Annotated in this window: 57 protein-coding genes and 2 tRNA genes (2 of these 59 only partly in view); 37 read left to right on the top strand and 22 right to left on the bottom strand. The window is 53.4% G+C overall.

Annotation, left to right across the window (positions count from 1 at the left end; genetic code table 11):
* A protein-coding gene (gene epmB / locus IAI47_RS17295; RefSeq protein WP_033743098.1) for an EF-P beta-lysylation protein EpmB crosses the window boundary here: on the bottom strand, positions 1-461 show its start. It extends 568 nt beyond the left edge of the window; only the first 461 of its 1,029 coding nucleotides appear in the window; its start codon is at positions 459-461; its stop codon lies beyond the left edge, outside the window.
* 43 nt (positions 462-504) lie between these two features.
* Between epmB and efp the strand changes: the two genes are divergently transcribed.
* From efp to IAI47_RS17280, 3 genes are all read left to right on the top strand, one after another.
* Positions 505-1,071, top strand: coding sequence for an elongation factor P (efp, locus tag IAI47_RS17290; RefSeq protein WP_008925396.1), 567 nt, complete (start codon positions 505-507; stop codon positions 1,069-1,071).
* Positions 1,072-1,122: 51 nt separating this feature from the next.
* The gene (locus IAI47_RS17285; protein ID WP_003848306.1) at positions 1,123-1,254 is read left to right on the top strand and encodes an entericidin A/B family lipoprotein; all 132 of its coding nucleotides are present in this window, start codon (positions 1,123-1,125) and stop codon (positions 1,252-1,254) included.
* Positions 1,255-1,355: 101 nt separating this feature from the next.
* Positions 1,356-1,490, top strand: a complete 135-nt coding sequence (locus IAI47_RS17280) for an entericidin A/B family lipoprotein (RefSeq protein WP_003848302.1) — start codon at positions 1,356-1,358, stop codon at positions 1,488-1,490.
* 55 nt (positions 1,491-1,545) lie between these two features.
* Here the strand turns inward: IAI47_RS17280 and IAI47_RS17275 are convergent, their stop codons facing one another.
* Positions 1,546-2,070 (bottom strand): lipocalin family protein, encoded by a 525-nt coding sequence (locus IAI47_RS17275; RefSeq protein ID WP_008925397.1) that lies wholly within the window; start codon positions 2,068-2,070, stop codon positions 1,546-1,548.
* A gap of 135 nt (positions 2,071-2,205) precedes the next feature.
* Between IAI47_RS17275 and epmA the strand changes: the two genes are divergently transcribed.
* Positions 2,206-3,183, top strand: a complete 978-nt coding sequence (gene epmA / locus IAI47_RS17270) for an elongation factor P--(R)-beta-lysine ligase (RefSeq protein WP_008925398.1) — start codon at positions 2,206-2,208, stop codon at positions 3,181-3,183.
* A gap of 151 nt (positions 3,184-3,334) precedes the next feature.
* Here the strand turns inward: epmA and degS are convergent, their stop codons facing one another.
* The 3 genes from degS to zapG form a co-directional block, all read right to left on the bottom strand.
* The gene (degS, locus tag IAI47_RS17265; RefSeq protein WP_003848295.1) at positions 3,335-4,396 is read right to left on the bottom strand and encodes an outer membrane-stress sensor serine endopeptidase DegS; all 1,062 of its coding nucleotides are present in this window, start codon (positions 4,394-4,396) and stop codon (positions 3,335-3,337) included.
* Between the two features lie 89 nt (positions 4,397-4,485).
* Positions 4,486-5,859: a serine endoprotease DegQ gene (degQ, locus tag IAI47_RS17260; RefSeq protein WP_008925399.1), complete on the bottom strand. Its 1,374-nt coding sequence runs from the start codon at positions 5,857-5,859 to the stop codon at positions 4,486-4,488.
* 110 nt (positions 5,860-5,969) lie between these two features.
* Positions 5,970-6,371, bottom strand: coding sequence for a Z-ring associated protein ZapG (zapG, locus tag IAI47_RS17255; RefSeq protein WP_003848291.1), 402 nt, complete (start codon positions 6,369-6,371; stop codon positions 5,970-5,972).
* 178 nt (positions 6,372-6,549) lie between these two features.
* On the opposite strand from zapG, the gene zapE reads away from it, so the two are divergent.
* The 5 genes from zapE (at position 6,550) to sspB (ending at position 10,203) form a co-directional block, all read left to right on the top strand.
* A complete protein-coding gene (gene zapE / locus IAI47_RS17250; RefSeq protein ID WP_033743099.1) occupies positions 6,550-7,677 on the top strand; it encodes a cell division protein ZapE in 1,128 nt (375 codons plus the stop codon).
* A 227-nt stretch (positions 7,678-7,904) separates the two neighbouring features.
* On the top strand, positions 7,905-8,333 hold the full coding sequence (gene rplM, locus IAI47_RS17245; RefSeq protein WP_008925400.1) for a 50S ribosomal protein L13: 429 nt from the start codon (positions 7,905-7,907) through the stop codon (positions 8,331-8,333).
* Between the two features lie 15 nt (positions 8,334-8,348).
* Positions 8,349-8,741, top strand: a complete 393-nt coding sequence (gene rpsI / locus IAI47_RS17240) for a 30S ribosomal protein S9 (protein ID WP_008925401.1) — start codon at positions 8,349-8,351, stop codon at positions 8,739-8,741.
* Positions 8,742-9,072: 331 nt separating this feature from the next.
* Positions 9,073-9,714: a stringent starvation protein SspA gene (gene sspA, locus IAI47_RS17235; RefSeq protein ID WP_003851135.1), complete on the top strand. Its 642-nt coding sequence runs from the start codon at positions 9,073-9,075 to the stop codon at positions 9,712-9,714.
* A 3-nt stretch (positions 9,715-9,717) separates the two neighbouring features.
* Positions 9,718-10,203, top strand: a complete 486-nt coding sequence (gene sspB / locus IAI47_RS17230) for a ClpXP protease specificity-enhancing factor (RefSeq protein ID WP_003851133.1) — start codon at positions 9,718-9,720, stop codon at positions 10,201-10,203.
* A gap of 113 nt (positions 10,204-10,316) precedes the next feature.
* Here sspB and IAI47_RS17225 read toward each other — a convergent pair whose 3' ends face one another.
* Both IAI47_RS17225 and IAI47_RS17220 read right to left on the bottom strand, forming a co-directional pair.
* A complete protein-coding gene (locus tag IAI47_RS17225; RefSeq protein ID WP_008925402.1) occupies positions 10,317-12,074 on the bottom strand; it encodes a sulfite reductase subunit alpha in 1,758 nt (585 codons plus the stop codon).
* 185 nt (positions 12,075-12,259) lie between these two features.
* Positions 12,260-17,791: a glutamate synthase-related protein gene (locus tag IAI47_RS17220; RefSeq protein WP_187961159.1), complete on the bottom strand. Its 5,532-nt coding sequence runs from the start codon at positions 17,789-17,791 to the stop codon at positions 12,260-12,262.
* 889 nt (positions 17,792-18,680) lie between these two features.
* Between IAI47_RS17220 and arcB the strand changes: the two genes are divergently transcribed.
* Together arcB and mtgA are read left to right on the top strand one after the other, a co-directional pair.
* Complete coding sequence (gene arcB, locus IAI47_RS17215) at positions 18,681-21,014, top strand: aerobic respiration two-component sensor histidine kinase ArcB (RefSeq protein WP_003851122.1); 2,334 nt, start codon at positions 18,681-18,683, stop codon at positions 21,012-21,014.
* Between the two features lie 887 nt (positions 21,015-21,901).
* Positions 21,902-22,621: a monofunctional biosynthetic peptidoglycan transglycosylase gene (gene mtgA, locus IAI47_RS17210; protein WP_008925404.1), complete on the top strand. Its 720-nt coding sequence runs from the start codon at positions 21,902-21,904 to the stop codon at positions 22,619-22,621.
* A gap of 3 nt (positions 22,622-22,624) precedes the next feature.
* Here mtgA and npr read toward each other — a convergent pair whose 3' ends face one another.
* From npr to IAI47_RS17155, 11 genes are all read right to left on the bottom strand, one after another.
* A complete protein-coding gene (gene npr / locus IAI47_RS17205) occupies positions 22,625-22,897 on the bottom strand; it encodes a PTS phosphocarrier protein NPr (RefSeq protein ID WP_003851116.1) in 273 nt (90 codons plus the stop codon).
* A complete protein-coding gene (gene rapZ, locus IAI47_RS17200; RefSeq protein WP_003851114.1) occupies positions 22,894-23,748 on the bottom strand; it encodes an RNase adapter RapZ in 855 nt (284 codons plus the stop codon). The genes npr and rapZ overlap by 4 nt, the downstream gene beginning before the upstream one ends.
* A gap of 47 nt (positions 23,749-23,795) precedes the next feature.
* Entirely contained in the window at positions 23,796-24,275 is a 480-nt protein-coding gene (gene ptsN, locus IAI47_RS17195; protein ID WP_008925405.1) for a PTS IIA-like nitrogen regulatory protein PtsN, read from the bottom strand.
* Between the two features lie 152 nt (positions 24,276-24,427).
* Entirely contained in the window at positions 24,428-24,715 is a 288-nt protein-coding gene (hpf, locus tag IAI47_RS17190) for a ribosome hibernation promoting factor (protein WP_003851111.1), read from the bottom strand.
* A 21-nt stretch (positions 24,716-24,736) separates the two neighbouring features.
* Positions 24,737-26,170: an RNA polymerase factor sigma-54 gene (gene rpoN, locus IAI47_RS17185; protein WP_008925406.1), complete on the bottom strand. Its 1,434-nt coding sequence runs from the start codon at positions 26,168-26,170 to the stop codon at positions 24,737-24,739.
* A gap of 48 nt (positions 26,171-26,218) precedes the next feature.
* A complete protein-coding gene (gene lptB / locus IAI47_RS17180) occupies positions 26,219-26,944 on the bottom strand; it encodes an LPS export ABC transporter ATP-binding protein (protein WP_003851107.1) in 726 nt (241 codons plus the stop codon).
* A 5-nt stretch (positions 26,945-26,949) separates the two neighbouring features.
* Positions 26,950-27,501, bottom strand: coding sequence for a lipopolysaccharide ABC transporter substrate-binding protein LptA (gene lptA / locus IAI47_RS17175; protein ID WP_008925407.1), 552 nt, complete (start codon positions 27,499-27,501; stop codon positions 26,950-26,952).
* Positions 27,476-28,048 carry an LPS export ABC transporter periplasmic protein LptC gene (lptC, locus tag IAI47_RS17170; RefSeq protein ID WP_008925408.1) on the bottom strand — a complete coding sequence of 191 codons (573 nt, stop codon included), beginning with the start codon at positions 28,046-28,048 and terminating at the stop codon, positions 27,476-27,478. Before lptC ends, lptA begins: the two co-directional genes overlap by 26 nt.
* On the bottom strand, positions 28,045-28,611 hold the full coding sequence (gene kdsC, locus IAI47_RS17165; protein ID WP_003851104.1) for a 3-deoxy-manno-octulosonate-8-phosphatase KdsC: 567 nt from the start codon (positions 28,609-28,611) through the stop codon (positions 28,045-28,047). Before kdsC ends, lptC begins: the two co-directional genes overlap by 4 nt.
* Positions 28,612-28,624: 13 nt before the next feature.
* Complete coding sequence (gene kdsD / locus IAI47_RS17160) at positions 28,625-29,608, bottom strand: arabinose-5-phosphate isomerase KdsD (RefSeq protein WP_003851102.1); 984 nt, start codon at positions 29,606-29,608, stop codon at positions 28,625-28,627.
* Positions 29,609-29,624: 16 nt separating this feature from the next.
* Positions 29,625-30,605 (bottom strand): calcium/sodium antiporter, encoded by a 981-nt coding sequence (locus IAI47_RS17155; protein WP_003851100.1) that lies wholly within the window; start codon positions 30,603-30,605, stop codon positions 29,625-29,627.
* Between IAI47_RS17155 and IAI47_RS17150 the strand changes: the two genes are divergently transcribed.
* The 8 genes from IAI47_RS17150 to murA all read left to right on the top strand — a co-directional run bounded on the left by IAI47_RS17150 (position 30,604) and on the right by murA (position 35,639).
* Entirely contained in the window at positions 30,604-30,861 is a 258-nt protein-coding gene (locus IAI47_RS17150; RefSeq protein ID WP_128755139.1) for a hypothetical protein, read from the top strand. The two genes, IAI47_RS17155 and IAI47_RS17150, sit on opposite strands and share 2 nt — an antisense overlap.
* Entirely contained in the window at positions 30,833-31,648 is an 816-nt protein-coding gene (gene mlaF, locus IAI47_RS17145) for a phospholipid ABC transporter ATP-binding protein MlaF (protein ID WP_008925409.1), read from the top strand. Before IAI47_RS17150 ends, mlaF begins: the two co-directional genes overlap by 29 nt.
* A 4-nt stretch (positions 31,649-31,652) precedes the next feature.
* Positions 31,653-32,435 (top strand): lipid asymmetry maintenance ABC transporter permease subunit MlaE, encoded by a 783-nt coding sequence (mlaE, locus tag IAI47_RS17140; protein ID WP_008925410.1) that lies wholly within the window; start codon positions 31,653-31,655, stop codon positions 32,433-32,435.
* Between the two features lie 4 nt (positions 32,436-32,439).
* The gene (gene mlaD / locus IAI47_RS17135; protein WP_008925411.1) at positions 32,440-32,985 is read left to right on the top strand and encodes an outer membrane lipid asymmetry maintenance protein MlaD; all 546 of its coding nucleotides are present in this window, start codon (positions 32,440-32,442) and stop codon (positions 32,983-32,985) included.
* 15 nt (positions 32,986-33,000) lie between these two features.
* The gene (gene mlaC, locus IAI47_RS17130) at positions 33,001-33,636 is read left to right on the top strand and encodes a phospholipid-binding protein MlaC (RefSeq protein ID WP_008925412.1); all 636 of its coding nucleotides are present in this window, start codon (positions 33,001-33,003) and stop codon (positions 33,634-33,636) included.
* Positions 33,636-33,941 carry a lipid asymmetry maintenance protein MlaB gene (gene mlaB, locus IAI47_RS17125; RefSeq protein ID WP_008925413.1) on the top strand — a complete coding sequence of 102 codons (306 nt, stop codon included), beginning with the start codon at positions 33,636-33,638 and terminating at the stop codon, positions 33,939-33,941. The genes mlaC and mlaB overlap by 1 nt, the downstream gene beginning before the upstream one ends.
* A 113-nt stretch (positions 33,942-34,054) precedes the next feature.
* Positions 34,055-34,312, top strand: coding sequence for a BolA family iron metabolism protein IbaG (gene ibaG, locus IAI47_RS17120; protein WP_003851098.1), 258 nt, complete (start codon positions 34,055-34,057; stop codon positions 34,310-34,312).
* A gap of 67 nt (positions 34,313-34,379) precedes the next feature.
* Positions 34,380-35,639: a UDP-N-acetylglucosamine 1-carboxyvinyltransferase gene (gene murA / locus IAI47_RS17115; protein ID WP_008925414.1), complete on the top strand. Its 1,260-nt coding sequence runs from the start codon at positions 34,380-34,382 to the stop codon at positions 35,637-35,639.
* Between the two features lie 72 nt (positions 35,640-35,711).
* Here murA and IAI47_RS17110 read toward each other — a convergent pair whose 3' ends face one another.
* Together IAI47_RS17110 and ispB are read right to left on the bottom strand one after the other, a co-directional pair.
* A complete protein-coding gene (locus IAI47_RS17110) occupies positions 35,712-35,996 on the bottom strand; it encodes a helix-turn-helix transcriptional regulator (protein ID WP_003851095.1) in 285 nt (94 codons plus the stop codon).
* A gap of 239 nt (positions 35,997-36,235) precedes the next feature.
* On the bottom strand, positions 36,236-37,207 hold the full coding sequence (gene ispB / locus IAI47_RS17105) for an octaprenyl diphosphate synthase (RefSeq protein ID WP_008925415.1): 972 nt from the start codon (positions 37,205-37,207) through the stop codon (positions 36,236-36,238).
* Between the two features lie 256 nt (positions 37,208-37,463).
* On the opposite strand from ispB, the gene rplU reads away from it, so the two are divergent.
* From rplU to cgtA, 3 genes are all read left to right on the top strand, one after another.
* A complete protein-coding gene (gene rplU / locus IAI47_RS17100) occupies positions 37,464-37,775 on the top strand; it encodes a 50S ribosomal protein L21 (RefSeq protein WP_008925416.1) in 312 nt (103 codons plus the stop codon).
* Positions 37,776-37,790: 15 nt separating this feature from the next.
* Positions 37,791-38,048: a 50S ribosomal protein L27 gene (gene rpmA / locus IAI47_RS17095; protein WP_003851093.1), complete on the top strand. Its 258-nt coding sequence runs from the start codon at positions 37,791-37,793 to the stop codon at positions 38,046-38,048.
* Between the two features lie 242 nt (positions 38,049-38,290).
* Positions 38,291-39,463: an Obg family GTPase CgtA gene (cgtA, locus tag IAI47_RS17090; protein WP_003851092.1), complete on the top strand. Its 1,173-nt coding sequence runs from the start codon at positions 38,291-38,293 to the stop codon at positions 39,461-39,463.
* A 170-nt stretch (positions 39,464-39,633) separates the two neighbouring features.
* Here cgtA and dacB read toward each other — a convergent pair whose 3' ends face one another.
* Positions 39,634-41,067, bottom strand: coding sequence for a serine-type D-Ala-D-Ala carboxypeptidase (dacB, locus tag IAI47_RS17085; protein WP_033743117.1), 1,434 nt, complete (start codon positions 41,065-41,067; stop codon positions 39,634-39,636).
* A 248-nt stretch (positions 41,068-41,315) separates the two neighbouring features.
* Between dacB and greA the strand changes: the two genes are divergently transcribed.
* Positions 41,316-41,792, top strand: a complete 477-nt coding sequence (greA, locus tag IAI47_RS17080) for a transcription elongation factor GreA (protein ID WP_003851087.1) — start codon at positions 41,316-41,318, stop codon at positions 41,790-41,792.
* 106 nt (positions 41,793-41,898) lie between these two features.
* Here the strand turns inward: greA and yhbY are convergent, their stop codons facing one another.
* On the bottom strand, positions 41,899-42,192 hold the full coding sequence (yhbY, locus tag IAI47_RS17075; RefSeq protein ID WP_008925418.1) for a ribosome assembly RNA-binding protein YhbY: 294 nt from the start codon (positions 42,190-42,192) through the stop codon (positions 41,899-41,901).
* A gap of 127 nt (positions 42,193-42,319) precedes the next feature.
* Here yhbY and rlmE point away from each other — a divergent pair, with 127 nt between their 5' ends.
* The 14 genes from rlmE to pnp form a co-directional block, all read left to right on the top strand.
* The gene (rlmE, locus tag IAI47_RS17070; protein ID WP_008925419.1) at positions 42,320-42,949 is read left to right on the top strand and encodes a 23S rRNA (uridine(2552)-2'-O)-methyltransferase RlmE; all 630 of its coding nucleotides are present in this window, start codon (positions 42,320-42,322) and stop codon (positions 42,947-42,949) included.
* A gap of 113 nt (positions 42,950-43,062) precedes the next feature.
* Positions 43,063-44,988 (top strand): ATP-dependent zinc metalloprotease FtsH, encoded by a 1,926-nt coding sequence (gene ftsH, locus IAI47_RS17065; protein ID WP_033743100.1) that lies wholly within the window; start codon positions 43,063-43,065, stop codon positions 44,986-44,988.
* Positions 44,989-45,067: 79 nt separating this feature from the next.
* Positions 45,068-45,907 (top strand): dihydropteroate synthase, encoded by an 840-nt coding sequence (gene folP, locus IAI47_RS17060; RefSeq protein WP_008925421.1) that lies wholly within the window; start codon positions 45,068-45,070, stop codon positions 45,905-45,907.
* The gene (gene glmM / locus IAI47_RS17055) at positions 45,904-47,238 is read left to right on the top strand and encodes a phosphoglucosamine mutase (protein WP_003851080.1); all 1,335 of its coding nucleotides are present in this window, start codon (positions 45,904-45,906) and stop codon (positions 47,236-47,238) included. Before folP ends, glmM begins: the two co-directional genes overlap by 4 nt.
* A 216-nt stretch (positions 47,239-47,454) precedes the next feature.
* Positions 47,455-47,793, top strand: a complete 339-nt coding sequence (gene secG, locus IAI47_RS17050; protein WP_003851074.1) for a preprotein translocase subunit SecG — start codon at positions 47,455-47,457, stop codon at positions 47,791-47,793.
* Positions 47,794-47,830: 37 nt separating this feature from the next.
* Positions 47,831-47,917 (top strand) — tRNA-Leu (locus IAI47_RS17045).
* A 59-nt stretch (positions 47,918-47,976) separates the two neighbouring features.
* Positions 47,977-48,053, top strand: a tRNA-Met gene (locus tag IAI47_RS17040).
* 211 nt (positions 48,054-48,264) lie between these two features.
* A complete protein-coding gene (gene rimP, locus IAI47_RS17035) occupies positions 48,265-48,717 on the top strand; it encodes a ribosome maturation factor RimP (protein WP_010251795.1) in 453 nt (150 codons plus the stop codon).
* Between the two features lie 24 nt (positions 48,718-48,741).
* Positions 48,742-50,229 carry a transcription termination factor NusA gene (gene nusA / locus IAI47_RS17030; protein ID WP_003851070.1) on the top strand — a complete coding sequence of 496 codons (1,488 nt, stop codon included), beginning with the start codon at positions 48,742-48,744 and terminating at the stop codon, positions 50,227-50,229.
* A 17-nt stretch (positions 50,230-50,246) separates the two neighbouring features.
* The gene (gene infB / locus IAI47_RS17025) at positions 50,247-52,940 is read left to right on the top strand and encodes a translation initiation factor IF-2 (RefSeq protein ID WP_003851068.1); all 2,694 of its coding nucleotides are present in this window, start codon (positions 50,247-50,249) and stop codon (positions 52,938-52,940) included.
* A 65-nt stretch (positions 52,941-53,005) separates the two neighbouring features.
* A complete protein-coding gene (gene rbfA, locus IAI47_RS17020) occupies positions 53,006-53,413 on the top strand; it encodes a 30S ribosome-binding factor RbfA (protein ID WP_033731320.1) in 408 nt (135 codons plus the stop codon).
* Positions 53,413-54,357: a tRNA pseudouridine(55) synthase TruB gene (truB, locus tag IAI47_RS17015; RefSeq protein WP_008925424.1), complete on the top strand. Its 945-nt coding sequence runs from the start codon at positions 53,413-53,415 to the stop codon at positions 54,355-54,357. The genes rbfA and truB overlap by 1 nt, the downstream gene beginning before the upstream one ends.
* A 131-nt stretch (positions 54,358-54,488) precedes the next feature.
* A complete protein-coding gene (gene rpsO, locus IAI47_RS17010; RefSeq protein WP_003851063.1) occupies positions 54,489-54,758 on the top strand; it encodes a 30S ribosomal protein S15 in 270 nt (89 codons plus the stop codon).
* 310 nt (positions 54,759-55,068) lie between these two features.
* Positions 55,069-55,865 carry the 5' end (the start) of a polyribonucleotide nucleotidyltransferase gene (gene pnp / locus IAI47_RS17005; RefSeq protein WP_003851060.1) on the top strand. 1,339 nt of this gene lie beyond the right edge of the window, so 797 of the gene's 2,136 nt are visible here — the first part of the coding sequence; its start codon is at positions 55,069-55,071; the stop codon falls past the right edge of the window.

Here is a 55,865-nt window from a genome sequence, read left to right as displayed (position 1 = left end):
TGTTCGGCGATATAGTCCAGTGCAGCCTGCCAGCTACGCTTATTGCCGGGATTATCCTGATAGGGAAAATGACGGCGGAAGCAGTAGCGGCAGTTAACGGCACAACCGCCTTTTACCAGCAATAATGCCCGGTTTCGGTATTTATGCAGCAATCCAGGCACAACGTTGCTTTGTTCATCGAGCGGATCGGTGCTATAACCTGGCGCATCGATGAATTCCTGGCGACGGGTCAGTACCTGAAGCAGCAGTGGGTCGTGCGCATCGCCTTTTTTCATCCGGCGGATGAACGCATGCGGTACCCGTAAGGCGAAAAGACGCCGCGCATCCGCACCTTCAGCCAGCTCGGTGTGCTGATCCAGGGCTAAAATCCGCAGTAATTCATCAGGTTCGGTGACAACATCCGCAAGTTGCTGCAACCAATCTTCTCTGGAAGGTGTTTTTAGGGTTACAATGTGTGCCATTTTTTTGGCTTAGTACCAGTGTCAATTTTCGTAGAGGGCCTTCATGGCGACTTATTCTAGCAACGATTTCCGTCCCGGTCTTAAAATCATGTTCGAAGGCGAGCCGTATGCCATCGAATCCAGTGAGTTCGTTAAACCGGGTAAAGGTCAGGCATTCGCACGCGTTAAAATGCGTCGCCTGCTGACGGGTTCTCGCGTTGAGAAAACTTTTAAATCTACCGACTCCGCCGAAGGCGCAGACGTTGTAGATACCAACCTGAACTACCTGTACAACGACGGTGAGTTCTATCACTTCATGCACCCGGAAAGCTTTGAGCAGTTCCAGGTTGAAGAGAAAACGGTAAACGATGCAGCGAAATGGCTGCAGGATAACGCTGAGTGTATCGTTACGCTGTGGAACGGTCGCCCGATCGCCGTTCAGCCGCCGAACTTTATCGAAGCTGAAGTTATCGAAACCGATCCTGGCCTGAAAGGTGATACTGCGGGTACTGGCGGCAAGCCAGCCAAGCTGTCTACCGGCGCCGTGGTGAAAGTGCCATTGTTCGTGCAAGAGGGCGAAGTGGTCAAAGTTGACACCCGCTCTGGCGAATACGTGTCACGCGTGAAATAAGATTCGCAGGCGCATCTCCGGATGCGCCTTTTTCTTGTCTGAGAGAAAAAAATGATCAAGCTGGCAAAATTAATCGCGTTCGCGTTGCTGGTCTCTTCTGCGTTAAGCGCCTGCAACACATTCCACGGTTTTGGCGAAGACGTCTCCCACTTAGGTGGTGCCATTTCCCGTGCGGCAAAATGACCTAACGGATTGTCTTTTTTAGAGTCGCGCCAGCAGCAACTGCCGTAAATCCGGCTATGCTTAAAGCGCTGTACTTTACATCCATCAAAAAGGACATTGTTATGTTAAAGAAAAGTATTGCCGCAATCTTCTCTGTACTGGTGCTCTCTTCTCTGCTGACGGCGTGTAATACAACACGTGGCGTCGGTGAAGATGTCGAAGCGGGTGGCCAGGCGATTCAGAACAGCACGAAGTAACCTGTTATTCCAACCGGTACGAAATGCTTTTCGTACCGGCTTGCCAGCTTTTGCACTATTTCTGTTTTACCCAGATTAACTCTTCCACCGGGAAACCGTTCTGACGTGCCTGTTCAACCAGTTTCTCTTTAACGCCCGGCTCCAGCTGCGGTGTGCGTGACAGTATCCAGAGATAGTGGCGATTCGGGCCGCACACCATCGCATAGCGATAATCGGGATCCAGTGCGATAACGTTGTAGCCGCCATAGAAGGGGCCAAAGAAAGAGACCTTCAGGGATGCACGCTGTGGCTCACCAGTGAAATAGGCTTTGCCCACGCTCTCCTGCCAGCGCTGCTTTTTAACGTTGTAGCCACGATTGATCACTTTCAGACCGCCATCTTCACGTGGGCTGTAGTTTGCCGTTACCTGTTGAAGGCCGCGCTCAAAAGGGTGATTAAGGCGGGCAATCTCATACCACTGACCAAGGTAGCGCTGGCTGTCGAAGTTATCTATGACCGTGACGTTTTTTGGCGGCGTAGTACTGCAGGCGACTGAGAGAAAAGCACTCAGGCTGGCAACAACTGTTTTCCATGGAGACATAGTGGGATTCCTTTGTGATTTAACCGCTTAAGTATAGAAGCTGAAACGCTGTTATTGGCAGCATGGGCGCGAGATTGTTTGCCACATGCATTGCAGGTAGACTTCCCACCCTAATTTGTATCAGGAGTCATCACCATGAGCGAAACGGCAAGCTGGCAACCAAGCGCATCCATCGCCAATTTGTTAAAACGCGCCGCTATTTTAGCTGAAGTGCGTCGTTTCTTTGCCGATCGCGGCGTGCTGGAAGTGGATACGCCGGCGATGAGTCAGGCAACGATTACCGATATCCATCTGGTGCCATTCCAGACGCGTTTTGTCGGGCCTGGCGCGGCGCAGGGGCGCGATCTCTGGCTGATGACCAGCCCGGAATATCATATGAAGCGCCTGCTGGCGGCAGGCAGTGGCCCGATTTACCAGATGGCGCGCAGCTTCCGCAATGAAGAGGCGGGACGTCACCACAACCCCGAGTTCACCATGCTGGAGTGGTATCGTCCGCATTACGACATGTACCGCCTGATGAATGAAGTCGACGATCTGATGCAGCAGGTGCTGGAGTGTGACAGCGCAGAGTCGCTTTCTTATCAGCAGGCGTTTATCCGTCATCTGGAGCTGGACCCGCTGTCTGCGGATAAAGCGCAGTTACGTGAAGCGGCTGAGAAGCTGGGTGAAGGCGAGCTGGCGCGCGCAGAAGAAGATCGCGATACCTTACTGATGCTGCTGTTTATGCTGGGCGTGGAACCGAAGATTGGTCAGGATAAACCCTGCTTCGTTTATCATTTCCCGGCCAGCCAGGCAGCACTGGCGGAGATCAGTACTGAAGATCACCGTGTGGCTGAGCGCTTCGAGGTCTATTACAAGGGCATTGAGCTGGCGAACGGTTTTCGTGAACTGACCGATAGCCGTGAGCAGCGTCAGCGCTTCGAACAGGATAACCGGCGTCGAGCGGCGCGTGGCCTGCCTGTACATCCTATTGATACTTATCTGCTGGATGCACTGGCGCATGGTATGCCAGCCTGTTCGGGGGTCGCGCTGGGTGTTGATCGTCTGATCATGCTGGCGTTGAAAGCGGAGTCATTGAGTGACGTGATCGCGTTTCCGGTGGATCGCTGCTAATCGGTTATTCACAAACGGTGACGGAATAGTGGGGAAGGGTTGGCCCGGATGAAGAGCAAAGCGTCCGAGCCAGGATGGCGAGGCCGACCGCCATGGATGGCGGCCTTCTTTGCGATCAGCTGGGCCATCCCTGACCTGGCTCCGGTTTTAGCTAGTTACTATTGTCCGGGAATTCCTGAATGGTCACCGGCAGCGTCAGTTTCTGATCGTTGCGCAGCACCTGCACCTCAATCACTGAACCCGGGCGAATTTCTGCCACCTGATCCATCGTCTCCTGTGCGGAAATGGCCGGCTTGCCGTTTACACTGAGCAGCACATCGTTGGCCTGAATCCCGGCTTTATCTGCGGGCCCGTCTGGTGTGACCACACTGACAATGATGCCCTGAACCCGATCCAGATTGCTGCCCTGTCCATGCAGCGGCGGTAACTCACGCCCGGTAATGCCGATATAGCCGCGGATGACCCGACCATCACGAATCAGCTTATCCATGATTTTTGAGGCTAAGACCGTTGGAATGGCGAAACCAATTCCTTCCGGTGTTTCACCATCATTGCTCTTATCAAAGGTCAGGGTATTAATACCCATCAGCTCGCCGAGCGAGTTAATCAGCGCACCGCCGGAGTTACCCTGGTTGATTGAGGCATCGGTCTGCAGGAAGTTCTGTCGGCCTGACGAACTCAGACCTACGCGGCCCGTGGCGCTGATAATGCCCTGCGTCACCGTCTGACCGAGGTTGTAAGGATTGCCGATCGCCATCACCACATCACCAATGTGCGGCTGACGGTTTGGATTAATCGGGATAACCGGCAGGCCGGAGGCCGTAATCTTGAGAACCGCCAGGTCGGTCATTCCATCGGAACCCACCAGCGTCGCTTCAAAGAAGCGGCCATCCTGCAGCGCCACGATGATCTGATCAGCATTGTTGATAACATGCTTGTTGGTAAGGATGTAGCCTTTAACATTCATGATCACCCCTGAACCCAGGGTAGTGATCCCACGATTGTTGTTGGTGTGGGCGCTGCGATTGTAAACGTTCACGACAGCAGGCACGGCGCGTCGCACCCCTTGATTGAAGCTAAAGGGCGTTTCGTCGGTAATATTTTCGTGGTTATAAAGGGCGTCGCTGCCCATACGCAGTGCAGGCAGTGCTGCGAGCAAAATACCCGCCACAATCAGGCCCAGCACCACGGCACGCAAGAGTTTAAGAAACATGGTGTTAAATCACGCCAGGGGAGATCGCAGGGGAGAATAGCATGAGAGCGGCGGACACACACGTGCTTGTGTCCGCCGTAATGCGAGGTTTATCTCAACAACAGATAGATACTTTCATCGCCACGCACTACATTCAGAGCCAGCACCGGCGGTTTACCCTCCAGTATTTTACGCATTTCAGCAATGGTCTGAACCCGGTTGCGGTTAACACCGATAATCACATCATCTTTCTGCAGACCCACCTGCTCAGCGGGTGTGCCTTTCTCGATGGTATCGACCTTCACGCCTTTATCCCCGGTTTTCGTCTGTCCATCACTCAGGGTTGCGCCCTGAAGCGCAGGGGACATCAGCTGTGCGCTCGCGGTAGTCTGGGCGCTCTGCTCCAGCGTGACGGTAACCGTTAACGGTTTCCCTTCACGCAGCAGGCCGAGTTTGACCTGTTCGCCTGGCGGTGTGGTGCCGACTTTTACGCGCAACTCAGCGAAGCTGGTAATCGGCTTATCGTTGATGGACGTAATAATATCGCCTGACTTCACGCCCGCTTTCTGTGCGGCAGACTGCGGTAAGACTTCAGAAACAAAGGCACCGCGCTGCGCATCGACATTAAAGGCCTTAGCCATATCGGCCGTCATTTCAGTGCCTTTAATACCCAGCTGACCACGCTTCACTTCACCGAACTTGATCAGCTGCTGCGCGAGGTTCATCGCCATATCACTGGGAATGGCGAAGCCGATACCGATGTTTCCGCCGCTGGAGGCGAGAATAGCGGTATTGATACCGATCAGCTCGCCGTTAAGATTGACCAGCGCACCGCCTGAGTTACCGCGGTTAATCGCAGCATCGGTCTGAATAAAGTTTTCCAGCCCTTCCAGGTTCAGGCCGCTACGGCCCAGCGCAGAGATAATCCCGGACGTGGCGGTCTGTCCCAGACCAAACGGGTTACCGATCGCCACCGCGAAGTCGCCCACTTTCAGCTGATCAGAATCCGCAACTTTCACCTGCGTAAGGTTTTTCGCGCCCTGAATCTGAATCAGCGCGATATCGGTCTGCTCATCATGGCCGATCAGTTTGGCGTCATATTCGCTGCCGTCGCCAAGCTGTACGCTGATCTTATCAGCACCGTTAACCACATGATTGTTGGTCAGTACGTAACCTTTGGCGGCATCAATAATGACGCCAGATCCCAGACCTTCAAACGGTTGAGGCTGGCTATTCCCGCCAGGCATCTGGCCGAAAAAGCGTTTAAGCGGTTCAGGAATATCCTGAGCCTGTGCACCTGAATCGGTGCCTTCCACGTGAACACTGACCACGGCGGGTAACACTTTCTCCAGCATCGGCGCCAGACTCGGCAGCGGCTGGCCCGCAATTTGTGCTGGCAGCGTTGCCATCGCGTCTGGCGCGGCGGCAAGACTCATCCCAATACTCAGGGCTAATGCGCTAAACAGGCGTGCTTGTTTTTTCATTGCTACAACGCTCTCGCTGCAAAAGGTGGGAGGAATTAATCAATGTGACAGTCGTTTGCGGTCAGGGTTCGCAAATTCAGTGGGCGCAGACAGGCTGCGCCCCAAAAAGATTAGTCGCGGGCAGGGCGCTCGCCACGCAGTAAACCCGATGCGCCTTCAGAGTAGTCGCGCGGCATCTGCACCGGGACCTGATCGTTATCCGCTTCAGCTTCAGTCAGCTGATACGCAAACGGATTTTTCTGCCCAGGCAGATTTGGCAGCAGGTCATTGGAGCCTTTTGCCATGTGCTGATAGAGCTGACGATAATCACGCGCCATGTTGTCCAGCAGCTCCGCGCTCTGCGCGAAGTGGTTGGTCAGTTCTTCGCGATAATCAGCCAGCTCCGCTTTCGATTTTTCCAGCTCATACTGCATGCTGCGCTGCTCACGCAGCTTTTTGTTGCCAAAACGCATGGCGACTGCGCCGACAATAATACCTACCACTAAACCAATTAGCCCGTATTCCCAGGTCATAATGACTCCCGTGTTATTTCCATTGTTCCGTAGGGCATTGCACCATTTCAATAATAGTCACTATACCCGTTAATCTTATGGATGTGGAACTCTGGAGCAGCATGGCTTAGTGTAGAACGGCCTTTTTTTCAGCAACCGTGGTATGAATCAGACACCATTCAGGGACTTTGAAACAACAATGCAAACCTCAACTCCGCTTGCACGCTATGAGCAGGCGCTGTCGCAGGGCGAATTCAGGCCCGATGACGTACAACGCGAAGCAATTACCCGTTTAGACGCGCTGCAGCAGGCGCTGGTTGCCCGGCAACAATCTGCCGCGCCAGCCGCATCTGGCCTGCTGGGTCGCCTGTCAAAATTGATCGGCAAAGAGAAAAACGAGACGCCGCAACCGGTACGTGGACTCTATATGTGGGGCGGTGTCGGGCGCGGTAAGACCTGGGTCATGGATCTCTTTTTTCAGTCTATTCCTGGCGACCGAAAACTGCGCCTGCACTTTCACCGCTTTATGTTGCGGGTGCATGAAGAGCTGACGCAGCTCCAGGGTCAGAGCGATCCCTTGCTGATTATCGCGGACAAATTTAAAGCCGAAACGGACATCCTCTGTTTTGATGAGTTTTTTGTCTCTGATATCACGGATGCGATGCTACTGGGCACGCTGATGGAAGCGCTGTTTGAACGCGGTATCGCACTGGTGGCCACCTCGAACATTCCGCCCGACGATCTCTATCGCAATGGTCTGCAGCGTGCACGCTTCCTGCCAGCCATTGAGCAGATAAAACGCCACTGTGATGTGATGAACGTGGATGCCGGTATCGACTATCGGTTGCGCACGCTGACCTCCGCACACTTGTGGAACTATCCGCTGAACCCGGAAACGCACGCTGAAATGACGCGGATGTTTAAAGCGCTGTCGGGCAGCCAGCCAGAAGCGGCGCCGGTTCTGGAGATTAATCACCGCCAGATGCCGACGCTGGGTGTCAGCGAAGGCGTGCTGGCGATTAACTTCAAAACCCTGTGCGGTGAAGGGCGCAGTCAGCATGACTATATTGCGCTGTCGCGCCGTTTTCACAGCGTGCTGCTGTATGACGTGCCGGTGATGATCTATAAAACCGAAGATCAGGCGCGCCGTTTCCTGGCGCTGGTCGATGAGTTCTATGAACGTCATGTGAAGCTGGTAGTCGCGGCGGAGACGTCACTGACCGAGATTTATCAGGGCACGCGGCTGAAATTCGAATATCAGCGCTGTTTATCCCGCCTTCAGGAGATGCAGAGCGAAGAGTATCTGCGTTTGCCGCACCTGCCGTGAGAATAAACAGGATAAATACCGAAATAGGGTTCGATTTTTGTAACCGACTTCTCTATAATCTTGCGACCCCACGTTACAGCAAAGGATTTTTTTCCCAAATCCTCTGTGTTCCAGTAACTCTATCCGAAGGGGTGGCTTGCTGGTCAAAATGGTCGTGTGAGCCTCATTCGTTTACTTAAGCGTTTGGGATTTCACCAACGTGTAACTTAATTTGGGTAAGCTTTTCGATGAAAACTTTTACAGCTAAACCAGAAACCGTCCAACGTGACTGGTTTGTAGTTGACGCAACGGGCAAAACTTTGGGTCGCCTGGCGACTGAACTGGCGCGCCGTCTGCGTGGTAAGCATAAAGCGGAATACACTCCGCACGTTGATACTGGTGATTACATCATCGTTCTGAACGCAGAAAAAGTTGCTGTAACCGGCAACAAGCGTACTGACAAGATCTACTATCACCACACTGGTCACATCGGTGGTATCAAACAGGCGACCTTTGAAGAGATGATTGCTCGCCGTCCTGAGCGTGTGATTGAGATCGCGGTTAAAGGCATGCTGCCGAAGGGCCCGCTGGGTCGTGCTATGTATCGTAAACTGAAAGTTTACGCAGGCAACGAGCACACCCATGCGGCACAGCAACCGCAAGTTCTTGACATTTAATCGGGATTAAAGGCAATGGCTGAAACTCAAAACTACGGCACTGGTCGCCGCAAAAGCTCTACCGCTCGCGTATTCATTAAGCCGGGTAGCGGTAACATCGTAATTAACCAACGTTCTCTGGAACAGTACTTCGGTCGCGAAACTGCCCGCATGGTAGTTCGTCAGCCGCTTGAGCTGCTGGACCTGGTTGGTAAATTCGATCTGTATGTCACTGTTAAAGGTGGCGGTATTTCTGGTCAGGCTGGTGCGATCCGTCACGGTATCACCCGCGCTCTGATGGAATACGACGAATCACTGCGTGGCGAACTGCGTAAAGCAGGCTTCGTTACTCGTGATGCGCGTCAGGTTGAACGTAAGAAAGTCGGCCTGCGTAAAGCACGTCGTCGTCCTCAGTTCTCCAAGCGTTAATTGTTTGCAGCTCCGGCTGCGACAATTGGCTCAAAAAACCCGCTTCGGCGGGTTTTTTATTTACTGCCGTCCCCTCGACTTCCGGCGAAAACCGTAACGTCGCGCTCAATTTACCTGCAAACATTCATTCCACGCCCACAAGTAGCCTAAAATCTGGTAAACTCTGTGTCACTTTGCGCCCGCAGGCCGGTGCGTTATGCGCCTTCCCACTGTCGGGGCGTCAGTATCTACGGCGCGGCTAACCAGGTTGCGTGCGAGTTCGATAAGCAAGTGAGTCGCCGTGTGGTTGGCTATTTGCAGTATCTTTTTGTGAACAAACTTGGAGGTTTTCATGGCTGTCGCTGCCAACAAACGTTCGGTAATGACGCTGTTTTCTGGTCCTACTGACATTTTCAGCCATCAGGTACGTATCGTCCTGGCGGAGAAGGGTGTCAGCGTAGAGATCGAGCAGGTCGAAATGGATAACCTGCCGCAGGATCTGATTGACCTCAATCCGTATCGCACGGTACCGACGCTGGTAGATCGTGAGCTGACGCTGTATGAATCACGCATCATCATGGAATACTTAGATGAGCGCTTCCCGCATCCGCCACTGATGCCGGTTTATCCGGTTGCCCGTGGTGATAGCCGCCTGATGATGCATCGCATCGAGCAGGACTGGTATAGCCTGATGCGGAAAGTTGAGAACAGCACGGGTCAGGAAGCTGAAGCAGCACGCAAGCAACTGCGTGAAGAGCTGCTGGCTATCGCACCCCTGTTTGGTCGTACCCCTTACTTCATGAGCGAAGAGTTCAGTCTGGTCGATTGCTACCTGGCGCCGCTGTTATGGCGTTTGCCGTCAATGGGCATCGATTTGATTGGCTCAGGTTCAAAAGAGCTGAAAGGCTACATGAACCGCGTATTTGAGCGTGACTCTTTCCTTGCTTCATTAACTGAAGCTGAACGTGAAATGCGCCTGCAAGCCCGGGCTTAACGTATGGAAATGTCGCAACTTACTGCACGTCGTCCCTACCTGCTTCGCGCCTTCTATGACTGGTTGCTCGACAATCAGCTGACGCCGCACCTCGTGGTCGATATTAATCTGCCCGGTGTGCAGGTGCCGCTGGAGTATGCGCGTGATGGTCAGATTGTCCTGAACATCGCGCCACGCGCGGTGGGTAACCTTGATTTGGCGAATGATCAGGTGTCGTTCAATGCGCGCTTTGGTGGTGTTCCTCGCCAGGTTAATGTGCCGATGGCGGCGATTCTGGCAATCTACGCGCGTGAAAACGGTGCCGGGACGATGTTTGAGCCTGAACCTGCTTACGAGCTGGGTACGCAGGAGACGTCAGAGGGTCAGGAAGAGACCATGATGTCCGTGATTGATGGCGATCGTCCTGACGATGCCCGCGATGACGAGACACCGCCTGACGACGATCCACCGCCTCGTGGCGGACGCCCTTCACTCCGTGTAGTGAAATAGCCGTGAATACCCGTCCATCCGACGGGTATTTTTTTGCCTGTTATTCATAAAAAAGAGATAAAAAAAATCCGGCTGCCTGCGCAAGCCGGATTTCTTTCAGCACACCTTTGCTATCAGTAGACGTCGCGCAGGTAGCGTTTCTCTTTCTTCAGCTGATCCACGTAGTCTGCAGCGCGCTCGGTGGAGAGCCCACCAAACTGGCGAACCACTTCATACAGCGCGTTATCCACATCCTTCGCCATGCGCGATGCATCGCCGCAGACGTAGAAGTAAGCCCCTTCCTGCAGCCAGGCATAGAGTTCTGCACCCTGCTCAAGCATCCGGCTCTGCACGTAGATCTTCTTCTCCTGATCGCGTGAGAACGCCAGATCCAGGCGGGTCAGCAAGCCATTATCCCGCCAGGCAAGTAATTCATCCTGATAGATAAAGTCATGTTCCTGATGCTGATCGCCGAAGAACAGCCAGTTTTTTCCCTGCGCGCCGGTTGCCTGACGCTCCTGCAGGAAGGCCCGGAATGGGGCGATGCCGGTACCGGGTCCCACCATGATCAGCGGTGCGCTGTTGTTAGCCGGCACGCGGAACGATTTATTGGGTGAAATAAAGATGGCGGGTTTCTCGCCACGACGCACACGCTCGGCCAGATAGGTGGAGCAGACGCCACCGCGATTACGGCCGCCGCTGTGATAACGCACTGAGGCAACAGTCAGATGCACCTGGTTAGGATGGGCTTTAGAACTGGACGAAATGGAGTAAGCACGATGCTGCAACGGACGCAGCAGAGCGACGAATTCAGGCACCGCCAGCGAGCGCGTCAGTTCAAGCTGCAGCAGGTCGAGCGTATCTTTGCCCCACAGCCACACGCCCAGCGCATCTTTATCATCATGCTGTAACACATGACGCAGTTCCTGGTTGGTGGTGTTCTGTCCAACCCATTCGATCAACTTGCGCGACGGCTCTGAAATCTCAAACTGGTAGGTCAGCAGGTCGCCGAGGCTGCGGTCGAAGCCGGGCACCGGTGTCTGGTAATCAGCATTAAGCTGAGTCAGGAGCAGGCTGACCAGCGACGGTTCATTGACCGGAATCACGCCCAGCGCATCGCCCGCTTCATACTTCAGACCGCTGTCCGACAGGTCGAATTCGAAATGACGGATATCTTTTGCTGACTGCTCGCCTGACAAACGCTTGTTGGTGATCAGTGCGGCGGCATACGGATTCGATTTATTGCTGCCAGGAATCACAGGCGCTTCAGGTGCACTCTCCAGCACGGTGCCGCTGCTGCCCGCGCTGGCAGCAAACTGTGGCATTGAGCTGTTCAGCCATTCGCTGGAAGGCTCTTCATAATCAATATCACAATCGATACGATCAACCACGCGTTTCGCGCCCAGCTGCTCAAGGCGCATATCAATGAACTTGCCCGCCTGACAGAAGCCGTCGTAACCGGTATCGCCAATCGCCAGCACGGCAAAATGCATCTGCTCCAGACGCGGTGCGGTACTGGCAGAAATCGCATCCCAGAATAGCTGTGCGTTGTCCGGCATTTCCCCTTCGCCATAGGTCGAGGTAACAATCAGCACATGGCGCATGGTGGCGAACACATCAAGATCGACATCGCCCAGCGCCTGAACCACCGGAACCAGCCCTTTCGCGCGGGCAGATTTTGCTGCGGTCTGCGCCAGCGCTTCGGCATTGCCGGTCTGCGAGCCATACAGAATGTGCAGTTGCGTGGTCGCGGCTGCACCCGTACCTGCGGCAGGTTGCTGTTTGTCTTCTAACACCAGCAAACGGGAGTGAAGCCCCGCAAGAAAGCCAGCCAGCCAGTACTTCTGATCGCCATTAAAAGGTGCATCTTCTGGAATATAAGGAATTTTCATGGGTACGTTTACTCAATCCCGTTCTCGCCCGATATCAGTGGCGTTGTCCGGTGTGACAGCCGTTCCGCTTTCCCGTGCCGCAGATTTTGCAGCAGGGGAGAGCGGTTTTGCATCTGTCCGGTACAACGATTAATCCGGGCAATGATCAATTAATAATATTCAGTTCAGCCTGATCAGTATCACTGTCAGGAGAGTTTACCCACCGCAGCGGCGATTTCCGGCAATGCCGCACGTGCAAACAGCTCTTCAAAGTCAGGCAGATGACCCAGCACTTCCCGGTTACAGGCATCCTGATACATGATCCAGCCGTAGGTTGCCAGGCTGTCCATGGAGCGGATATTACGTTGCGTCAGCGCCGCTTTGTAATCTGACATGCGTTTGGTCCCAATCAGACTCGCCAGTTCGTCATCGCTGTAACTCTCGATGGCGGAACGGGCATGACGCTGCAGCTTACTGACCAGCGAAAAGTCTTCTGTCATCAGCAGATTACGCACCGCTTTTTCTACCGCCGGATCTTCAACCGGCGTGCCTTTCGGCAATTTTGCCAGTGCCAGTTGCTGGGCAAAGCTGAGCACGGTGTAGTTGTTCAGCAGGACAAACATCTCCTGCGTATCGGTCGCGCCATAGGCTGGTACGGCACCGTTGGCGATGGTTTTACCCTGACGCCACGCGGCTTTAAACTTGGCAACCTGATGGCCTGCCAGCGCCGTTGATAGCTCTTCGAGCAGATCTTTACGGCTCTTGGCTTTCAGGATCTCACCGCCATCCTGATAGAGCAGCAGCGAACGTGGCATCACATAAACGAAGTGATGACACTCTGTTTCCCAGTTTTCCAGCAGCCAGGCAGCAGGTGGCGATTTCGTCGCCTCAATGTGCCAGTTGAGCATGGTCAGTACCGCCTGCTTGTGCACCTGCGCCATCTCATCCTGATCGGCAATGGAGCCAAACCGCACAGAGTCCCCGGCAGCGTGGCTTGCCAGCGAACCATAGGGATCGTACTGGTAGGCAAAGCCGCCACTCATGCCGTTGCCAAATCCTTTACCAAAGGTGCCCAGGTTTAGAATGGCGCCGTTGGTCATATATTCACAGCAGAAGTCACCCACGCCTTCAACGACGGCCGTTGCACCTGAGTTACGCACCGCGAAGCGGTCACCGGCCTGGCCCTGTACGAACAGACGTCCGCCAGTTGCACCGAACAGCGCAAAGTTACCAATCAGCACGTTGCCATCGGCATCCTGCGCGCCGCCACCCGGCGACATCACAATCAGTTCGCCGCCACACTGTCCTTTGCCGACACCGTCATTACAGGTGCCATAGTGTGCCAGCTGCATGCCATCGTTGCAGAATGCGCCAAATGACTGGCCGGCAGAGCCGGTTGTGGAAATTTTTACGCTCTCAGGCGCCAGATAGCGGCGACCGCGATCGTCAGTCATGACATCAGGCATCAGGTTTAACTGCTCCGCGCTCAACTGATGGTTCAGCATGCGTTCGATATCGATAGCCAGCTGACCACCGACACTTTTGTTGCGGTTATTCAGCACGATGCCATCGCCCAGTGCGACGTCAGGATTTCCCTGCTCCACCAGCGACAGTTTCAGCTGCTCAATCCAGCCATCATCCAGTTCAAAATCTTTTTCCAGATAAACCGGCTTGTCGATTTTCAGTTCAGGCACCACGGTGAGCATGGCGCGTAAGTCGAGTTTGCCCACTTCCAGCGGGTGATCCATCAGGTGAAGCAGGTCAGAGCGACCGCGCGCTTCACGCAAAGAACGCAGACCCATACGTGCCAGGATCTCACGCACTTCATGCGCCACGTTGAGGAAGTACTGCGCCAGCTGACGTGGATCGCCATCAAAGGCTTCGGCATTGGTGGTTAAGCCAGCCGGGCACTTCACATTACAGTTCTTCGCCATCACGCATTTCAGCATCATCAGCGCGGTAGTGCCGAACTCGAAACTGTCGCCGCCCAGCAGGGCAGATTTCACGACATCGCTGCCGGTCTGTTGCGCGCCAGAGCAGCGCAGCAGGACTTTATCGCGCAGACCATTGGCGCACAGCGCCTGGTGGACTTCAGCGATGCCGATTTCGGCTACGCGTCCGGTGTATTTCAGACTGGTGACAGACGCTGCGCCGGTACCGCCGGTGTTACCCGCCACGTTAATCACATCTGCACCGGCTTTGGCTACGCCAACCGCGATGGTGCCGATGCCTTCAGACGAGACCAGTTTGACGATAACGCGCACCCGCGCGGCTTTACAGTCGTGGATTAACTGCGCCAGATCTTCGATGGAGTAGGTGTCATGGTGTGGCGGTGGAGAAACCAGCTCAACGCCAGGCGTGCCGCCACGCGCAGCCGCAATCTCTACCGTGACTTTGGCTGCCGGTAGCTGTCCGCCTTCGCCAGGCTTCGCACCCTGACCAATTTTGATCTCCAGCTCTTCCAGCATTGGATCTGCCAGATAGGCAGCCCAGACGCCGAAACGACCGGAAGCCAGCTGTTTGATACGGGAGGCACGAATAGTGCCATGGCGGGAGTAGTGCTCACCGCCTTCACCGCAGTTACTCATGCCGCCGACCATATTCGTGCCGTGTGCAACCGCTTCATGAGCAGGCGCGACCAGCGCACCGTGGCTCATCGCCCCGGAGGCAAAGGTACGGGTAATTTCACAGGCTGGCTGTACGTCGCTCAGCGGCAGTGAGGGCAGGGTGGTGAAGATACGTGACAGATAATCTGCCGCTTTACCGTACGCGGTCACTTTTAGACCCCCTTCAACCACTTCGCTGCTCTCAATATCATCGCCGAAGCGGAACTTCAGGGCGCGTGACAGGTTCTGCAGGCGCTCACTCTCAGGCTTCAGCCCTTCAATGGCATCGGTCAGACGCAGCATGAAGTGATTCAGGCTGCCATCCACCGCTTCACACACCATGCCGCGAATCGCAAAGCCGTTGTTGGTCAGTGAGTAGCGTCCCAGTTTGCGACGGAACTCCGCTTCGCTGTCGATGTGTGTCAAATCAGCCGGGAAGGTCAGGATGTCGCGCAGGGCCGCCGGACGACGTTTACGCTCTTCGTACATCAGGCTTGAGAACTGACGATAATCGGCAGTAATGGCAAAATTGTTGATGACGTCATCCGGGATGCGCTCGAAGCTGCTGTCTTTGAACGTTTCGGGCTTGATGCCAAACGCGTTATCCAGTTTTGCCAGCGTCATCAGGCGGATAAAGTTGTCCTCTTCGCGCGCTTTGTCGGCAAAGCGAATCGGCTCTTCAGTCATGTCGATGAAAGTACGTACGGCGATGGTGCCGTAAGAGTGCCCCGCGCCTTCTGCACGCTCTTTAAACAGGCCCAGCAATGGCACTTCAGATTCACCCTGAATCTTCAGTGCGCTCTGGTGCCAGTCTACTGCCATCGCCGCGATTGCTGCGAAGCCTGCGCCGCCCACCGGTGTTCTGATATTCGGGAAATACTTTTTCAACACCGGATCATCGGTGTTGAGGAAGTTAGGCTCAAAGAACTCGCCGCTGCTGTAGCTCTCAACGGTACAGAGGCCCACTTTGCCCATGGTTTTCATCAGCGCTTTTTCAGCCGCTTTGGCATAGCGTTTAAAGGCTTTGTTGCCTTCTTCACCTTCACCAAATTTCTCCTCTGCGCGCATCTGTACGCCCAGTGGGTAGATAGCGGAAGCGCCGAAACCAAGTGTGGCGGCAATGTGGTGCGAAGAGATGCTCTGGCCGCTCTCCACCACCAGAGAAACATCCAGACGCAGGCCTTCCTGCACCAGACGCTGGTTAATGGCGGATACCACCAGCAACATCGGGATTGCAGCGTGTTTCGACGAGATGTGGCGATCGGTCAGTACGGCAATGCCACCCTGAGAGCGGGCAAAATCCACTACCTGTTGCGCCAGGTCATCAATCGCTTTTTCCAGCGCATTCGCGTTAGCCGTGGTGCTCAGCAAATCTTTACCGATCACGGGCTCATAGAGCATTTCAAAGCGGGCATAAGGCGCGATTTTCTGCTCACGTAAACGCAGCATATCAAGGTGGCTGAGGATGGGGCTCGGCACCACAATCTGACGGCCTTTGCTGCGGCCCAGATGCGGTTTTGCGCCCAGCGCGACGCGCAGCGTCATACCGTCCACTTCGCGGATAGAGTCCAGCGGTGGGTTGGTCACCTGAGCAAAGCGCTGAGAGAAGTAGTGCGCCATGCCGCCTTCATGATCGGATAAGCCATTGATGGCGTTACCGTAACCCATCGCAGAGATCTTCTCTGCGCCAGTGTTCAGCATCGGGTCCATCATGAACTTGAAGCTTTCCTGGTTGTAGTAGTAGGCAACAAAGCGCTGATAGGTTTTCAGGTCGCCACGATAACGCAACGGTGAACCCTGCTGTTCTGCCGGGATCTCAGGCAGATCGTCAAGACCGACGCGCGCTTCGCGAAGCAACGCAGAATAATCTTTCTCTGCAGCCAGTTTTTCCAGCGCCTGCAGCGTGGTGTAGCTGCGTTTTTCACGATGATCGAAATAGAGCATGCCGCCCGCTTCGATTCGGCCACGACGCAACACGCTTTCAGGTGGAAACGCGATCTGCCCGGCTTCTGACATTGCACCGATATACTCAGCCGTTTCGACTGAACGCAGTGGACGCAGGCCAAGACGGTCCAGACGAGCACCAATGACTTCGCCATTGCCAAAGATTAATGCTGCAGGGCCGTCGTTCTTCTCTTCATACAGCGAGAAATACTCCAGCATGTCGCGCACTTCTGTCGGCAGTGAACTGTCGTTTTCCCAGGCGGGCGGCATCATCGAGACAACGGCCGTGATCAGATCGAGGTTATCTTCCATCAGACGGCTGTGGATGCTCTGATCCAGACGCGAACTGTCAGACTGGCCTTTTGGCCGGACGATTTTCTTGCCACGCGCCAGCGCCAGCGCCGACTCGGCGATGCGGTTTTTGCGGTCAGTGTTCAGTTCACCGTTATGCGCCATCAGGCGGAACGGTTGTGCCATGGTGGTATGCGGATCGGTGTTAGTGGAGAAGCGGGTATGGAAGAACAGCCCGCGTACCTGATGGTCCGGATCGGTCAGATCTTTGAAGTAAGGGATCACTTCATTGGAATTCAGACGGGCTTTAAACACCTGGGTGCGTGATGACAGCGACAGCGGATAAAGACCGCCAAATTCGCTTTCGGTAAACGCACGGGCTTCAATGGTCAGCAGGGCGCGGTAGATACGTTTTTCGAAGTCGTTCTGGTCGACCACGTCCTCTGGCGCAGTGAAAATCCACTGCAAAATCGGTAGCTGAAACTGCACGGCGGCCGGGCGCGTCACGCTACTGTCGAGCGGCATGTCGCGTTTCATGATCACCGGCAGGCCAAAGCTGCTGAGTGCCTCATCCACCAGACGTTCGGCATTCGCGCGCAGCCCGGCATCTTTTGGCACGAAGAAGTTGCCGACACCAAAGCGACCCGCTTCCAGCGGCTGGCCGGTAATTTTGCGGAAGAAGTGCAGCGACAGATCAACGTTGACCCCCGCACCATCGCCGACGCCTTCCGCGGACATACCGCCGCGGTGAGGCACGGTACACAGAGCGCTGTGTGCCATCTGCAGAATCTCGTGGGTCTGCTCGCCGTCCTTACGCGTAATGAAACCTACACCACAGCTGTCACTGCCTGCTGTCGGATCATACAAGCCATAGGATTGAGGTTTTTTAGTGGACATTGAGGGTCTCCTTAAACTGCTTTGACATTACCTGCACTGATTCAGGGTCTGGGCGCACTGGGGCGCTATCATTTTCATCGCCATGCTCTGTCGAGCGCGCGTCATAGCCCTGAGCATTTCTCTCCAGACATCGGTAAAACGTCCTTAATTGAGCTGCTCTCTGATTTCCGGTCTCTTAAAGGAGATGACTTAAACCACGCGGGAGTCTTCTTGTTGCATAGATATGCCGAGACAATGGCCCGTCTGGAAAGCTTTCAGCGGATTTCCAACTTATCGGGAAAGCGTAATCAGGTCAAATGGCGTGGTCAGACGGGGTAATCAGGTGTTTAATGTATATAACTTTATGAATTAAATGATTTTTATGGTTTAAAATGTATCACTTTGGCACCCGTCGATCGGCCGATAAATGTGAACTGACTCACTGTAGTGCAGGCATCAGATCTCTGCACCATGCTGGTGACGGGGTGTTAGACAGCATTAAATGCTGTTCAACACCGTTGATGCATAGCATGTATCTGTTTTTCTTATGTCCGACTATTTGAATGAAACAGCCATTGGTTATAAGAAAAATTAATCAGGATGAGCGTGCGTAAAACATCATTAAAGATGAATGGGTATGCATATATGAAAGGTGTGCCTGCGCAGCAGGAGTCTGCCAGGATATTGAAAAAAGGCCGGACAGAGAAATCGGTGATTCGCTGGCGGCCTTACAGATTATTCATTTGGCACAGTCAGTCAAGGGTTTTAACCGCTTTGTCCTTAACGTCGCCGATCGGCCGCGCGGATGCACCATAACAGGGCGTTTTATCCCGCTTCTCCCTGCGACGTGCTGCGACGTCAGCAGGGTAACTGCGCTATTATGAGGCTGTTTCTCATCCAGGGAGTTGTTATGAAACAAATTCGTCTGTTGGCGCAGTACTACGTTGATTTAATGGTCAAGCTGGGTTTGGTGAGGTTCTCGCTGCTGCTGGCGTCTGCGCTGGTGGTGCTGGCGATGATTGTCCAGATGGCGGTCACGATGGTGCTGCGGGGCCATGTTGAGAGTATTGACGTGGTGCGTTCGGTCTTCTTCGGGCTGCTGATTACGCCCTGGGCAGTCTATTTCTTGTCCGTTGTGGTCGATCAGCTTGAAGAGTCACGACAACGACTGGCCAGGCTGGTGGACAAGCTGGAAGAGATGCGCACACGTGATCTGGAACTCAATCAGCAGATGAAAGAGACCATTACGCAGCTGAATCAGGAGATCAGCGACCGTAAAAAGGCGGAGCTGGCTCGTGAGCAGGTGATGGACAAGTTGCGTGAAGAGGTGACGCGTCGTGAGCAGGCACAGATTGAGCTGGAGCAGCAATCTTCCTTCCTGCGCTCATTCCTGGATGCTTCGCCAGACCTGGTTTTCTATCGCAACATCGATAAACAGTTCTCCGGCTGTAACCGTGCAATGGAATTACTGACCGGCAAAAGCGAAAAGCAGCTGATCGGCCTGACTCCGCGTGATATCTACGATGATGAAGCGGCAACGAAGGTGCTTGAAACAGATGAAAAAGTATTCCGCCACAACGTCTCGCTGACCTATGAACAGTGGCTGCAATATCCCGACGGGCGCAAAGCCTGTTTCGAGATCCGTAAAGTGCCTTATTACGACCGTGTGGGTAAGCGCAGCGGGCTAATGGGTTTTGGCCGCGATATAACCGAGCGTAAGCGCTATCAGGACGCGTTAGAGAACGCCAGCCGGGAGAAGACCACCTTTATCTCTACGATCAGCCACGAGCTTCGTACGCCGCTTAATGGCATTGTTGGCCTGAGCCGTATTCTGCTGGATACCGACCTTAATCAGGAACAGCTGAAATACCTGAAAACCATCCACGTCTCTGCCATCACGCTGGGCAACATCTTTAATGATGTCATTGAGGTGGACAAAATCGAACGCCGTAAAGTGCAACTGGATAATCAGCCGCTTGATTTCACCGGCTTCCTGGCCGATTTGGAAAATCTTTCCGGCCTGCTGGCACAGCCAAAAGGGCTGAAATTTGTGCTCGCGCCGCAACTGCCACTGCCGCATATGATTTCCACCGACGGGACCCGCTTGCGCCAGATTCTGTGGAACCTGATTGGTAACGCCGTGAAATTTACCCAACAGGGTGAAATTGTCGTGCGGGTCACCTATGAGCAGGACGAGACGCTGCGCTTTGAGGTGCAGGATTCCGGCATGGGGATTCGCCAGGACGAGCAGGACAAGATTTTTGCCATGTACTATCAGGTTAAAGACCAGCATGGCGGCAAACCCGCAACCGGTACCGGTATCGGGCTGGCGGTATCACGCCGACTGGCGCAGGCGATGGGCGGGGATATCCGGGTTCACAGTGCACCAGGACAAGGTTCATGCTTCACCGTTGAAATCAAAGCCCCGCGTATTGCTGAAGAGGTGGAGGACGAAGGTGTGGATGACAGCCTGCCACTGCCTGCACTGCACGTACTGTTAGTCGAAGATATTGAGCTCAACGTGATTGTGGCGCGCTCAGTACTGGAAAAGCTGGGCTGTAGCGTTGAGGTCGCCATGACCGGCAGTGAGGCGCTGGCGATGTTTGACCCGCTGGAGTTTGATCTGGTGCTGCTGGATATTCAATTGCCTGATATGACCGGGCTGGATGTCTCGCGTGCGATTCGCCAGCAGTATCAGGGAACACATCTGCCACCGCTGGTTGCACTTACCGCCAATGTTCTCAAGGACAAAAAAGAGTACTTCGACGCAGGCATGGATGACGTGCTTAGCAAGCCTCTTGCGGTGCCAGCACTGACTGCGATGATTAAAAAGTACTGGGATTATCAGGCAGAAGCGGAAGAAGAAACGCTTGATGTCAGCGACGACAAAAGTCGGATGCTGCTGGATGTTGCCATGCTCGAACAGTATATCGAACTGGTCGGCCCCGGTCTGATAACCCAAAGTCTGACGATGTTTGAAAAAATGATGCCAGACTATCTTGCGGTTCTGGAATCCAATCTGATGGCCCGAGATCAGAAAGGGATTGCTGAAGAAGGCCACAAAATTAAAGGTGCGGCGGGTTCAGTAGGGCTGCAGCGTTTGCAGATGCTGGCGAAACAGATTCAGAGTCCGGAGTTACCGGCATGGTGGGACAATGTTGTTGAATGGATCGATGAGTTGAAACAGGAGTGGCGACATGATGTGCAGGTACTGCGTGACTGGGTATCAGAGCAGGAGAAGTGATATCCCGGAAAAAAATGACCCCAGCCGAGGCCGGGGTGCGCGAATACTGCGCCAACACCAGGGAAATCATTGCGACCGCTATGATATGAATAATTAATGCAGCCGCAGGGTATTGGTTAACACTGTTATCACCTTAGCAAATTCATCTTCTCGTGCGACAAGATTCATTAAAATTTGTGATATTGAGCAGCGTTTAAATACAGAAAACATTAATTTGCCAACACAGTCAAGTAAGGAATCATTTTACACGCTGTATTGATGGTGTTTTGACCATATTTGCTCTTTTTCGTGTAGTTTTAAGGCTGTCAGACTGGGACGCAGAGTCTGCGCTGCAGTAAAGTGAAGCCGCGTTAACATTCACCTCTCCAGTGTGGCTAACGCGCTGATATTGCAAGCACACAGCCTGAAATGATACGAATTATCCAAAACGATTTGGAATGATTAAAAAGAATCTAAAACTTTCTCCTTTTCCCGTCTGCACACCTGAGGCTTTAAAGGAAGCCAACAGTGCCATAATGGCCAGGAGGGAGTCAGTTAAGCGCTGTTTATTTGAGCGTTATAACGAAGATTCTGATTAAGGTTTAAACTTCATCTGATTAAGAAAAAAATAATAGTTAAATATAGCGAATGATTCAATCCGGCGCTTATTACTCTTTATTAACTGTTTATCTGGAAAGCGCCTAAGCAAGGGTAAGCAATGGAACCGATTCCTTTTTTACGGAAGTCCTTGAACTATTTCGAACTGTTGCAGCATTTTGATGCAAAATGATTGAATAAAGTCTGGAAACTGTCGTCCCGTTTTCAGCGATAATCGTAAAAAGCCTGTGTTAGTGGCAGTGATTACATGAGTGATTGATTAACGTCTGGAACAAGTGTGGGAAGATTGCATGAACAAGCATAAAGGAAGCGTCGGACAGCGTATCAGACGGATTGTCGGTCGAATCGTATTGGTATGGCTGGGCGCATGGCTGGCAGGTATTTTACTCTTTTCATTCCTGCCGGTGCCGTTTTCAGCCGTGATGGCTGAACGACAGATTGGTGCCTGGTTACACGGTGATTTTAGTTATGTCGCCCATTCAGACTGGGTCGGCCATGACGAGATGTCGCCCTGGATGGGACTGGCGGTTATCGCCTCAGAAGATCAAAAGTTTCCTGAGCATTGGGGCTTCGATGTTGCGGCAATTGAATCTGTACTGGATAAAAGCGACAGCCGGATGCGCGGGGCGTCCACGCTGTCACAACAGACGGCGAAAAATCTGTTTCTCTGGGATGGCCGCAGCTGGATCCGCAAAGGTCTGGAGGCGGGTTTGACAGTCGGGATTGAGACGGTCTGGACTAAGCGACGCATTCTGACCGTCTATCTCAATATCGCGGAGTTCGGGCCGGGTATCTTTGGCGTTGAAGCGGCTTCACAGCACTATTTCCATAAACCTGCCAGCCGGCTTACGGCAGCAGATGCTGCTTTGCTGGCGGCGGTTTTGCCCAATCCGATTCGTTATCGTGCTGCTGCCCCCTCAGGTTATGTCAGAGAACGGCAACAGTGGATACTGCGTCAGATGCGCCAGCTTGGCGGAGAAGGTTTTTTACAGCGTAACAAACTCGACTAGGCCTTAATCTTCGTCGAAACCCGCTTCAAATAGCTCAATGACCGCAGCCAGCGCCGGGACTTCCTCCGGCCCGCTGGCTTCAATTTCGATGTGTCCGCCTTTGGCTGAGTCGAGCATCAGCAGCGCAATCACGCTGCTGGCTTCAGCTTCCGTGCCCGCTTCATTGCGCAGCAACACTTCGGCATCAAAGCTCTGCACCAGCTCAAATAACTTCATTGCCGGACGGGCGTGCATGCCCAGCTTATTTTTAATTTCTACAGTTTGTCTGACGGTCATGATTTGCGCTTTTCCAGCGTACGATGGCGTGACTGTACATTCTTACCACGCGAACGGAAGTAATCCGCAAGCTGTTCAGCGATATAGACTGAGCGGTGTTTGCCACCAGTGCAGCCAATCGCTACGGTAAGATAGCTACGGTTGTTGGTTTCCAGCATCGGCAACCAGAGTTCAAGGTAGCTGCGCGTCTGGTAGATAAAGTTATGCACTTCTGTATGGCGATCAAGAAAGGCCGCCACAGGGCGATCGAGGCCAGTCATCGGCCGCAGCTTGGGATCCCAATGGGGATTGGGCAGAAAGCGCACGTCAAACACATAGTCAGCGTCAATAGGGATGCCATGTTTGAAGCCAAAGGATTCAAACACCATGGTCAGCTCACGTTCACGTTTACCCAGCAGGCGGGTACGCAGCATCTCGGCCAGCTCGTGCACTGACATCTCTGAGGTGTCGATGATGAGATCGGCCCGCGAACGCAATGGCTCCAGCAGATCGCTCTCTTCGTCAATCGCGCTCTCCAGGGACAGATTCTTGCTGGAAAGGGGATGCAGACGGCGCGTATCGCTGTACCGACGAATCAGCGTATTACGATCGGCGTCCAGGAACAGCAGCTGAGGTGAAAATGAGTCAGGCAGGTTATTCAGCGCGGTTTCAAAAATTTCCGGAGATTCTGGCATGTTACGCACATCAATGCTGACTGCTGCCGAAATATTACGCTCCGCCAGCGAGTTAGCTAACTCGGGCAGTAGCACGACCGGCAGGTTATCAACACAGTAGAACCCCATATCTTCCAGCGCACGGAGCGCCACTGACTTCCCCGAGCCTGAACGACCGCTAACGATCATCAGCACCATGACCTTTTCTCCCGTTTTAAAACCGGCACCTGGCCGGTAAAGACGTGTTACTGCTCTGTCTGGATTTCCGTAATAATGGCGTAGAGCTCTTCATCACTTTGGGCAGCGCGCAGACGACGGCAGACCGTTTTATCTGCCAGACGTTTCGCCACCAGTGACAGGGTGTGCAGGTGTGTTTTGCACTGGTCGGCCGGGACCAGCAAAGCAAACAACAGATCGACCGGCTGGTTGTCGACGGCATCAAATGCAATCGGCTGTTCGAGGCTGATAAAAACCCCAACCGCGCGCAGCGTATCCTCTTCCAGCTTGCCGTGAGGGATCGCGATCCCATTGCCAATACCGGTACTGCCCATGCGTTCGCGGGTCAGGATCGCTTCGAAAAGCGTCTGGTGCGGCAGGTTGAGCTGCTTAGCGGCCAGTTCGCTGATGATTTCCAGCGCACGTTTTTTGCTCTGGCAGTGTACGCCGCTGCGGGTGCAGTCTGGCGAAAGCACTGTGCTCAATTCCAGTGTAAGATCGTTGTTCATTATCATTTCACTTGCGTGTTCACCAGGCCATTCGCCGCCAGCGCGTCATTACCTCTGAGACAAGCTGCGCTTACTCAGATGACAAAACGGGGCGGATTATCCGCCCCATCCTGTCGGCTCTGCGCGCCAGGCGCGCGTTGCTAGCGTGAAGATTAGTGTTTTTTCAGTTTATCTTTGTGTTTGGTCAGCTGACGGGCCAGCTTGTCGATCAGCCCATCAATTGCCGCATACATATCTTCCGCTTCCGATGTAGCGTGCAGCTCGCCACCATTCACGTGAAGTGTTGCATCAGCCACCTGAGTGACTTTCTCAACTTTCAGGACAATATAGACCTGATTGATATGTTCAAAATAGTGTTCCAGTTTGGCAAATTTCCCGTTGACGAACTCACGCAGAGGCGGTGTGATTTCAACATGTTGCCCGGTCAGGTTCAGCTGCATAGGTCTTCCTTCTCATTTCTTTCAAACCAGTTGTTTACGCTGGTTCGATGGCGGGATGGATAAAGACTCACGATATTTGGCGACGGTACGCCGTGCCACCATGATCCCCTGATCAGATAACATTGAGGTCAGTTTACTGTCGCTCAAGGGTTTGGCTGGATTTTCCGCCGAAATTAATTTTTTCACCAGCGCACGAATCGCGGTTGAGGAGGCTTCGCCTCCACCTTCCGTATTCACATGACTGGAGAAAAAGTACTTTAGTTCAAAAATGCCACGGGGACTGTGCAGATACTTCTGCGTAGTCACGCGAGAAATGGTCGATTCATGCATCTCAACAGCCTGGGCGATATCTGCCAGCACCATCGGACGCATAAATTCTTCACCCTGCTCGAAAAACGCCTGCTGTTGCTCAACAATGCAGCGCGTTACTTTCAGCAGCGTATCATTGCGGCTTTCCAGACTCTTAATCAGCCAGCGGGCTTCCTGCAGATTACTGCGGATAAACTGACTGTCGCTGTCGTTGCGCGCTGAACTGCCCATTGCCGCATAGTGCTGATTGATCTTGAGGCGTGGCAAGCTGTCGGCATTGAGTTCAACCGTCCAGCGACTGCCAACTTTACGCACCAGGACATCGGGAATGACATATTCTGGCTCGCTGGTATTGATCGACTGACCCGGACGCGGGTCCAGCGACTGAATCAGCACCATCGCTTCTTTCAGTACATCCTCTTTGAGGCGCGTCACTCGCATCAGGCTACGGAAATCGTGATTGGCCAGCAGGTCGAGATGCTCGCTGACGATCAGGCGTGCTTCTGCCAGCATCGGTGTGTCGGGCGCATATTGCGACAGCTGCACCAGCAGACAGTCACGCAGGTCGCGCGCACCAACACCCATCGGGTCAAAACGCTGGATGCGTTTCAGCACCGCCTCAACTTCATCCACTTCGAGATCATCGTTGCCGATACTGTCCAGGATCTCCTCAAGCGAAACGGTGAGATATCCGGTGTCATCGATAGCATCGACGATAGAGGTGGCAATAGCGCGATCGGTATCACTGAAAGGCGTCAATCCAACCTGCCACATCAGGTAGTCCTGCAGTGACTGTGTCGTTTCACCCTGATAAACCGGTAATTCATCATCCTGATAATCGGTGCCAGTGCCGGAAGGCGTGCCCGCCGTGTAGATCTCATCCCAGGTGGCATCCAGCGGCAGTTCATCGGGCATCTCTTTCTGCTCAAGCGCTTCGCGTGTATCCAGCGCCTCAGACTCCGGCGATTCCCTGGAGTCGATCTCTTCATGCAGATCAGTCTGCTCAAGCAGCGGATTGCTTTCGAGTGCAAGCTGTAACTCCTGCTGGAGTTCAAGCGTAGAGAGTTGCAGCAGACGAATCGCCTGTTGCAACTGTGGAGTCATTGCCAGCTGTTGGCTGAACCTGAGTTGTAGACCTTGCTTCATAGACAGGATGGTAGTTCCCAGGTAAACATCGGTATTAACGACACCTTATCAGAGTCTGAACTCTTCACCCAAATAAACCCGCTTAACCTGCTCATCCGCAAGAATTTCATTGGGTGTGCCATGCGCAATCAGGTGTCCCTGGCTGACAATATAAGCCCGCTCACAGACCGCTAAGGTTTCACGCACGTTATGGTCGGTAATCAGCACGCCGAGGCCGCTGTCACGCAGATGCTCAATGATTTTCTTGATGTCGATAACGGAGATCGGGTCAACACCGGCAAAAGGCTCATCCAGCAGGATAAATTTAGGATTAGCGGCCAGTGCGCGTGCGATCTCAACACGACGTCGCTCACCACCCGACAGCGCCTGACCCATGCTGTCGCGCAGGTGCTCGATGTGAAACTCTTCCATCAGCTCACGGGCGCGATCCTGACGTTGTTCTTCTGTCAGATCGTCACGAATCTGCAGTACCGCCATCAGGTTATCGTAGACGCTGAGGCGACGAAAAATGGAGGCCTCCTGCGGCAGATAGCCGATGCCACGACGCGCACGGGCATGCAACGGCAGGATACTGATATCTTCATCATCAATAATGATACGGCCAGCGTCACGCGGGACAATACCGACCACCATGTAAAAGGTGGTGGTCTTACCGGCGCCGTTCGGACCCAGCAGGCCGACAATCTCGCCGGACTTTACCTGCAGACTGACATCTTCTACCACGCGACGGCCTTTATATGCCTTCGCCAGGTTTTCTGCGATTAATGTGGCCATAGCTATCAGTTACTCTTCTTTCCGCTGTTGGACGAACCTTTATCCTGAAGTTGCGACGGCACCAGGACGGTAGTGACGCGCTTGTTCTGGCCCTGGCTGTAAGCCTGCATTTTCTGCTCTTTTACCAGATAGGTAATACGATCGCCTTTGATGTTGCTGTCCTGCTGCTCAATGAACGCATTGCCGGTCAGTTCAACGAAGTCGTTAGCCAGTTCGTAGTGCAGCTTTGAGGCATGGCCCTGAACCGGCTTGCCGCTGTCCTGCATCTGATAGAACGTAGCGGGGTTGCCGTAGGCATCAACGATGGTTTTCTTGCTGTCGCCACCGGGACGGGTCACCACGACTTTATCCGCCGTGATTTTGATTGAACCCTGCGTCACGATGACATTGCCGGTAAAGGTCGCGACATTGCCCTGCAAATCAAGTGCCTGATTCTGCGAGTCAATGTTGACGGGCTTATCCGAGTCACCGGTCAGGGCAAGCGCCGGAACGCTGGTTGCCAGCAACATGCTGGCCATTAAAAGCTTCAGGCTATTTTTGTTCATTTTGAATTTCATATGAGGTTTTGACCTTCTCGATTAACTCGGCGTTCTTTGTCCGTAAATTGCCGCGCATTTTCATGCCGGTGGAGTTAAAACTGCGTCCATACAATGTTACCTGATCATCAGAGGTAACATCCTGAGTGACAAGGTTGATCTGTGCGTTATCAGTTTTAATGCGCTCAAGCTGAGAATCCTGCGTCAGCGTATTCAGCTCAACATGGCCATACAGATAAAGCATACGATCTTTGGTGAGCTTTGCTTTATCGGCGCGTAACGTCCAGGTAGGGATTTTATTCTCATCATAAGTGGTCATCACCGGATTTTCGAACCAGCTCAGCTCGTCATCCGAGAAATAGGTCACTTTGTCTGAGACCAGTTTATATGACAGCGCGCCCTGCGGGTTATAAACCACAGTGTGTGAATCAGCACTGGTGTAGGTCGGCGACTGACTGTCGGGCCCGACGGGCGTGCCATTGTCATCCTGGTTAGTAAGATTCCAGCCGATCAAAACCAGTGCAATCAAGGTCAGAATCAGCGTTATCCAACGCCTGCTTTTACTCATACTGATTGCCCTTTGGCATCCTCAAATTTGTTCTGCGCCATTAATATCAGGTCACATACTTCGCGTACCGCGCCGCGTCCACCGGCGATCCGCGTGACGTAGTGGGCGCGTGGCAACAGGATCGGGTGTGCATCCGCCACTGCCACACTTAATCCCACCTTCGCCATAACCGGCCAGTCAATCAGATCGTCACCAATATAGGCGACCTGGTCGTCGGAAAGAGACAGTTTATCCAGAAGTTCACGATAGGCCAAAAGCTTATCCGATTGTCCCTGATAAAGATGACGGATGCCGAGCGTTTTGCAGCGATCTTCCATCAGACGGGCATTACGGCCGGTAATAATAGCCACTTCTACATCAGAGGTCAGCAAACACCGCACACCATAACCGTCCCGCACGTTGAATGCCTTCAGCTCTTCGCCATTATTTCCCATGTAGATCACCCCGTCGGACATCACGCCGTCGACGTCGCAGATCAGCAGACGAATGTTGCTGGCGCGTGCCATAACATCAGCGCTGACCGGGCCATAGCAGGTTTCAATCGGGGGAGTTGCCTGTTGCATTTTCTCTTCCTGTTCAGACTACGCCAGCGCGCAGCATGTCATGCATATGTACCACACCGAGCAGACGGTCGTCATCGGCCACCAGAATCGAGGTAATGTTTTTGGTCTGCATCAGATTCAGGGCTTCAACCGCCAGCATATTTGGCCGGACGCGGATGCCACCCGGCGTCATCACTTCGCCAATGGTGGCGCGCTGAAAATCGATGCCCATATCAAAAATGCGGCGCAGGTCGCCATCGGTAAAGATGCCTTCAATTTTCATCAGACCGTCGACGATCACCGTCAGTCCCAGGTTTTTGCGCGTAATTTCCAGCAGCGCATCGCGCAGTGAAGCATCCCGCGTGACGTGCGGCAGCTCATCGCCGCTGTGCATGATATCAGCCACATGCAGCAGCAACTTGCGGCCCAGCGCACCGCCAGGATGGGAGAGGGCAAAGTCTTCCGCCGTGAATCCACGCGCTTCCAGCAGCGAAACCGCAAGCGCGTCACCCATCACCAGCGTGGCCGTCGTGCTGGAGGTGGGCGCCAGACCCAGCGGACACGCTTCCTGCGGAACATGAACACAAAGATGCACATCGGCAACCCGTCCCATCGCGCTGTCAGGCCGTCCGGTGATGCAGATCAGCGAAATATGCTGACGTTTTAACACCGGAATCAGCGCAAGAATTTCGCTGGACTCACCGCTGTTAGAGATGGCGATGACCACATCATTTTTGCTCACCATCCCCAGATCGCCATGGCTGGCTTCAGCCGGATGCACAAAAAAGGCGGGCGTGCCGGTACTGGCAAAGGTCGCCGCCATTTTTTTGCCGATATGGCCAGACTTGCCCATGCCCATGACCACTACTTTTCCCTGACAGGCATAAATGAGGGCGCAGGCGCGGGCGAAATCGTCATTGATATATTGATCGAGTTGTTCCAGTCCTTCACGCTCGATGCGCAGGACAGTTTTTCCCGCCTGCTGAAAATCAAATGCTGTTGGTTGCTGATATGACATAGTGAGTCTGTCCTTGTTAACCGTCCATAAATGCCGGCTGCATCCAGAGCAGCGTCACCCAGACGAAGAAACCACAGAGTAAAATTAAGCCTGCCGTGCGACCAACCCGACGGCGACGAAGCAGGCAAAGCAGGGCGAACAGCACGCTGACGCCCAGCATCACCCAATAATCACGGGCAAAAGCGTGATAGTCGATGCTGCCAGGATGAATCAGCGCCGGCAGGCCCAGCACGATGGCAATATTATAAATGTTGGCGCCGATCAGATTGCCGATTGCGATATCATCTTCACCTTTCAGCGCGCCAGCAATGACCGTTGCCAGCTCAGGCAGGCTGGTTCCCACGGCGATAAGCGTCAGGCCCATGACCAGTTCACTGACGCCAAAGTAGTCGGCAAAAGCGGTCGCATTATCGATCACCATCCGCGTCGACATCGGCAGTATAATCAGCGCGACGGCCAGCCAGAGAAAGGCCACTGTATTTCCGCTCTCTTCGCGAGGCAGTTCGGCCAGCTGTTCGCGGGTCAGGGTGTCGTTATTGTCCTGTTCCGCTTTCCGTGCAATGCGAATCACCACCATCAGATAAATAGCGGCTATGGCGATCAGGCCAATTCCATCCAGTCGACTAAGCTGATTGTCAAACAGCATGAATCCGCTGAGCAGGGTAACCAGCAACATTAACGGAAGTTCGCGGCGTATCAGATTAGAATGGACGTAAAGCGGGTGCATGAGCGCAGCGGCACCGAGGATCAGTAAAATGTTGGTAATATTCGAGCCGAGCGCGGTACCCACAGCAAGATCCATCTGGCCATGCTGCGCCGCTGAAAAGGAGAGGATCATCTCGGGCAGCGAGGTGCCGATGCTGACAACGGTCATGCCGATAATCAGTGGCGGGATGCCAAAAGATCGACACAATATTGAGGCGCTAAACACCAGACGATCGGCACCATATGCCAGTAAAAGCAAACCGATAATCAGCAGTGCAGAAGCTAAGAACATGAAAAATCCTTGCGTAAAAACCCGGGCCGGCAATGCTTTTCCCGACCGGTTTAAGGTTCTGTTTGGCGAGACAGGCGCTGATTTTGACCGCCTGAACGGCAAAAGTAAATTTAATGACCATTTTCGCCAAATCTTAGCGGTAAGTTTCTGTAAAGCTATCGTGAATCAGGACCGAACAGGCTACCATCGTACCCCATGTTTACGCCCGATCCTTACAAGAGGTAATAATGATCCAGCAGCAAACGAATCTGGTTGAGGTTCGTGGCGTGAGTTTTTCGCGCGGAGATCGCACTATCTTCGACGACATTTCGCTGACCGTGCCGAAAGGGAAAGTCACGGCGATAATGGGGCCATCGGGGATAGGAAAAACCACTCTGCTACGCCTGATTGGGGGGCAACTTCAGCCAACCAGCGGTGAAATCTTTTTCCGTGGCGAAAACATTCCGTCATTGTCACGCGCTAAATTGTACGAAGCGCGCAAGAAAATGAGCATGCTGTTCCAGTCTGGTGCCCTGTTTACTGACTTAACGGTCTATGAAAATGTGGCCTGGCCGCTGCGTGAACATACCCGTCTGCCTGCACCGATTCTGCACAGCACTGTCTTAATGAAGCTGGAAGCGGTAGGCCTGCGCGGTGCTGCCCAGCTGAAACCAGCTGAGCTGTCGGGCGGGATGGCACGCCGTGTGGCACTGGCGCGTGCAATTGCGCTTGAGCCGGAGCTGATCATGTTCGACGAACCTTTTGTCGGACAGGATCCCATTACCATGGGCGTGCTGGTAAAATTAATCGACGAACTTAACCATGCTCTGGGCCTGACCTGTATTGTGGTCTCGCACGACGTACCGGAAGTACTGAGTATTGCGGACTATGCCTATATCGTGGCCGGACAAAAAATTATCGCACACGGCACCACGCCGGAACTGCGAGAGAATAATGACCCGCGCGTGCGCCAGTTTATTGATGGCCATGCGGATGGTCCGGTTCCCTTCCGTTTTCCTGCCGGCGACTATCTCGCTGATTTAACCGGCTCAGGGAGTAACTAAACAGATGGTCTTGAAGGCGCTGGCGTCATTCGGTCGTCAGGGAATTGAAACGTGCGCCAGTTTTGGACGCGCAGGATTAATGCTGTTTCACGCGCTGGTGGGAAAACCCGCGTTCCGCAGACATACGCCGCTACTGATCAAACAACTCTATAGTGTTGGCGTACTGTCGTTACTGATTATTGTGGTTTCAGGTCTGTTTATCGGCATGGTACTCGGACTGCAGGGCTATCTGGTGCTGAACACCTATGGTGCAGAAACCAGTCTGGGTATGCTGGTGGCGCTCTCCTTGCTGCGTGAACTGGGGCCGGTTGTTACCGCGCTGCTGTTTGCCGGACGGGCAGGATCGGCACTGACGGCTGAAATCGGCCTGATGAAAGCCACTGAACAGCTCTCCAGTATGGAGATGATGGCGGTGGATCCGTTGCGCCGGGTAGTCTCGCCGCGCTTCTGGGCCGGTTTTATCAGCATGCCGCTACTGACCATGATCTTCACTGCGGTCGGTATTGCAGGCGGTGCACTGGTTGGCGTGAGCTGGAAGGGGATCGATCCCGGTTTCTTCTGGTCAGCTATGCAGAACGCGGTCGATTTCCGAACCGATGTCGTTAACTGCATCATCAAAAGCGCCGTCTTTGCCGTAACGGTCACCTGGATTGCTCTTTTTAATGGCTATGACGCGATTCCCACTTCTGAAGGGATCAGTCGCGCGACAACGCGTACCGTAGTACATGCTTCACTGGCGGTGCTCGGGTTGGATTTTGTGCTGACAGCACTGATGTTTGGGAATTGATGCAATGCAAAGCAAAAAAAGCGAAATCTGGGTTGGCATTTTTATGATTATGGCGTTGATCGCCGCATTGTTTCTCTGTCTGCGCGTCGCCGATTTAAAGTCGATGGGCACAGAGCCGACGTGGAAACTCTACGCGACCTTTGACAATATCGGCGGCCTGAAAGCCAGTTCGCCGGTCAAAATTGGTGGTGTGGTCATTGGCCGGGTGACAGAAATAGCGCTTGAGCCGAAAACGCTGCTGCCGCGTGTCACCATGGAGATCAGCGATCAGTATGCGAATAAAATTTCAGATACCAGCTCGCTGGCTGTCCGTACTCAGGGCCTGCTGGGTGAGCAGTTCCTGGCGCTGAACTTAGGCTTTGACGATCCTGAGCTCGGCTCGGCGATGCTGAAAGATGGCGATACGCTGCGTGATACGAAGTCAGCCATGGTGCTCGAAGACCTGATCGGCCAGTTCCTTTATAAGAGCGGCGATAACAAACAAAAAACTGACTCCAAAGACGCGCAGGAAGGCGACAGTGCTGCGCCTGCGGCACCGGCTCAACCTTAAAGAAGAGGGTTTACCATGTTTAAACGTTTATTGATGATTGCCATGCTGGTGGTAGCGGTACCGCTGACGGCGACCGCAGCCGATCAGAGCAATCCTTACAAGCTGATGAACGAAGCGGCGCAGAAGACATTCACCCGTCTGAAAAATGAGCAGCCGAAAATCAAGCAGGATCCCAACTACCTGCGTGAGATTGTGCGTCAGGAGCTCCTGCCATATGTGCAGATTAAATATGCAGGCGCGTTAGTGCTGGGACGCTACTATCGTGACTCAACACCTGCTCAGCGTGAAGCCTATTTCAGCGCCTTTGGTGATTACCTGGCGCAGGCGTATGGTCAGGCACTGGCACTCTATAACGGCCAGAGCTACCAGATTCAGCCCGAACAGCCGTTAGGCGACGCCCAGATTGTCGCTATTCGTGTCACCATTATTGACCCAAATGGACGTCCGCCGGTACGCCTCGATTTCCAGTGGCGTAAAAATAGCCAGAGCGGGAAATGGCAGGCTTATGACATGATCGCCGAAGGCGTCAGCATGATCACCACGAAACAAAATGAGTGGAGCGATTTGTTGCGTACCAAAGGTATTGATGGTCTGACGGCACAACTGAAGTCTTCTGCGGCACAACCGATCACGCTGGATAAACAACAATAATGCACGAATCGTTACGCTGGGAGCGGGAAGCCAGCACGCTATTACTTAAAGGCGAACTGGATCGCGACACGCTGATGAGCCTGTGGCAGCAACGCGAGACTCTGATCAAAGATGTCGATACTATCGACGTCGCGGGGCTGGAGCGGGTGGACTCTTCCGGTCTCGCCCTGCTGGTGCACTTGCGGGAAATCGCGCGTGCACAGGGTATAACCCCATGCTTTACAGGCATCAGTGACAAACTGCGCTCGCTGATTACCCTTTACAATCTGCAACAGATTATTGTTTCTGCGGATAAAAGCGCCTGATTTCCGGTTGTTATGCTAAGCCCCTGTTTCCAGCAGGGGCTTTTGCGTATTTAAGAGTCAGCCGCTTTCCTCTACTATGTCAGCCTTATTATTATTAAGTGAAGTTAAGCCCAATGGAAAACAGTGAAATTCAGGCCGTGCTGATGGCCGCATTGCCTTTAGACGAAGTTCATGTGATGAGCAACGATGGCAGCCATTTTCAGGTGATCGCCGTAGGCGAACTGTTTGGCGAACTGAGCCGCGTGAAAAAGCAGCAGGCTGTCTATGCGCCGCTGATGGAATTCATCGCGGATAACCGCATGCATGCTGTCTCTATCAAAACTTATACTCCCGCTGAATGGGCACGTGACCGTAAACTCAACGGTTTCTGATCCTTCTGCGTGGTGAACTCGCCGTGAGCGAGTCCAATTTTTAGCTAGTTAATCGAGAGCCGTGTTGATGGAAAAATTTCGTGTGCAAGGCCCCACCCGTTTAAGTGGTGAAGTCACCATTTCCGGGGCAAAGAACGCCGCACTTCCTATTCTGTTTGCTGCCCTGCTGGCTGAAGAGCCGGTAGAGATTAAGAACGTGCCAAAGCTGCGCGACATTGATACCACCATGAAACTGCTGAGCCAGCTGGGTGCGAAGGTCGAACGCAACGGTTCTGTGCATGTCGATGCCAGTGCGGTAGATGTGTTTTGTGCGCCTTATGACCTGGTCAAAACCATGCGTGCCTCAATCTGGGCGCTGGGTCCGCTGGTGGCGCGTTTTGGTCAGGGTCAGGTTTCTCTGCCGGGTGGCTGCGCTATCGGCGCGCGTCCGGTTGATCTGCATATCACCGGTCTGGAACAGCTGGGTGCTGAGATCAAACTGGAAGAGGGCTACGTTAAAGCCTCAGTCAATGGACGCCTGAAAGGCGCGCTGATTGTCATGGACAAAATCAGCGTTGGCGCAACGGTCACTATCATGAGTGCAGCGACGCTGGCGACAGGTACCACTGTGATCGAGAATGCGGCGCGTGAGCCGGAAATTGTCGATACCGCCAACTTCCTTAACACCCTGGGTGCCAAAATCAGTGGCGCAGGTAGCGACAAAATCACCATCGAAGGCGTTGAGCGTCTGGGTGGCGGTGTTTATCGCGTTCTGCCCGATCGTATCGAAACCGGTACCTTCCTGGTGGCTGCTGCCATTTCAGGCGGCAAAGTGATGTGCCACAAAACCCAGCCAGATACCATGGATGCTGTATTGGCTAAGCTGCGTGATGCGGGTGCCGATATTGAAACCGGTGAAGACTGGATCAGTCTGGACATGCACGGCAAGCGACCAAAAGCGGTTAACGTGCGCACCGCTCCGCATCCGGGGTTCCCGACAGATATGCAGGCACAGTTCACCCTGTTAAACATGGTTGCGGAAGGCACGGGTCTGATTACCGAAACCATTTTCGAAAACCGTTTTATGCATATCCCTGAACTGATTCGCATGGGCGGACATGCTGAGATTGAGAGCAACACGGCAATCTGTCATGGGGTTGAAACCCTGTCAGGTGCGCAGGTGATGGCGACCGATCTGCGTGCTTCTGCCAGCCTGGTTCTGGCGGGTTGTATTGCGGAAGGCACGACGTTCGTTGATCGCATTTATCACATCGATCGTGGCTATGAGCACATCGAAGATAAACTGAAAGCAATGGGCGCGAACATCGAGCGTGTCAGCGAAGAGTAAGTCTGCTGAGGCACTCAAAAAGCCAGCCCCCTTCAGGGCTGGTTTTTTTTCGCCTGAAAATAGCCTGCGGTCTCAGTTGCTGTCGGAATGCGCTGCAGGCGTCCGGATACGTTTTCTGCGATCCAGCAGGCGGTGGGTGTGGGGATCATAATATCGACTGGGCCAGATCTCACTCGGGTGAATCGTTAGCGCGTCGGCGATCAGCCATTCTCCTTTGGGCCACGGGCGCGTCAGCGCATTAGCCAGTGTTGACGAACTCAGACCCGATGCGCGTGATAGTGCTGCCAGCGTCATACCGCGTTTGTGCAGCGCCGCGATAATGTCAGCCGGATGCCAGTCTTCCTTTATTTTTTCCATAACCTGTTCTCCTTTTCCTTGTCATTGCGTCGTCCAGCAGGACGTTGGCTTTCCTTTTTAGTGCCATCTGGAAAGAACAGGGGTTTTATAGCAAAAAGTTTCCATTAATTTCCAGTTATTTTTAGATCCAGCGCCGGGTCTGTGGGATGACTCGCAAAAGGTGTGCAAATGCTTGCAGGAAATAAGAATAATGGGGACGGACTGAGATGAAAACGGAGCCCGGAAGGCTCCGTGAGGGATCAAAAATCGCGCTGAACTGACATGTGCGCCAGCGACTCCAGGGCACTGCGCCATGGCGATTCCGGCAGAATTCTCAGGGCTTCAATGGCTTTATCCGCTTCCTGTTCGGCACGACTGCGCGTCCACTCCAGAGAACCACACTGATTCATCGCTTCCAGTACGGGTTCCAGCAGATGGCGGCCATTTCCCTGTTCAATGGCTTCACGGATCATCTTCGCCTGTTCAGGCGAGCCGTGCTGCATCGCATGCAGCAGTGGCAGGGTGGGTTTGCCTTCACTCAGGTCATCGCCAGTATTTTTACCCAGCGTTTCACCATCAGCACTGTAATCCAGTAAGTCGTCAATTAACTGGAAAGCCGTACCCAGATAGCGCCCATAATCCTGCAGGGCTTTTTCCTCTTCAGGTGTGGCTTCAGCCAGAATTGCAGAAGCCTGCGAGGCGGCTTCAAACAGACGCGCTGTCTTGCTGTAAATGACGCGCATGTAGCTCTCTTCAGTGATGTCGGGATCATTGACGTTCATCAGCTGCAGGACTTCACCTTCAGCAATGACGTTTACTGCCTCTGACATCAGCGCCAGGATACGCAGCGAACCCATGCTGGTCATCATCTGGAAGGCGCGGGTATAAATAAAGTCACCGACCAGCACGCTTGCCGCATTGCCAAACGCCGCGTTCGCGGTCGCTTTGCCACGACGCATATCGGATTCATCCACGACATCGTCATGCAGCAGCGTGGCGGTGTGGATAAATTCGATCAGCGCCGCATTGGTCACGTGCAGGTCGCCCTTGTAGCCCATGGCACGTGCGGAGAGCACGGCAATCATGGGACGGATACGCTTGCCCCCACCACTGATGATGTAATAGCCCAACTGGTTGATGAGCGAGACATCTGAATTCAGCTGGTCGAGGATGGTCTGGTTAACGGCAGCCATATCCTGTGCGGTTAATTCATTAATCTGTTCTAAGTTCATTCGTCTTTTCAGCTATGACTCGTTATCTCTGCCATGGTAAGTGGTTTACTCAGCCAGCGTTCAGGTAATCTGTTACTGATTGTACTTGAATTTTGTGCCTGAGAAACGGTTGCATTCAGCCTGTGTTTTTTTTCTGCAAGAGTGTGCAAAGTGCTCTTGTCTTCTTCTGGAGTTTTGCGTAGAATTCGCGCCCTATTGTGAATATTTAGCGCGCCGCCTGATGAACTAAAAGGCAAGCGCAGAAGCGGAGTTTTATATGTACGCGGTTTTCCAAAGTGGTGGTAAACAACACCGAGTTAGCGAAGGTCAGACCGTTCGCCTGGAAAAGCTGGACATCGCAACCGGTGAAACGATTGAGTTTGACCAGGTTCTGATGATTGCTAATGGCGAAGACGTGAAAATCGGCGCGCCACTGGTTTCAGGCGGAATGATCAAGGCAGAAGTTGTTGCTCACGGTCGTGGCGAGAAAATTAAGATTGTTAAGTTTCGTCGTCGTAAGCACTACCGTAAGCAAGCAGGCCATCGCCAGTGGTTCACTGATGTGAAAATCACTGGTATCACGGCGTAAGAGGAGATCTGACAAATGGCACATAAAAAGGCTGGTGGTTCGACTCGAAATGGTCGTGACTCCAATGCAAAACGTCTGGGTGTAAAGCGTTTCGGTGGCGAATCTGTTCTGGCAGGTAGCATCATCGTTCGTCAGCGTGGCACCAAATTCCACGCCGGTACCAATGTAGGTTGTGGTCGTGACCACACCCTGTTTGCTACCGCAGACGGTAAAGTACAGTTCGAAGTTAAAGGTCCGAACAACCGTAAATACATCAGCATCGTTGCTGAGTAAGGTTGTCGTGACGCAGACGTTTAACGTCTGAACGCACGAATTGAAGGCCCCGCAGCTCCTGCGGGGCTTTTTACATTCTGCGGTCTGTTGCGGTAAAAGCGACGCATCACAAAAGTTTGCTGTACACTTTGTGTACGCACTGGCGAAAGCCAATCCTGATTTATCCGCCGCTGGTCAGCGCAGAAGACCCTGGCGGACCCGTCTGCAGAGTGCTGCAGACGATTGTGTGACGGAGATAGAAAATGAAGTTTGTAGATGAAGCGACAATTTTGGTCGTCGCCGGTGATGGCGGTAATGGTTGCGTGAGCTTCCGCCGCGAAAAATATATCCCGAGAGGCGGCCCTGATGGCGGTGATGGCGGTGACGGCGGTGATGTTTATCTGATCGCTGATGAAAACCTCAATACCCTTATCGATTATCGTTTCGAAAAATCTTTCCGGGCAGAGCGCGGACAGAACGGCCAGAGCCGCGACTGTACAGGCAAACGCGGTAAAGATATCGAAGTTAAAGTGCCGGTCGGCACCCGGGTTATCGATCAGGGTACCGGTGAGACACTCGGTGACATGACGCGTCACGGTCAGAAACTGATGGTCGGCAAGGGCGGCTGGCATGGTCTGGGCAACACGCGCTTCAAATCCTCAGTGAACCGCAGTCCTCGTCAGAAAACGATGGGTACTCCAGGTGAAAAACGTGACCTGCAGCTGGAGCTGATGCTGCTGGCAGATGTTGGGATGCTGGGCTTACCGAACGCCGGTAAATCAACCTTTATCCGTGCTGTTTCAGCTGCCAAACCAAAAGTGGCGGACTATCCATTTACCACGCTTGTGCCGAGCCTGGGCGTAGTCCGTATGGACAGCGAGCAGAGCTTCGTCGTGGCTGATATTCCTGGCCTGATTGAAGGCGCAGCAGACGGTGCTGGCCTCGGTATCCGCTTCCTGAAACACCTTGAGCGTTGCCGCGTATTGCTGCACCTGATCGACATCGATCCGATCGATGAAAGCGATCCGGTTGAAAATGCCCGCATTATTCTCGGCGAGCTCGAAAAGTACAGCGAGAAGCTGTTCAACAAGCCACGCTGGCTGGTCTTCAACAAGATTGATCTGATTAGCGAAGAAGAAGCGCAGTCACGGGCAAAAGCCGTTGCTGAAGCGCTGGGCTGGGAAGATAAGTATTACCTGATCTCTGCCGCAAGCCGTACTGGTGTCAACGAACTCTGCTGGGACGTGATGAGCTTCATCAATGCCAACCCGAAAGAAGCCGAGCTTGAAGAGAAACAGCCGGAAAAAGTGGAGTTTATGTGGGACGATTACCACAAAGAAACCATTGAAAACACGGTCGAAGTGGAAGATGAAGAGTGGGATGACGACTGGGATGATGAAGACGACGAAGGTGTTGAAATCATCTATCAGCGTTAACCGCGCGTCTGCTACAGCGTGATATAGGATGCCCCCTTTCAGGAATGAAAGGGGGCATTGTTCTTTCTGGAGCCTGCTCTTCAGGGCGACGCTGATATCTGCTTCTGAAGCGTTCAGCCATAAAAAAACGCAGCAGGTTGATCACCTGCTGCGTTTTTATTACTGCGTAATCAGTTGTTCTGATTGATATCGCGGTAGAGTCGGCTCTCGAAACGCACCAGGGGAATACGACGGGTACGTTGATCTTCCGGCGGTACCGCATACCCGGAAAGGAACTGAACGAACGCCACCCGCGCGCCACTTGAGGTAGTGATAAAGCCCGCCAGGTTATAGACGCCCTGCAGTGAACCGGTTTTCGCCGAGACTTTGCCATCCAGTCCTGCTTCATGCAGTCCGCCCCGATATTGCAGCGTGCCATCATAGCCAGCCAGCGGCAGCATCGAAATATAATCCAGCGTGTTGTCATTCTTCGCAATGAACTGCAACACCTGCATCATGGTTTGCGGCGAAATCAGGTCGTGGCGCGACAGGCCGGAACCATCGACCTGGATGCTGTTGCCCATATCGACGTTGGCTTTCGCTTTCAGGATACGACGAACCGCATCCTGCCCGGCACGGAAGGTTCCTGGTACGTTGAAGTAGTGATGACCAATAGTGCGGAACACCGTGTCGGCAATCATGTTGTCTGACTTCTTCAGCATGGTGTGCAGCAGCGTATGCAGCGGCGCGGACTGGGTCGATGCCAGTACGGTGCCTGGCTCCGTGACCTGCGTCTGACGCACCAGATGCCCGCTATAATCAATCTCTGACGACCGCAGTTCCGCCTTGAGAATCTCGCCAGCCCAGGCCGCACCATCCTGCACGGCAAAGGCCAGCGGCAGCGGTTCGGCACGCTGACGCATACAGCCAGTCAGCGTGTAGCGGTTCAGCTCGCCCGGCACCACATCCAGTTCACAATATTGCCCTTCGCCGCTGTTGCGGCCGATGGTGCGGACCTGGCTGTACATATGCGCCGGATAATAGGAGGCGATGCGAACAAAGGCATTTTCACCCGGCGTATTCGCGCTGTAGAGCGACACCGAGAAACAGTTCTTATCAACAATCGCTGCACCCGGCGGGGCGCTGAAGCACTGAGTCATATCGTTCCACGGCCAGCCCGGCGCCATGTCGTGACTGGCAAACACGGACGTGTCGATAACCAGATTGCCTTTGATATGGTTAATACCCTGCTTCTTAATCGCCGCGACCATGTTGCGCAGATCCTGACGGGTTAAAGTGGGATCACCGCCGAAACGTGCGACTAAATCGCCGTTCAGGGTGCCATCTATAATGGCGCCGCGAGTCTCAAAAGTGGTCTGAAAACGGAAATCGCCACCCAGTTCCAGTAATGCCGCCAGCGCCGTCACCACTTTCATGGTACTGGCGGGCAGGGCCATCTGTTTTCCGTGATAATCAATGATCGGTGTTGAAGCACCCACTTTCTGGACCATCAGCGCCAGATTGGCACCGTCTGGCAGGTACTGCATGTATTCATCAACTGGCGCTGCGTGTGCCTGCAGCATAAATGCACAGCTTAATCCGGTAACAAGTCGTGAAAATCGCATAATCTCGCGGTAACTGGCAGGTGAGGGCGTCAATACTACGTTGCCGGACGGTGCAAAGTAAACGATGACCCGCAGTGAACTCTGGGGTAAAATACGTATCAAATTGCAAAACTCTTTTCTGGCCTGGAAGCATCTCCGGGTCAGGATTCTTTTATTTGCAAAAACGGGCTAATGTGCCGCAGAACGCTTTTTTCTGCAGTCACCGGTCAGGATGACATCGTTAACAGGAAAGAGGGCGAGGAGCTTAAATGAATCAGATTCCGATGACGTTAAGAGGCGCTGAAAGATTGCGCGAAGAGCTGAACGAGCTGAAAACCGTGAAGCGCCCGCGCATTATCGCCTCTATCGCTGACGCACGCGAACACGGCGATTTAAAAGAGAACGCGGAATACCATGCTGCGCGTGAAGAGCAGGGTTTTTGTGAAGGGCGTATTCAGGAGATTGAAGCCAAACTCTCCAATGCGCAGGTGATCGACGTCACCCAGATGCCTAAAACTGGCCGCGTAATTTTCGGCGCAACGGTGACCGTACTGAATGTCGAGACCGACGAAGAGTCGACTTATCGTATCGTGGGCGATGACGAAGCGGACTTTAAGCAAAATCTGATTTCGGTCAATTCGCCAATGGCGCGTGGCCTGGTGGGAAAAGAGGCCGATGATGTGGCTATTGTTAAAACCCCAGGCGGCGACGTTGAGTACGAAATCCTGAAGGTGGAATACCTTTAAGATGTTGCTACGCTTTGAAAAGCGTTAAAGCACAATGTAAAGAAAAGAAAAAGGCCGCATCGCGGCCTTTTATCTGAGGTAAGAGCATGTCACTTTCTTTGCCCACTTAACGTGGCAGAGAAATTTTGCTCTCTTTAGAGGGGCGATACAGCACCAGCGTTTTGCCGATCACCTGTACGTTGCTGGCACCGGTCTCACGCACGATAGCCTCAACGATCAGCTGTTTCGTTTCACGATCTTCTGAGGCGATTTTTACCTTGATCAGTTCGTGATGCGCCAGAGCCTGCTCGATTTCGGCCAGCACGCCTTCAGTCAGGCCGTTGCCACCCAGCATAACCACTGGCTTGAGTGGATGGGCGAGGCCCTTGAGGTGCTGTTTTTGTTTGGTACTTAGATTCATCGTAGTTTTTTACTTACTCAGGGATTGAAAACGGTTCATTCTACCGCCATCTCGGGTATATCACCAAATCGACGCAACCCATTGCGTGCAGGTTTATCGCTACGATGACGATTTAGTTGGAAATAATATGACGGGTAAAAAGCGTTCAGCCAGCTCCGGCCGCTGGCTTCAGGAACACTTTAGCGATAAATATGTGCTCCAGGCGCATAAAAAAGGGTTGCGCTCGCGCGCCTGGTTTAAACTTGATGAAATACAACAGGGTGACAAGCTGTTCAAACCCGGTATGACCGTGGTAGATCTGGGTGCCGCACCCGGTGGCTGGTCGCAATATGTGGTACAGCAAATCGGGAACAAAGGGCGCGTCATTGCCTGTGATATCCTGCCAATGGATCCAATAGTCGGTGTCGATTTCCTTCAGGGCGATTTTCGTGAAGAATCGGTGATCAATGCGCTGCTCGAGCGCGTTGGCGATCAGAAAGTTCAGGTTGTCATGTCCGACATGGCGCCGAATATGAGTGGTACACCTGCCGTAGATATTCCCCGGTCGATGTATTTAGTGGAGCTGGCGCTGGAGATGTGTCGGGATATCCTGGCACCTGGCGGCAGTTTTGTAGTGAAAGTGTTTCAGGGAGATGGCTTCGATGAATACCTGCGGGAAATTCGCTCCCTGTTTACGAAAGTAAAAATTCGTAAGCCGGACGCTTCACGTTCTCGTTCACGTGAAGTGTACATTGTGGCGACTGGGCGCAAACTATAACCAAATTGCTGGAGAAGTCCGCAGCGTTGCTGCGATTCCATGTATGCAGGAACTATAGTACCCTACGCTATCTGTTAACACCGATGTAATATGAGGTTAATCCCTTGAGTGACATGGCGAAAAACCTGATTCTCTGGTTAGTCATCGCGGTCGTGCTGATGTCAGTATTCCAGAGCTTTGGGCCCAGCGAGTCGAATGGCCGTCGGGTTGATTATTCAACCTTCCTGTCGGAAGTGAACCAGGATCAGGTCCGCGAGGCACGCATTAACGGGCGTGAAATTAACGTTGTCAAAAAAGACAGCAATAAATATACCACCTACATTCCTGTCAATGATCCTAAGTTGCTCGATAACCTCTTGACCAAAAACGTCAAAGTGGTTGGCGAACCGCCGGAAGAACCAAGCCTGCTGGCTTCAATCTTCATTTCGTGGTTCCCGATGCTGCTGCTGATCGGTGTGTGGATCTTCTTTATGCGTCAGATGCAGGGCGGTGGCGGAAAGGGCGCGATGTCCTTCGGCAAAAGTAAAGCCCGCATGTTGACGGAAGACCAGATTAAAACCACTTTCGCTGACGTCGCAGGTTGTGACGAAGCGAAAGATGAAGTGGCTGAGCTGGTGGAATATCTGCGTGAGCCGAGCCGTTTCCAGAAGCTGGGCGGTAAAATTCCAAAAGGCGTTCTGATGGTGGGGCCACCGGGTACCGGTAAAACCTTGCTCGCCAAAGCGATTGCTGGCGAAGCGAAGGTGCCTTTCTTCACTATCTCCGGTTCTGACTTTGTGGAAATGTTTGTCGGTGTTGGTGCATCCCGTGTGCGCGACATGTTCGAACAGGCTAAGAAAGCGGCACCGTGCATCATCTTCATCGATGAAATCGATGCCGTTGGTCGTCAGCGTGGCGCCGGTTTAGGCGGTGGTCATGATGAACGTGAGCAGACGCTGAACCAGATGCTGGTTGAGATGGATGGTTTCGAAGGTAACGAAGGTATTATCGTTATCGCCGCGACTAACCGTCCTGACGTACTGGACCCTGCGCTGCTGCGTCCGGGCCGCTTTGACCGTCAGGTTGTTGTAGGCCTGCCCGATGTACGCGGTCGTGAGCAGATCCTGAAAGTGCATATGCGTCGTGTGCCACTGGCTACCGATATTGATGCAGCGATCATTGCACGTGGTACCCCAGGCTTCTCCGGTGCCGATCTGGCCAACCTTGTCAACGAAGCAGCGCTGTTCGCCGCCCGTTCAAACAAGCGTGTGGTGTCGATGGTTGAGTTCGAGAAAGCGAAAGATAAAATCATGATGGGTGCGGAACGTCGCTCCATGGTGATGACGGAATCGCAGAAAGAGTCAACGGCTTACCACGAAGCCGGCCACGCGATTATTGGTCGCCTGGTACCAGAGCATGATCCGGTCCATAAAGTTACGATTATCCCGCGCGGTCGTGCGCTGGGTGTGACCTTCTTCCTGCCTGAAGGCGACGCGATCAGCGCCAGCCGTCAGAAACTGGAAAGCCAGATTTCAACGCTTTACGGCGGTCGTCTGGCAGAAGAGATCATCTACGGTGCAGAACGTGTTTCTACCGGTGCGTCTAACGACATCAAAGTCGCGACTAACCTGGCACGTAACATGGTGACGCAGTGGGGCTTCTCTGAAAAACTGGGTCCGTTGCTGTATGCAGAAGAAGAGGGTGAAGTGTTCCTTGGACGTTCTGTCGCGAAAGCGAAACACATGTCTGATGAAACTGCCCGCATCATCGACCAGGAAGTCAAACACCTGATCGACAGCAACTACCAGCGTGCTCGCCGCATTCTGGGTGAGAACATGGACATCCTTCACGCGATGAAAGACGCGCTGATGAAGTATGAAACCATTGATGCACCGCAGATCGACGACCTGATGGCACGCCGCGAAGTGCGTCCGCCAGCAGGCTGGGAAGATCCAGGCAGCAACTCAGATAGCAACGGTACGCCAAAGGCGCCACGTCCGGTTGATGAACCGCGTACGCCAAACCCAGGCAATACCATGTCAGAGCAGTACAACAAATAAGACGCAACATCGTCAGACAAAACCCCGGCTGGTCCGGGGTTTTTTACATCCAGATATTGATCAGCAAGGAGTTTTCACCATGAAGTTGTTTGCCCGTGATTCCCATCTCGATTTATCTTTCCCGCATGTGATGGGCATTCTGAATGTCACGCCGGACTCCTTTTCAGATGGTGGTAAACATAACGCGCTGGTTGATGCGCTGACGCATACCAATGAGATGGTTAATGCAGGCGCCACCATTATCGATGTGGGCGGTGAATCAACCCGTCCTGGCGCTGATGAAGTGAGTGTGGAGGAAGAGCTGGAGCGGGTGATTCCGGTGGTCGAAGCCATCGCCCAGCGTTTTGAAGTCTGGATTTCGGTAGACACCTCTAAAGCCGAGGTTATCCGGGAAGCTGCGCGAGTGGGTGCTCACATCATTAATGACGTTCGTTCACTCTCTGAACCAGGCGCGCTCGATGCTGCAGCCGCTACCGGACTTCCCGTCTGTTTAATGCATATGCAGGGCGAGCCGCGCACCATGCAGCAGGCACCGGTTTACGAAAACATCTTAAGCGAAGTGGACACTTACTTCGCTCAGCAGATTGCACGCTGTGAAGCGGCGGGAATTAAAAAAAAGCGGCTGATACTCGACCCGGGCTTCGGTTTCGGTAAAAATCTCAGCCACAATTATGAACTGCTGGCTCATCTGGGCGATTTTCACCACTTCGGTCTGCCGCTGCTGGTTGGGATGTCGCGTAAATCAATGATTGGTCAGCTGTTAAATGTCGGCCCATCACAGCGTTTAACCGGCAGCCTGAGCTGCGCGGTGATTGCTGCCATGCAGGGCGCGCAGATTATTCGCGCGCATGACGTAAAAGAGACGGCCGAAGCGATGCGCGTGGTCGAAGCGACCCGAAGAGCAAAAGGAGTATCATGAGTAATCGTAAATATTTCGGTACAGACGGCATTCGCGGCAAAGTCGGTGAAACCCCCATTACCCCCGATTTTGTCCTGAAGCTCGGCTGGGCCGCAGGTAAAGTGCTGGCGCGCCATGGTTCTAAGAAGATCATTATTGGTAAAGATACCCGTATCTCTGGCTACATGCTGGAGTCCGCGCTGGAAGCAGGCCTCGCTGCGGCAGGCCTGACAGCGGCGTTCACCGGCCCAATGCCGACGCCCGCCATCGCCTATCTGACCCGCACCTTCCGCGCAGAGGCGGGCATTGTGATTTCGGCGTCGCACAACCCGTTTGACGACAACGGGATTAAGTTCTTTTCCTCCGAAGGCACCAAATTGCCTGATGACGTTGAAGAAGCGATTGAGCTGGAGATGGAAAAGCCGATTACCTGTGTTGAATCAGCGCAGTTAGGCCGTGCCAGCCGCATCGTGGATGCCGCAGGGCGTTACATTGAGTTTTGCAAAGGGACATTCCCCAGCGAACTGAATCTGAATGGCCTGAAGATTGTGGTCGACTGTGCCAATGGTGCCACCTACCACATCGCGCCGAATGTATTGCGTGAACTGGGTGCGACCGTCATTGCTATTGGTGTCCAGCCAGATGGCATGAACATTAATAAAGAGTGCGGTGCCACCGATCTCAAACTGCTGCAGCAGCGTGTGCTGGCCGAGAAAGCTGATATTGGTCTGGCCTACGACGGCGACGGCGACCGTATCATGATGATTGACCATCTGGGCGACAAAGTGGATGGTGACCAGATCCTCTATATCATTGCACGTGAAGCATTGCGCCAGGGACAGTTACGCGGCGGTGTAGTGGGTACGCTGATGAGTAACATGGGACTGGAGTTAGCGCTGAAGCAGCTTGGCATTCCGTTTACCCGCGCCAAAGTGGGTGACCGTTATGTGCTGGAGAAGATGCAGGAGAAGGGCTGGCGTCTCGGTGCTGAGAACTCCGGTCATGTGATCCTGCTCGATAAAACCACGACCGGCGACGGTATCGTTGCAAGTTTGCAAGTACTTACTGCAATGGTGCGCAACCACATGAGCCTGCACGATCTCTGCAGTGGTATGAAAATGCTGCCGCAGGTTCTGGTCAACGTGCGCTTTTCAGGTGAACATGATCCGCTGCAAAGCGATGCCGTCAAAACCGTGACCGCGGAAGTGGAAAAAGCGCTGGCAGGTCGCGGACGTGTTCTGCTGCGTAAGTCCGGCACCGAGCCATTGATTCGTGTGATGGTCGAAGGCGAAAATGAAGCACAGGTCACCGAACTGGCGAATCGCATCGCCGATCAGGTCAAGGCCGTTTAAAACAGTAACAGGCAGTCTGCAGAGTGTGGAACTGCCTGTAAAATCACCGGGATGGCGCTTTTTTCTGCAATCAGTTCGGGTGGTAAAAATTGCACTTGCAGAGATATGCGCCTTTGGTTAGTATTCACACCCGCTTCTGATGGGTGATGACGAGACTCCCCATCAATACTGGTGAAGCTTTAACTGTACGATTATCGTGCAAGGAACAGGTTGAATATGTACGAAGCTCTTTTAGTTGTTTTCCTTATTGTAGCTATCGCCCTCGTGGGTATGATCATGCTGCAGCAAGGCAAAGGCGCTGATATGGGAGCCTCATTCGGTGCAGGCGCATCCGGTACAGTGTTTGGTTCGTCGGGTTCAGGTAATTTCATGACCCGTACTACTGGCATTTTAGCGGCATTGTTCTTCATCATCAGCCTGGTTCTGGGTAATCTGAACAGCAATAAAGCGTCAAAAGGAAGTGAGTGGGAAAATCTTTCTGCGCCGGCGCAGTCTTCTCAACAGACTGAAAAGCCAGCTCAACCGGTTACACCGGGCAGCGATATTCCTAAGTAAGGTCGTCAGCACAACGAATCGTTGTGGTCAGTGCAGTGCCGTGGTGGTGGAATTGGTAGACACGCTACCTTGAGGTGGTAGTGCCCGATTGGGCTTACGGGTTCAAGTCCCGTCCTCGGTACCAAATCGTAGTATCACTTGCATTTTTTGCAGGTCTGGCGTATTATTCGCCACGTTTTCGGACGCGGGGTGGAGCAGCCTGGTAGCTCGTCGGGCTCATAACCCGAAGGTCGTCGGTTCAAATCCGGCCCCCGCAACCACTTTCCCTTTGAGTTCTTTTTCAAATATACTGTATGCATCGACGGACGCATTCACGGCTATTTTTTGAAAGAAAATTCTTTGGATGGAGTCCGGGCCGCATTGCGGCATACAGGGTCCAGTGATTAAAAGCCCCGAATATTCGGGGTTTTTTGTTATTAGCGAATCGTAATACTGGGCTATAGGCCCTTTTTTTATGTCTTGGGGGTGGGCTTGTCCACATTAGAGCAAAAATTGACAGAGTTGGTATCGGCTCCCGTAGAAGCGCTGGGTTACGAACTGGTTGGAATTGAATTCGTTCGTAGTCGCACATCTATCCTGCGCATCTATATTGATAGTGAAGATGGCATCAATGTCGATGATTGCGCCGATGTCAGCCACCAGGTAAGTGCGGTAATGGATGTTGAAGATCCTATTACTGTTCCTTACAACCTTGAAGTCTCTTCACCGGGACTCGATCGTCCTCTGTTCACCGCTGAACACTACACCCGCTTTATGGGTGAAGAAGTGAGCTTGGTGTTGCGTATGGCCGTTCAGAACCGCCGTAAATGGCAGGGAACCATCAAGTCAGTTGATGGCGAGATGATCACGGTGCACGTTGAGGGTAGCGATGAAGTGTTCGCGCTGAGTAATATTCAGAAAGCGAACCTGGTCCCCCACTTTTAAAAGTCCGGATTGAGGCTAACCAGGATGAACAAAGAGATCTTAGCTGTTGTAGAAGCCGTTTCTAACGAAAAAGCCCTGCCGCGTGAGAAAATCTTCGAAGCGCTGGAGAGCGCGCTGGCGACTGCGACCAAGAAAAAGTACGAGCAGGAAATTGAGGTACGCGTCAGCATTGATCGCCGCAGTGGCGATTTCGATACTTTCCGCCGCTGGGAAATCGTTGAAGAGGTAACACAGCCGACGCGCGAGATCACGCTGGATGCGGCCCGCTTCGAAGATGAAGCATTCAATCTGGGCGAATATGTCGAAGATCAGATTGAATCGGTCACCTTTGACCGTATCACCACCCAGACTGCTAAGCAGGTTATCGTGCAAAAAGTGCGCGAAGCTGAGCGCGCAATGGTGGTTGATCAGTTCCGTGAGCAGGAAGGCGAAATCATCACCGGTGTGGTGAAAAAAGTTAACCGCGACAACATTTCCCTCGATTTAGGCAGCAATGCCGAAGCGGTCATTCTGCGCGAAGATATGCTGCCGCGTGAAAACTTCCGCCCAGGCGATCGTATTCGTGGCGTACTCTACTCTGTACGTCCGGAAGCGCGTGGCGCGCAGCTGTTCGTCACGCGTTCCAAACCCGAAATGCTGATTGAACTGTTCCGGATCGAGGTGCCAGAAATTGGCGAAGAACTGATTGAAATTAAAGCAGCCGCCCGTGATCCGGGTTCGCGCGCTAAAATTGCAGTCAAAACCAACGACAAACGTATCGATCCGGTCGGTGCCTGTGTGGGCATGCGCGGCGCGCGTGTTCAGGCAGTTTCCAGTGAACTGGGTGGCGAGCGTATTGATATCGTGCTGTGGGACGATAACCCGGCACAGTTTGTTATCAACGCCATGGCTCCGGCCGATGTGGCGTCAATCGTGGTTGATGAAGATAATCACACCATGGATATCGCCGTAGAAGCTGGCAATCTGGCTCAGGCGATCGGCCGTAACGGCCAAAACGTGCGTCTCGCTTCGCAGCTGAGTGGCTGGGAGCTGAACGTGATGACCGTCGATGATCTGCAGGCTAAGCATCAGGCTGAAGCACATGCAGCGATCGATATGTTCACTAAACATCTCGACATCGACGAAGAGTTCGCCACCGTACTGGTGGAAGAGGGCTTCTCCTCGCTGGAAGAGCTGGCATACGTGCCAATCAACGAGCTGCTGGAAGTCGACGGCCTCGACGAAGAGACCATTGAAGCCCTGCGTGAACGAGCAAAAAATGCGTTAACCACCCTGGCACTGGCGAAAGAAGAGAGTCTTGGAAATCAGGAGCCCGCTGAGGATCTTCTGAATCTTGAAGGCCTCGATCGTGCGCTGGCGTTCCGCCTGGCGTCGAAAGGCGTTTGCACGCTGGAAGATCTCGCTGAGCAAGGTGTTGACGATCTGACGGATATTGAAGGCCTGTCTGATGAACAAGCCGGCGCGCTGATTATGGCCGCACGTAATATCTGCTGGTTCGGCGATGACGCGTAATAACAGGAAGGAACAGCATGACAGATGTAACCGTAAAATCGCTGGCCGCAGAAATTCAGACTCCGGTCGATCGCCTGGTACAGCAATTTGCTGATGCGGGTATCCCTAAGTCTGAAAATGACGCGGTGAGCCAGCAAGAGAAAGAAACCTTACTATCTCATCTGAACCGTGAACACGGTCAGGTCGGTTCAGCTAAGCTGACATTGCAGCGTAAAACGCGCAGCACCTTGAATATTCCAGGCACCGGGGGTAAAAGTAAGTCGGTGCAAATTGAAGTCCGCAAAAAGCGTACCTATGTGAAAGGTGATGCAGAGTCTGAGCAAGCTCAGGCAGAAGCTGAAGCCGAGGCGCAGCGTGAAGCGGAAGAGCAGGCGCAACGCGAGGCTGAAGAAAAAGCCCGTCGCGAAGCTGAACAGAAAGCGCAACGTGAAGCCGAAGACAAAGCAAGGCGCGAAGCCGCTGATAAGGCCAAACGTGCAGCAGCGGAAAATGACAAAGTGACAAATCAACCTACCGACGAAGTGACAAAGGCTGCGCAATCAGACAAAGCCCGTCGCGAAGCAGAAGCTGCTGAACTGAAGCGTAAAGCTGAAGAAGAAGCGCGCCGTAAGCTGGAAGAGGCTGCCCGCCTCGTAGCCGAAGAAGCCCGCCGTCTGGCTGAAGAGAAATCAGCTGAATGGGAAAAACCGGAAGAAGAGGATAAAGGCGACTATCACGTCACCACTTCTACCCATGCCCGTCAGGCGGAAGATGAAAACGACCGTCAGGTTGAAGCAGGTCGTGCGCGTGCGCGGACGACTGCTAAAGCTGCGCGTCCGGCGAAAAAAGGCAACAAACACTCTGAAGCCAAAACTGACCGTGAAGAAGCGCGTGCGCAGGTTCGTGGTGGTAAAGGCGGCAAGCATCGCAAACCTAGCGCACTGCAGCAGGGCTTCAACAAGCCAGCGCAGGCTGTTAACCGTGATGTTGTGATTGGCGAAACCATTACCGTAGCCGAACTGGCTAATAAAATGGCAGTGAAAGGTTCTCTGGTCATCAAAGCGATGATGAAGATGGGCGCAATGGCGACTATCAACCAGGTGATCGATCAGGAAACTGCACAACTCGTTGCCGAAGAGATGGGCCACAAAGTGACCCTGCGTCGTGAAAACGAGCTGGAAGAAGCGGTAATGGACGATCGTGATACCGATGCTGCGCAGGAGTCTCGTGCGCCGGTTGTCACCATCATGGGCCACGTCGACCACGGTAAAACGTCTCTGCTGGACTATATCCGCTCCACTAAAATCGCCTCTGGCGAAGCGGGCGGCATTACACAGCACATCGGTGCTTACCACGTTGAAACTGACAACGGTATGGTCACCTTCCTGGATACCCCGGGCCACGCCGCGTTTACCGCGATGCGTGCACGTGGTGCGCAGGCTACCGACATCGTTATCCTGGTGGTTGCAGCAGACGATGGCGTAATGCCACAGACTGTTGAAGCTATTCAGCACGCCAAAGCCGCGAAAGTGCCGGTTGTGGTTGCCGTGAACAAGTGCGATAAGCCAGAAGCGGATCCGGATCGTGTTAAAAACGAACTGACCCAGTACGGTATCATTCCGGAAGAGTGGGGCGGCGAAAACATGTTCGTGAATGTCTCTGCGAAAGCGGGTACCGGCATTGATGATCTGTTAAACGCTATCCTGCTGCAGGCGGAAGTCCTGGAACTGACCGCTATCCGTGAAGGTATGGCGAGCGGCGTGGTGATTGAATCGTTCCTCGACAAAGGTCGTGGTCCGGTTGCCACCGTGCTGGTACGTGAAGGTACGCTGAACAAAGGCGACATCGTTCTTTGTGGTTTCGAATATGGCCGTGTTCGTGCAATGCGTGACGAGCTGGGTCGCGAAGTCATGGAAGCGGGTCCGTCTATCCCGGTTGAGATTCTGGGCCTGTCCGGTGTGCCGGCTGCGGGTGATGAAGCGACTGTGGTACGTGACGAGAAGAAAGCACGCGAAGTTGCACTCTATCGTCAGGGCAAATTCCGCGAAGTTAAACTGGCTCGCCAGCAGAAATCTAAGCTCGAGAACATGTTTGCTAACATGACCGAAGGCGAAGTATCTGAACTGAACATCGTTCTGAAAGCTGACGTTCAGGGTTCTGTCGAAGCCATCTCTGATTCTCTGCAGAAACTCTCCACCGATGAAGTGAAGGTGAAGATTGTGGGTTCAGGCGTCGGCGGGATTACCGAAACCGATGCGACCCTGGCGGCTGCTTCTAACGCCATTCTGCTTGGCTTCAACGTTCGTGCCGATGCCTCTGCGCGTCGCGTCATTGACGCAGAAAGCCTGGATCTGCGCTACTACTCTGTCATCTATAACCTGATTGACGAAGTTAAAGCGGCGATGAGCGGTATGCTGGCACCAGAGTACAAACAGCAGATCATTGGTCTGGCTGCGGTCCGCGACGTATTCAAATCACCGAAGTTTGGCGCCATTGCCGGTTGTATGGTGACGGAAGGTAACATCAAACGTCACAATCCAATCCGTGTCCTGCGTGACAACGTGGTGATTTACGAAGGCGAGCTGGAATCTCTGCGTCGCTTTAAAGATGACGTCAACGAAGTGCGTAACGGCATGGAGTGCGGTATCGGCGTGAAGAACTACAACGACGTTCGCGTTGGCGATATGATCGAAGTGTTTGAAATCATCGAAATTAAACGCACCATCGAGTAATAGACTGCTGATGTGTTGCAATTTGGGAGGCCTCTGGCCTCCCGAATTATTTGGGAGAAATAATGATGGCGAAAGAATTTGGTCGCCCGCAGCGCGTTTCACAAGAGCTGCAAAAAGAGATTGCGATGATCCTGCAGCGTGAGATTAAAGATCCACGTCTCGGCATGATGGTCACGGTGTCTGGCGTTGAAGTGTCACGCGATCTTGCCTACGCAAAAGTGTTCGTCACTTTCCTCAACGACAAAGATGAAGATGCCATTAAACATGGCCTGAAAGCGCTGAAAGAAGCGTCAGGTTATATTCGCATTCTGCTGGGTAAAGCGATGCGTCTGCGCATCGTGCCTGAGCTGACCTTCTTCTACGATAACTCGTTAGTTGAAGGGATGCGTATGTCCAATCTCGTCACCAGCGTTGTGAAGAATGATGCTGAACGTCGTGGTCCTGACGCCACTGGCGATGACGAGGAGGCGTAATGAGTCGTCCGCGTCGTCGCGGTCGCGACGTCCATGGCGTGTTGTTGCTGGATAAGCCACAAGGCGTCTCGTCGAATGATGTCCTGCAGAAAGTAAAGCGTATCTTCAACGCTAATCGCGCAGGACACACCGGCGCGCTTGATCCCCTGGCCACTGGCATGTTGCCAATTTGCCTGGGTGAAGCAACCAAGTTTTCTCAATATCTGCTGGATTCCGACAAACGCTACCGTGTGATAGCCCGACTGGGCGAGCGGACTGACACGTCAGACGCCGATGGCAACATCGTGCAGACGCGTCCGGTCAGCTTCAGTCAGGCCGAACTCGATAGCGCCCTGGAGAGCTTCCGCGGCGAAACGCTGCAGGTGCCCTCAATGTTTTCGGCACTGAAGCATCAGGGACGTCCGCTGTATGAGTATGCGCGTCAGGGCATTGTGATCGAGCGTGAACCGCGTCCGATCACGGTCTATGAGCTGCAGTTTATTCGCTGGCAGGATAATGAGCTGGAGCTGGAAATTCACTGCTCCAAAGGCACCTATATCCGCACCATCATTGATGATCTGGGTGAAAAGCTGGGATGCGGTGCGCATGTCACCATGCTGCGTCGTGTGCAGGTTGCCCGTTATCCCTATGAAAGGATGGTGACGCTGGAGCAGCTCAATACCCTGCTGGCGGAAGCCACTGACGCTGGCATCTCACTGGAATCGCAGCTTGATCCGCTGCTGCTGCCAATGGACAGCCCGGCCTCTGATTTCCCTGAAGTGAATATCCCGACTGCCGTGGCAGATTTGTTCCGCCTGGGACAGCCAGTACAGGCGAGTAATGCGCCTGCACAGGGACTGGTCAGGGTATCAGAAGGCGAAGCGCGTAAGTTTATCGGCATGGCAGAAATTGCCGCTGATGGGCGTCTTGCGCCGCGTCGTTTAGTGGTTGAGTATCAGGATTAAGTCGTGCGGCCACTTTTCGCTGATGGGGCGTTTGCGTTGCTATCAGGCGCAGAGTAGAATAGTGCGGCTTTAAAGCGGGATGCTGAATTAGAGATCGGCACCCATACATTCATTTATTACCGGAGTTTATTATGTCTCTAAGCGTAGAAGCTAAAGCAGAGATCGTTGCTAAATATGGCCGTGGTGCTAACGACAGCGGTTCAACCGAAGTTCAGGTTGCCCTGTTGACCGCGCAGATTACCCATCTGCAGGGTCACTTCTCTGAGCACAAAAAAGACCACCACAGCCGCCGCGGTCTGCTGCGCATGGTATCTCAGCGTCGTAAGCTGCTGGACTACCTGAAGCGTAAAGACGTTGCACGCTACAGCAGCCTGATCGAAAGTCTCGGTCTGCGTCGCTAAGTCTGAAAAATCTGATCGTCGGGGCATTATGTGGTTTTTTGCACTGTGTGCAGCTTACGATCAGATTTGTGCGAGTTTCGTGAAGAGGGGGCCTTTATGGCCCCTTTTTTCGAGCAATCGGCAGCAATCCGGTCCAAACTGATGTATTGTTGCTTAGTGTGATCTTTAGTTTGCAGAATTTCGCGCGGCTAATGAGAGGCTTTACCGCAGAGGCGGTCGAGGGTTGTCATTAGTCGCGAGGATGCAGCTGAAGATTGGTAATCAATGGCGGGCTACAGATAGCCATGCCCCGAAGTTAAGGACTTTGACTTTGCTGAATCCGATCGTACGCAAATTCCAATATGGTCAACATACCGTCACGCTGGAAACCGGCATGATGGCTCGCCAGGCGACAGCCGCTGTAATGGTGAGCATGGACGATACTGCAGTGTTCGTCACTGTTGTAGGTCAGAAAAAATCTAAACCAGGTCAGGACTTCTTTCCACTGACCGTAAACTATCAGGAGCGTACTTACGCTGCTGGTCGTATCCCAGGCAGCTTCTTCCGTCGTGAAGGCCGTCCAAGCGAAGGCGAAACGCTGATTTCGCGTCTGATTGACCGCCCGATTCGTCCACTGTTCCCGGAAGGCTTTGTTAATGAAGTCCAGGTTATTGCAACCGTGGTTTCTGTTAACCCACAGGTTCACCCGGACATCGTTGCGATGATGGGTGCTTCTGCCGCGCTGGCGCTGTCAGGTCTGCCGTTCAATGGCCCAATCGGTGCAGCGCGCGTAGGGTATATCAACGATCAATATGTTCTGAACCCAACTGCAGATGAGCTGAAACAGTCTCGTCTGGATCTGGTTGTTGCGGGTACGCAGAATGCCGTTCTGATGGTTGAATCTGAAGCTGAGATCCTGTCAGAAGAGCAGATGCTGGGCGCTGTGGTCTTTGGCCACGATCAGCAGCAGATTGTTATCGAAAACATCAATGCCCTGGTTGCAGAAGCTGGCAAACCACGCTGGGACTGGCAGCCAGAAGCGGCTAACACCGCACTGATTTCTCGTGTTGCTGCCCTGGCAGAAGCGCGCATCAGCGATGCTTACCGCATCACTGACAAGCAGGAGCG

The organism is Pantoea sp. MT58, assembly GCF_014495885.1.
GTDB lineage: Bacteria > Pseudomonadota > Gammaproteobacteria > Enterobacterales > Enterobacteriaceae > Pantoea > Pantoea eucalypti.
This window is presented reverse-complemented; position numbering and strand designations above follow the sequence as displayed.

What these genes read in the sequence shown, in the direction of transcription:
- ispB (WP_008925415.1), bottom strand. Translation starts at nt 37,207, where the DNA reads ATGAACTTAGAACAGATTAATGAATTAACCGCACAGGATATGGCTGCC.
- mtgA (WP_008925404.1), top strand. Translation starts at nt 21,902, where the DNA reads ATGAACAAGCATAAAGGAAGCGTCGGACAGCGTATCAGACGGATTGTC.
- degQ (WP_008925399.1), bottom strand. Translation starts at nt 5,859, where the DNA reads ATGAAAAAACAAGCACGCCTGTTTAGCGCATTAGCCCTGAGTATTGGG.
- lptA (WP_008925407.1), bottom strand. Translation starts at nt 27,501, where the DNA reads ATGAAATTCAAAATGAACAAAAATAGCCTGAAGCTTTTAATGGCCAGC.
- IAI47_RS17225 (WP_008925402.1), bottom strand. Translation starts at nt 12,074, where the DNA reads ATGAAAATTCCTTATATTCCAGAAGATGCACCTTTTAATGGCGATCAG.
- rapZ (WP_003851114.1), bottom strand. Translation starts at nt 23,748, where the DNA reads ATGGTGCTGATGATCGTTAGCGGTCGTTCAGGCTCGGGGAAGTCAGTG.
- rlmE (WP_008925419.1), top strand. Translation starts at nt 42,320, where the DNA reads ATGACGGGTAAAAAGCGTTCAGCCAGCTCCGGCCGCTGGCTTCAGGAA.
- rpmA (WP_003851093.1), top strand. Translation starts at nt 37,791, where the DNA reads ATGGCACATAAAAAGGCTGGTGGTTCGACTCGAAATGGTCGTGACTCC.
- cgtA (WP_003851092.1), top strand. Translation starts at nt 38,291, where the DNA reads ATGAAGTTTGTAGATGAAGCGACAATTTTGGTCGTCGCCGGTGATGGC.
- zapE (WP_033743099.1), top strand. Translation starts at nt 6,550, where the DNA reads ATGCAAACCTCAACTCCGCTTGCACGCTATGAGCAGGCGCTGTCGCAG.
- sspB (WP_003851133.1), top strand. Translation starts at nt 9,718, where the DNA reads ATGGAAATGTCGCAACTTACTGCACGTCGTCCCTACCTGCTTCGCGCC.
- IAI47_RS17280 (WP_003848302.1), top strand. Translation starts at nt 1,356, where the DNA reads ATGTTAAAGAAAAGTATTGCCGCAATCTTCTCTGTACTGGTGCTCTCT.
- infB (WP_003851068.1), top strand. Translation starts at nt 50,247, where the DNA reads ATGACAGATGTAACCGTAAAATCGCTGGCCGCAGAAATTCAGACTCCG.
- secG (WP_003851074.1), top strand. Translation starts at nt 47,455, where the DNA reads ATGTACGAAGCTCTTTTAGTTGTTTTCCTTATTGTAGCTATCGCCCTC.
- IAI47_RS17285 (WP_003848306.1), top strand. Translation starts at nt 1,123, where the DNA reads ATGATCAAGCTGGCAAAATTAATCGCGTTCGCGTTGCTGGTCTCTTCT.
- npr (WP_003851116.1), bottom strand. Translation starts at nt 22,897, where the DNA reads ATGACCGTCAGACAAACTGTAGAAATTAAAAATAAGCTGGGCATGCAC.
- rpsI (WP_008925401.1), top strand. Translation starts at nt 8,349, where the DNA reads ATGGCTGAAACTCAAAACTACGGCACTGGTCGCCGCAAAAGCTCTACC.
- IAI47_RS17220 (WP_187961159.1), bottom strand. Translation starts at nt 17,791, where the DNA reads ATGTCCACTAAAAAACCTCAATCCTATGGCTTGTATGATCCGACAGCA.
- ptsN (WP_008925405.1), bottom strand. Translation starts at nt 24,275, where the DNA reads ATGAACAACGATCTTACACTGGAATTGAGCACAGTGCTTTCGCCAGAC.
- IAI47_RS17275 (WP_008925397.1), bottom strand. Translation starts at nt 2,070, where the DNA reads ATGTCTCCATGGAAAACAGTTGTTGCCAGCCTGAGTGCTTTTCTCTCA.
- greA (WP_003851087.1), top strand. Translation starts at nt 41,316, where the DNA reads ATGAATCAGATTCCGATGACGTTAAGAGGCGCTGAAAGATTGCGCGAA.
- IAI47_RS17110 (WP_003851095.1), bottom strand. Translation starts at nt 35,996, where the DNA reads ATGGAAAAAATAAAGGAAGACTGGCATCCGGCTGACATTATCGCGGCG.
- truB (WP_008925424.1), top strand. Translation starts at nt 53,413, where the DNA reads ATGAGTCGTCCGCGTCGTCGCGGTCGCGACGTCCATGGCGTGTTGTTG.
- mlaC (WP_008925412.1), top strand. Translation starts at nt 33,001, where the DNA reads ATGTTTAAACGTTTATTGATGATTGCCATGCTGGTGGTAGCGGTACCG.
- rplM (WP_008925400.1), top strand. Translation starts at nt 7,905, where the DNA reads ATGAAAACTTTTACAGCTAAACCAGAAACCGTCCAACGTGACTGGTTT.
- yhbY (WP_008925418.1), bottom strand. Translation starts at nt 42,192, where the DNA reads ATGAATCTAAGTACCAAACAAAAACAGCACCTCAAGGGCCTCGCCCAT.
- rplU (WP_008925416.1), top strand. Translation starts at nt 37,464, where the DNA reads ATGTACGCGGTTTTCCAAAGTGGTGGTAAACAACACCGAGTTAGCGAA.
- murA (WP_008925414.1), top strand. Translation starts at nt 34,380, where the DNA reads ATGGAAAAATTTCGTGTGCAAGGCCCCACCCGTTTAAGTGGTGAAGTC.
- dacB (WP_033743117.1), bottom strand. Translation starts at nt 41,067, where the DNA reads ATGCGATTTTCACGACTTGTTACCGGATTAAGCTGTGCATTTATGCTG.
- mlaB (WP_008925413.1), top strand. Translation starts at nt 33,636, where the DNA reads ATGCACGAATCGTTACGCTGGGAGCGGGAAGCCAGCACGCTATTACTT.
- hpf (WP_003851111.1), bottom strand. Translation starts at nt 24,715, where the DNA reads ATGCAGCTGAACCTGACCGGGCAACATGTTGAAATCACACCGCCTCTG.
- sspA (WP_003851135.1), top strand. Translation starts at nt 9,073, where the DNA reads ATGGCTGTCGCTGCCAACAAACGTTCGGTAATGACGCTGTTTTCTGGT.
- rpsO (WP_003851063.1), top strand. Translation starts at nt 54,489, where the DNA reads ATGTCTCTAAGCGTAGAAGCTAAAGCAGAGATCGTTGCTAAATATGGC.
- kdsC (WP_003851104.1), bottom strand. Translation starts at nt 28,611, where the DNA reads ATGCAACAGGCAACTCCCCCGATTGAAACCTGCTATGGCCCGGTCAGC.
- rbfA (WP_033731320.1), top strand. Translation starts at nt 53,006, where the DNA reads ATGGCGAAAGAATTTGGTCGCCCGCAGCGCGTTTCACAAGAGCTGCAA.
- zapG (WP_003848291.1), bottom strand. Translation starts at nt 6,371, where the DNA reads ATGACCTGGGAATACGGGCTAATTGGTTTAGTGGTAGGTATTATTGTC.
- mlaE (WP_008925410.1), top strand. Translation starts at nt 31,653, where the DNA reads ATGGTCTTGAAGGCGCTGGCGTCATTCGGTCGTCAGGGAATTGAAACG.
- IAI47_RS17155 (WP_003851100.1), bottom strand. Translation starts at nt 30,605, where the DNA reads ATGTTCTTAGCTTCTGCACTGCTGATTATCGGTTTGCTTTTACTGGCA.
- efp (WP_008925396.1), top strand. Translation starts at nt 505, where the DNA reads ATGGCGACTTATTCTAGCAACGATTTCCGTCCCGGTCTTAAAATCATG.
- mlaF (WP_008925409.1), top strand. Translation starts at nt 30,833, where the DNA reads ATGATCCAGCAGCAAACGAATCTGGTTGAGGTTCGTGGCGTGAGTTTT.
- mlaD (WP_008925411.1), top strand. Translation starts at nt 32,440, where the DNA reads ATGCAAAGCAAAAAAAGCGAAATCTGGGTTGGCATTTTTATGATTATG.
- nusA (WP_003851070.1), top strand. Translation starts at nt 48,742, where the DNA reads ATGAACAAAGAGATCTTAGCTGTTGTAGAAGCCGTTTCTAACGAAAAA.
- glmM (WP_003851080.1), top strand. Translation starts at nt 45,904, where the DNA reads ATGAGTAATCGTAAATATTTCGGTACAGACGGCATTCGCGGCAAAGTC.
- ftsH (WP_033743100.1), top strand. Translation starts at nt 43,063, where the DNA reads ATGGCGAAAAACCTGATTCTCTGGTTAGTCATCGCGGTCGTGCTGATG.
- rpoN (WP_008925406.1), bottom strand. Translation starts at nt 26,170, where the DNA reads ATGAAGCAAGGTCTACAACTCAGGTTCAGCCAACAGCTGGCAATGACT.
- lptB (WP_003851107.1), bottom strand. Translation starts at nt 26,944, where the DNA reads ATGGCCACATTAATCGCAGAAAACCTGGCGAAGGCATATAAAGGCCGT.
- lptC (WP_008925408.1), bottom strand. Translation starts at nt 28,048, where the DNA reads ATGAGTAAAAGCAGGCGTTGGATAACGCTGATTCTGACCTTGATTGCA.
- folP (WP_008925421.1), top strand. Translation starts at nt 45,068, where the DNA reads ATGAAGTTGTTTGCCCGTGATTCCCATCTCGATTTATCTTTCCCGCAT.
- epmA (WP_008925398.1), top strand. Translation starts at nt 2,206, where the DNA reads ATGAGCGAAACGGCAAGCTGGCAACCAAGCGCATCCATCGCCAATTTG.
- ibaG (WP_003851098.1), top strand. Translation starts at nt 34,055, where the DNA reads ATGGAAAACAGTGAAATTCAGGCCGTGCTGATGGCCGCATTGCCTTTA.
- arcB (WP_003851122.1), top strand. Translation starts at nt 18,681, where the DNA reads ATGAAACAAATTCGTCTGTTGGCGCAGTACTACGTTGATTTAATGGTC.
- degS (WP_003848295.1), bottom strand. Translation starts at nt 4,396, where the DNA reads ATGTTTCTTAAACTCTTGCGTGCCGTGGTGCTGGGCCTGATTGTGGCG.
- IAI47_RS17150 (WP_128755139.1), top strand. Translation starts at nt 30,604, where the DNA reads ATGAAAAATCCTTGCGTAAAAACCCGGGCCGGCAATGCTTTTCCCGAC.
- kdsD (WP_003851102.1), bottom strand. Translation starts at nt 29,608, where the DNA reads ATGTCATATCAGCAACCAACAGCATTTGATTTTCAGCAGGCGGGAAAA.